At 68.3% G+C, this 53,849-nt stretch carries 61 protein-coding genes (2 of these 61 only partly in view); 30 read left to right on the forward strand and 31 right to left on the reverse strand.

Annotation, left to right across the window (positions count from 1 at the left end; genetic code table 11):
- The 13 genes from LZ009_RS12090 to LZ009_RS12150 all read left to right on the forward strand — a co-directional run.
- On the forward strand, nt 1-929 hold the 3' portion of the coding sequence (locus LZ009_RS12090; RefSeq protein ID WP_275698179.1) for an extracellular solute-binding protein. It extends 904 nt beyond the left edge of the window; the window shows 929 of its 1,833 coding nt (coding positions 905-1,833); its start codon lies beyond the left edge, outside the window; it ends in the stop codon at nt 927-929.
- A 3-nt stretch (nt 930-932) separates the two neighbouring features.
- Nucleotides 933-1,952, forward strand: a complete 1,020-nt coding sequence (locus tag LZ009_RS12095; RefSeq protein WP_275698180.1) for a microcin C ABC transporter permease YejB — start codon at nt 933-935, stop codon at nt 1,950-1,952.
- Entirely contained in the window at nt 1,918-3,021 is a 1,104-nt protein-coding gene (locus LZ009_RS12100; RefSeq protein ID WP_275698181.1) for an ABC transporter permease, read from the forward strand. Before LZ009_RS12095 ends, LZ009_RS12100 begins: the two co-directional genes overlap by 35 nt.
- On the forward strand, nt 3,018-4,625 hold the full coding sequence (locus LZ009_RS12105) for an ABC transporter ATP-binding protein (protein ID WP_275698182.1): 1,608 nt from the start codon (nt 3,018-3,020) through the stop codon (nt 4,623-4,625). The genes LZ009_RS12100 and LZ009_RS12105 overlap by 4 nt, the downstream gene beginning before the upstream one ends.
- Before the next feature lie 5 nt (nt 4,626-4,630).
- A complete protein-coding gene (gene arfB / locus LZ009_RS12110) occupies nt 4,631-5,026 on the forward strand; it encodes an alternative ribosome rescue aminoacyl-tRNA hydrolase ArfB (RefSeq protein ID WP_275698183.1) in 396 nt (131 codons plus the stop codon).
- Nucleotides 5,027-5,154: 128 nt separating this feature from the next.
- Nucleotides 5,155-5,739: a ribosome maturation factor RimP gene (gene rimP, locus LZ009_RS12115; protein ID WP_275698184.1), complete on the forward strand. Its 585-nt coding sequence runs from the start codon at nt 5,155-5,157 to the stop codon at nt 5,737-5,739.
- On the forward strand, nt 5,736-7,238 hold the full coding sequence (gene nusA, locus LZ009_RS12120; protein WP_275698185.1) for a transcription termination factor NusA: 1,503 nt from the start codon (nt 5,736-5,738) through the stop codon (nt 7,236-7,238). Before rimP ends, nusA begins: the two co-directional genes overlap by 4 nt.
- Before the next feature lie 19 nt (nt 7,239-7,257).
- Complete coding sequence (gene infB, locus LZ009_RS12125) at nt 7,258-10,143, forward strand: translation initiation factor IF-2 (protein ID WP_275698186.1); 2,886 nt, start codon at nt 7,258-7,260, stop codon at nt 10,141-10,143.
- Between the two features lie 4 nt (nt 10,144-10,147).
- Nucleotides 10,148-10,516 carry a 30S ribosome-binding factor RbfA gene (rbfA, locus tag LZ009_RS12130; RefSeq protein ID WP_275698187.1) on the forward strand — a complete coding sequence of 123 codons (369 nt, stop codon included), beginning with the start codon at nt 10,148-10,150 and terminating at the stop codon, nt 10,514-10,516.
- 3 nt (nt 10,517-10,519) lie between these two features.
- Nucleotides 10,520-11,473, forward strand: a complete 954-nt coding sequence (gene truB / locus LZ009_RS12135) for a tRNA pseudouridine(55) synthase TruB (RefSeq protein ID WP_275698188.1) — start codon at nt 10,520-10,522, stop codon at nt 11,471-11,473.
- Complete coding sequence (typA, locus tag LZ009_RS12140; RefSeq protein WP_275698189.1) at nt 11,470-13,296, forward strand: translational GTPase TypA; 1,827 nt, start codon at nt 11,470-11,472, stop codon at nt 13,294-13,296. Before truB ends, typA begins: the two co-directional genes overlap by 4 nt.
- Before the next feature lie 47 nt (nt 13,297-13,343).
- A complete protein-coding gene (locus tag LZ009_RS12145) occupies nt 13,344-14,216 on the forward strand; it encodes a DMT family transporter (RefSeq protein ID WP_275698190.1) in 873 nt (290 codons plus the stop codon).
- A complete protein-coding gene (locus tag LZ009_RS12150; protein WP_275698191.1) occupies nt 14,213-15,301 on the forward strand; it encodes an enoyl-CoA hydratase/isomerase family protein in 1,089 nt (362 codons plus the stop codon). The genes LZ009_RS12145 and LZ009_RS12150 overlap by 4 nt, the downstream gene beginning before the upstream one ends.
- A gap of 3 nt (nt 15,302-15,304) precedes the next feature.
- Here the strand turns inward: LZ009_RS12150 and LZ009_RS12155 are convergent, their stop codons facing one another.
- The 4 genes from LZ009_RS12155 to smpB form a co-directional block, all read right to left on the reverse strand.
- Nucleotides 15,305-16,114: an anti-sigma factor family protein gene (locus tag LZ009_RS12155; protein WP_275698192.1), complete on the reverse strand. Its 810-nt coding sequence runs from the start codon at nt 16,112-16,114 to the stop codon at nt 15,305-15,307.
- Between the two features lie 13 nt (nt 16,115-16,127).
- Nucleotides 16,128-16,652 (reverse strand): RNA polymerase sigma factor, encoded by a 525-nt coding sequence (locus tag LZ009_RS12160; RefSeq protein WP_275698193.1) that lies wholly within the window; start codon nt 16,650-16,652, stop codon nt 16,128-16,130.
- Between the two features lie 19 nt (nt 16,653-16,671).
- On the reverse strand, nt 16,672-17,052 hold the full coding sequence (locus LZ009_RS12165) for a COG4315 family predicted lipoprotein (RefSeq protein WP_275698194.1): 381 nt from the start codon (nt 17,050-17,052) through the stop codon (nt 16,672-16,674).
- 83 nt (nt 17,053-17,135) lie between these two features.
- On the reverse strand, nt 17,136-17,612 hold the full coding sequence (gene smpB / locus LZ009_RS12170) for an SsrA-binding protein SmpB (RefSeq protein WP_275698195.1): 477 nt from the start codon (nt 17,610-17,612) through the stop codon (nt 17,136-17,138).
- A 60-nt stretch (nt 17,613-17,672) separates the two neighbouring features.
- Between smpB and LZ009_RS12175 the strand changes: the two genes are divergently transcribed.
- Together LZ009_RS12175 and LZ009_RS12180 are read left to right on the forward strand one after the other, a co-directional pair.
- Nucleotides 17,673-18,116, forward strand: a complete 444-nt coding sequence (locus LZ009_RS12175) for a type II toxin-antitoxin system RatA family toxin (protein WP_275698196.1) — start codon at nt 17,673-17,675, stop codon at nt 18,114-18,116.
- A complete protein-coding gene (locus LZ009_RS12180; RefSeq protein WP_275698197.1) occupies nt 18,113-18,430 on the forward strand; it encodes an RnfH family protein in 318 nt (105 codons plus the stop codon). Before LZ009_RS12175 ends, LZ009_RS12180 begins: the two co-directional genes overlap by 4 nt.
- A 13-nt stretch (nt 18,431-18,443) precedes the next feature.
- Here LZ009_RS12180 and LZ009_RS12185 read toward each other — a convergent pair whose 3' ends face one another.
- A complete protein-coding gene (locus tag LZ009_RS12185; protein WP_275698198.1) occupies nt 18,444-18,953 on the reverse strand; it encodes a DUF4124 domain-containing protein in 510 nt (169 codons plus the stop codon).
- A 122-nt stretch (nt 18,954-19,075) separates the two neighbouring features.
- On the opposite strand from LZ009_RS12185, the gene guaB reads away from it, so the two are divergent.
- The 11 genes from guaB to LZ009_RS12240 all read left to right on the forward strand — a co-directional run bounded on the left by guaB (nt 19,076) and on the right by LZ009_RS12240 (nt 29,105).
- Nucleotides 19,076-20,545, forward strand: coding sequence for an IMP dehydrogenase (gene guaB / locus LZ009_RS12190; protein ID WP_275698199.1), 1,470 nt, complete (start codon nt 19,076-19,078; stop codon nt 20,543-20,545).
- 96 nt (nt 20,546-20,641) lie between these two features.
- On the forward strand, nt 20,642-20,953 hold the full coding sequence (locus LZ009_RS12195) for a type II toxin-antitoxin system Phd/YefM family antitoxin (RefSeq protein ID WP_275698200.1): 312 nt from the start codon (nt 20,642-20,644) through the stop codon (nt 20,951-20,953).
- Nucleotides 20,940-21,356: a type II toxin-antitoxin system VapC family toxin gene (locus tag LZ009_RS12200; protein ID WP_275698201.1), complete on the forward strand. Its 417-nt coding sequence runs from the start codon at nt 20,940-20,942 to the stop codon at nt 21,354-21,356. The genes LZ009_RS12195 and LZ009_RS12200 overlap by 14 nt, the downstream gene beginning before the upstream one ends.
- 5 nt (nt 21,357-21,361) lie before the next feature.
- The gene (guaA, locus tag LZ009_RS12205; RefSeq protein WP_275698202.1) at nt 21,362-22,975 is read left to right on the forward strand and encodes a glutamine-hydrolyzing GMP synthase; all 1,614 of its coding nucleotides are present in this window, start codon (nt 21,362-21,364) and stop codon (nt 22,973-22,975) included.
- Nucleotides 22,976-22,979: 4 nt separating this feature from the next.
- Nucleotides 22,980-23,675: a response regulator gene (locus LZ009_RS12210; protein WP_275698203.1), complete on the forward strand. Its 696-nt coding sequence runs from the start codon at nt 22,980-22,982 to the stop codon at nt 23,673-23,675.
- The gene (locus LZ009_RS24300; protein WP_275698204.1) at nt 23,672-25,549 is read left to right on the forward strand and encodes a sensor histidine kinase; all 1,878 of its coding nucleotides are present in this window, start codon (nt 23,672-23,674) and stop codon (nt 25,547-25,549) included. The genes LZ009_RS12210 and LZ009_RS24300 overlap by 4 nt, the downstream gene beginning before the upstream one ends.
- 118 nt (nt 25,550-25,667) lie before the next feature.
- Entirely contained in the window at nt 25,668-26,228 is a 561-nt protein-coding gene (locus LZ009_RS12220) for an RICIN domain-containing protein (protein ID WP_275698205.1), read from the forward strand.
- 21 nt (nt 26,229-26,249) lie between these two features.
- Entirely contained in the window at nt 26,250-26,873 is a 624-nt protein-coding gene (locus LZ009_RS12225; RefSeq protein ID WP_275698206.1) for an FMN-binding negative transcriptional regulator, read from the forward strand.
- The gene (locus tag LZ009_RS12230; RefSeq protein ID WP_275698207.1) at nt 26,870-27,088 is read left to right on the forward strand and encodes a hypothetical protein; all 219 of its coding nucleotides are present in this window, start codon (nt 26,870-26,872) and stop codon (nt 27,086-27,088) included. The genes LZ009_RS12225 and LZ009_RS12230 overlap by 4 nt, the downstream gene beginning before the upstream one ends.
- Before the next feature lie 26 nt (nt 27,089-27,114).
- On the forward strand, nt 27,115-28,194 hold the full coding sequence (tadA, locus tag LZ009_RS12235) for a tRNA adenosine(34) deaminase TadA (protein WP_275698473.1): 1,080 nt from the start codon (nt 27,115-27,117) through the stop codon (nt 28,192-28,194).
- Nucleotides 28,191-29,105 (forward strand): LD-carboxypeptidase, encoded by a 915-nt coding sequence (locus LZ009_RS12240; RefSeq protein WP_275698208.1) that lies wholly within the window; start codon nt 28,191-28,193, stop codon nt 29,103-29,105. The genes tadA and LZ009_RS12240 overlap by 4 nt, the downstream gene beginning before the upstream one ends.
- Nucleotides 29,106-29,116: 11 nt before the next feature.
- On the opposite strand, the gene LZ009_RS12245 is transcribed toward LZ009_RS12240, so the two are convergent.
- A complete protein-coding gene (locus LZ009_RS12245; protein WP_275698209.1) occupies nt 29,117-29,461 on the reverse strand; it encodes a hypothetical protein in 345 nt (114 codons plus the stop codon).
- Nucleotides 29,462-29,677: 216 nt separating this feature from the next.
- Between LZ009_RS12245 and LZ009_RS12250 the strand changes: the two genes are divergently transcribed.
- Complete coding sequence (locus LZ009_RS12250; RefSeq protein ID WP_275698210.1) at nt 29,678-29,908, forward strand: hypothetical protein; 231 nt, start codon at nt 29,678-29,680, stop codon at nt 29,906-29,908.
- Nucleotides 29,909-29,911: 3 nt separating this feature from the next.
- Here LZ009_RS12250 and soxB read toward each other — a convergent pair whose 3' ends face one another.
- From soxB to LZ009_RS12295, 9 genes are all read right to left on the reverse strand, one after another.
- Nucleotides 29,912-31,645, reverse strand: coding sequence for a thiosulfohydrolase SoxB (gene soxB / locus LZ009_RS12255; RefSeq protein ID WP_275698211.1), 1,734 nt, complete (start codon nt 31,643-31,645; stop codon nt 29,912-29,914).
- Nucleotides 31,642-32,295 carry a sulfur oxidation c-type cytochrome SoxX gene (gene soxX, locus LZ009_RS12260; protein WP_275698212.1) on the reverse strand — a complete coding sequence of 218 codons (654 nt, stop codon included), beginning with the start codon at nt 32,293-32,295 and terminating at the stop codon, nt 31,642-31,644. The genes soxB and soxX overlap by 4 nt, the downstream gene beginning before the upstream one ends.
- 16 nt (nt 32,296-32,311) lie before the next feature.
- Nucleotides 32,312-33,112, reverse strand: a complete 801-nt coding sequence (gene soxA, locus LZ009_RS12265; protein WP_275698213.1) for a sulfur oxidation c-type cytochrome SoxA — start codon at nt 33,110-33,112, stop codon at nt 32,312-32,314.
- Nucleotides 33,113-33,146: 34 nt separating this feature from the next.
- The gene (gene soxZ / locus LZ009_RS12270) at nt 33,147-33,458 is read right to left on the reverse strand and encodes a thiosulfate oxidation carrier complex protein SoxZ (protein WP_275698214.1); all 312 of its coding nucleotides are present in this window, start codon (nt 33,456-33,458) and stop codon (nt 33,147-33,149) included.
- Between the two features lie 20 nt (nt 33,459-33,478).
- Nucleotides 33,479-33,937 carry a thiosulfate oxidation carrier protein SoxY gene (gene soxY / locus LZ009_RS12275; protein ID WP_275698215.1) on the reverse strand — a complete coding sequence of 153 codons (459 nt, stop codon included), beginning with the start codon at nt 33,935-33,937 and terminating at the stop codon, nt 33,479-33,481.
- A 65-nt stretch (nt 33,938-34,002) separates the two neighbouring features.
- Nucleotides 34,003-35,046 (reverse strand): c-type cytochrome, encoded by a 1,044-nt coding sequence (locus tag LZ009_RS12280; RefSeq protein WP_275698216.1) that lies wholly within the window; start codon nt 35,044-35,046, stop codon nt 34,003-34,005.
- Entirely contained in the window at nt 35,030-36,373 is a 1,344-nt protein-coding gene (gene soxC, locus LZ009_RS12285; RefSeq protein ID WP_275698217.1) for a sulfite dehydrogenase, read from the reverse strand. The genes LZ009_RS12280 and soxC overlap by 17 nt, the downstream gene beginning before the upstream one ends.
- Before the next feature lie 100 nt (nt 36,374-36,473).
- A complete protein-coding gene (locus LZ009_RS12290) occupies nt 36,474-36,818 on the reverse strand; it encodes an ArsR/SmtB family transcription factor (protein WP_275698218.1) in 345 nt (114 codons plus the stop codon).
- 15 nt (nt 36,819-36,833) lie between these two features.
- Nucleotides 36,834-37,208 (reverse strand): TraR/DksA family transcriptional regulator, encoded by a 375-nt coding sequence (locus LZ009_RS12295; RefSeq protein ID WP_275698219.1) that lies wholly within the window; start codon nt 37,206-37,208, stop codon nt 36,834-36,836.
- Between the two features lie 183 nt (nt 37,209-37,391).
- Between LZ009_RS12295 and LZ009_RS12300 the strand changes: the two genes are divergently transcribed.
- Nucleotides 37,392-38,174, forward strand: coding sequence for a SapC family protein (locus LZ009_RS12300; protein WP_275698220.1), 783 nt, complete (start codon nt 37,392-37,394; stop codon nt 38,172-38,174).
- On the opposite strand, the gene LZ009_RS12305 is transcribed toward LZ009_RS12300, so the two are convergent.
- From LZ009_RS12305 to LZ009_RS12340, 8 genes are all read right to left on the reverse strand, one after another.
- Nucleotides 38,171-38,686, reverse strand: a complete 516-nt coding sequence (locus LZ009_RS12305; protein WP_275698221.1) for a DUF1269 domain-containing protein — start codon at nt 38,684-38,686, stop codon at nt 38,171-38,173. The two genes, LZ009_RS12300 and LZ009_RS12305, sit on opposite strands and share 4 nt — an antisense overlap.
- 21 nt (nt 38,687-38,707) lie before the next feature.
- On the reverse strand, nt 38,708-39,079 hold the full coding sequence (locus tag LZ009_RS12310; RefSeq protein ID WP_275698222.1) for a cytochrome C oxidase subunit IV family protein: 372 nt from the start codon (nt 39,077-39,079) through the stop codon (nt 38,708-38,710).
- A gap of 14 nt (nt 39,080-39,093) precedes the next feature.
- Nucleotides 39,094-39,789 carry a heme-copper oxidase subunit III family protein gene (locus LZ009_RS12315; protein ID WP_275698223.1) on the reverse strand — a complete coding sequence of 232 codons (696 nt, stop codon included), beginning with the start codon at nt 39,787-39,789 and terminating at the stop codon, nt 39,094-39,096.
- Nucleotides 39,786-40,460 (reverse strand): cytochrome c oxidase subunit 3, encoded by a 675-nt coding sequence (locus tag LZ009_RS12320; RefSeq protein ID WP_275698224.1) that lies wholly within the window; start codon nt 40,458-40,460, stop codon nt 39,786-39,788. Before LZ009_RS12320 ends, LZ009_RS12315 begins: the two co-directional genes overlap by 4 nt.
- Complete coding sequence (locus LZ009_RS12325; RefSeq protein WP_275698225.1) at nt 40,457-42,253, reverse strand: cytochrome c oxidase subunit I; 1,797 nt, start codon at nt 42,251-42,253, stop codon at nt 40,457-40,459. The genes LZ009_RS12320 and LZ009_RS12325 overlap by 4 nt, the downstream gene beginning before the upstream one ends.
- 17 nt (nt 42,254-42,270) lie before the next feature.
- Nucleotides 42,271-43,623: a c-type cytochrome gene (locus tag LZ009_RS12330; RefSeq protein WP_275698226.1), complete on the reverse strand. Its 1,353-nt coding sequence runs from the start codon at nt 43,621-43,623 to the stop codon at nt 42,271-42,273.
- A gap of 3 nt (nt 43,624-43,626) precedes the next feature.
- Entirely contained in the window at nt 43,627-44,133 is a 507-nt protein-coding gene (locus LZ009_RS12335; protein WP_275698227.1) for a hypothetical protein, read from the reverse strand.
- An 81-nt stretch (nt 44,134-44,214) separates the two neighbouring features.
- The gene (locus LZ009_RS12340; protein WP_275698228.1) at nt 44,215-45,246 is read right to left on the reverse strand and encodes an RNA methyltransferase; all 1,032 of its coding nucleotides are present in this window, start codon (nt 45,244-45,246) and stop codon (nt 44,215-44,217) included.
- 182 nt (nt 45,247-45,428) lie between these two features.
- Between LZ009_RS12340 and LZ009_RS12345 the strand changes: the two genes are divergently transcribed.
- The gene (locus LZ009_RS12345) at nt 45,429-45,782 is read left to right on the forward strand and encodes a hypothetical protein (protein ID WP_275698229.1); all 354 of its coding nucleotides are present in this window, start codon (nt 45,429-45,431) and stop codon (nt 45,780-45,782) included.
- Between the two features lie 31 nt (nt 45,783-45,813).
- Here the strand turns inward: LZ009_RS12345 and LZ009_RS12350 are convergent, their stop codons facing one another.
- The 6 genes from LZ009_RS12350 to mltG are packed head-to-tail and all read right to left on the reverse strand — an operon-like array spanning nt 45,814 to nt 50,320.
- Nucleotides 45,814-46,473, reverse strand: coding sequence for an ankyrin repeat domain-containing protein (locus LZ009_RS12350; RefSeq protein ID WP_275698230.1), 660 nt, complete (start codon nt 46,471-46,473; stop codon nt 45,814-45,816).
- Complete coding sequence (locus LZ009_RS12355; RefSeq protein ID WP_275698231.1) at nt 46,470-47,276, reverse strand: TatD family hydrolase; 807 nt, start codon at nt 47,274-47,276, stop codon at nt 46,470-46,472. Before LZ009_RS12355 ends, LZ009_RS12350 begins: the two co-directional genes overlap by 4 nt.
- Nucleotides 47,277-47,335: 59 nt before the next feature.
- On the reverse strand, nt 47,336-47,698 hold the full coding sequence (locus LZ009_RS12360; RefSeq protein ID WP_275698232.1) for a PilZ domain-containing protein: 363 nt from the start codon (nt 47,696-47,698) through the stop codon (nt 47,336-47,338).
- Nucleotides 47,695-48,693: a DNA polymerase III subunit delta' gene (locus LZ009_RS12365; RefSeq protein WP_275698233.1), complete on the reverse strand. Its 999-nt coding sequence runs from the start codon at nt 48,691-48,693 to the stop codon at nt 47,695-47,697. Before LZ009_RS12365 ends, LZ009_RS12360 begins: the two co-directional genes overlap by 4 nt.
- On the reverse strand, nt 48,690-49,331 hold the full coding sequence (gene tmk / locus LZ009_RS12370) for a dTMP kinase (protein WP_275698234.1): 642 nt from the start codon (nt 49,329-49,331) through the stop codon (nt 48,690-48,692). The genes LZ009_RS12365 and tmk overlap by 4 nt, the downstream gene beginning before the upstream one ends.
- Nucleotides 49,328-50,320, reverse strand: a complete 993-nt coding sequence (mltG, locus tag LZ009_RS12375; protein ID WP_275698235.1) for an endolytic transglycosylase MltG — start codon at nt 50,318-50,320, stop codon at nt 49,328-49,330. The genes tmk and mltG overlap by 4 nt, the downstream gene beginning before the upstream one ends.
- A gap of 28 nt (nt 50,321-50,348) precedes the next feature.
- Here mltG and ygfZ point away from each other — a divergent pair, with 28 nt between their 5' ends.
- Complete coding sequence (gene ygfZ / locus LZ009_RS12380) at nt 50,349-51,248, forward strand: CAF17-like 4Fe-4S cluster assembly/insertion protein YgfZ (protein WP_275698236.1); 900 nt, start codon at nt 50,349-50,351, stop codon at nt 51,246-51,248.
- Here ygfZ and LZ009_RS12385 read toward each other — a convergent pair.
- Both LZ009_RS12385 and LZ009_RS12390 read right to left on the reverse strand, forming a co-directional pair.
- Nucleotides 51,224-53,464, reverse strand: coding sequence for an O-antigen ligase family protein (locus LZ009_RS12385; protein WP_275698237.1), 2,241 nt, complete (start codon nt 53,462-53,464; stop codon nt 51,224-51,226). The two genes, ygfZ and LZ009_RS12385, sit on opposite strands and share 25 nt — an antisense overlap.
- Before the next feature lie 5 nt (nt 53,465-53,469).
- Nucleotides 53,470-53,849, reverse strand: the final stretch of a protein-coding gene (locus tag LZ009_RS12390; RefSeq protein WP_275698238.1) for a YbgC/FadM family acyl-CoA thioesterase. It continues 490 nt past the right edge of the window; the window shows 380 of its 870 coding nt (coding positions 491-870); the start codon falls outside the window, past its right edge — the gene reads right to left on this strand; it ends in the stop codon at nt 53,470-53,472.

The raw sequence follows: 53,849 nt of genomic DNA on the forward strand, positions 1-53,849 counted from the left end.
ACTTCCAGCACAAGCTGCCGGACGGCTTCTACAGCTACGTGCTGAACGTGCGGCTGCCGAAGTTCGCCGACCGCAGGGTGCGCATGGCGCTGGAGCTGGCGATGGATTACGAGTGGATGAACGTCCACCTGTTCCGCGGTGCCTACAAGCGCGTGAAAGGCGTGTTCGGCAACACCGAGTGCGAAGCCAACGGCATGCCGTCGCCCAAGGAACTCGCGCTGCTGGAGCCCTATCGCTCCAGCCTGCCGCCCGAGGCCTTCGGCACCATGGCGGTGCCTCCGCGCACCGATCCGCCCAATTCGCTGCGCGCCAACCTGCTGAAGGCGCGCGAGCTGCTGGCACAGGCCGGCTGGGTCTACAAGGACGGCGCCCTGCGCAACGCCCAGGGCGAAGCCTTCACCATCGAATTCCTGGACAGCACCGAGGCCCGTGGCGCCACCACCACCGCCGCCTGGCGGCGCGCCCTCGAACAACTGGGCATCGACTTCAAGCTGCGCGAGGTGGACTTCGCGCTCTGGCAGCAGCGCCTGGAGTCGAACAACTTCGAGATGCTCAGCATCTCCTTCCCGGGCACCCACTTTCCCGGCTCCGACTACGCCGACCTGTTCGGCAGCAAGGCCGCCGACGTGCCCGGCTCGGGCAACTACGGCGGCATCAAGAGTCCCGCGATCGACGGCCTGGTGGCGCGCCTGTCTCAGGTGGACAACCGGGAAGACTTCCAGGCCACCTGCCGCGCGCTGGACCGCGTGATCGCGCACGGCCACTACCTGCTGCCGGCCTGGACTTCCGCGAGCCGCCGCATCGCCTACAGCGACTGGAAGCTGCAACGCCCTGCCGTGGTGCCGGCCTATCCGCCGGAAGGCGTGCCCTACATGGACTGGTTCATGACGACCTGGTGGGCCCGCATGCCGCCGAAGACGAGCAAGTAAGACATGGCCGCCTACATCTTCAAGCGCATCCTCCTGATGCTTCCGACCCTGCTGGGCGTGCTGCTCATCACCTTCGTCGTCACGCAGTTCGTGCCGGGCGGGCCGGTGGAGCAGTACATGGCCGAAGCGCGCCGCGTGCAAGGCGGCGGCGACACCTCCGCCTACCGCGGCGGGCTGGGCGTGGACCCGAAACGCATCGAGCAGATCAAGGCGCTGTACGGCTTCGACAAGCCGCCCACCGAGCGCTTCTTCAAGATGCTGGGCCAGTACGCGCGCTTCGACCTGGGCAAGAGCTTCTTCCAGAACAAGCCGGTGGCGCAACTGATCCTGGAAAAGCTGCCGGTGTCGATCAGCCTGGGCCTGTGGACCTTCTTCATCAGCTACCTGATCGCCGTGCCCCTGGGGGTGGCGAAGGCGGTGCGGGCGGGTTCGCGCTTCGACTTCGTCACCACCGTCCTCGTGCTGATCGGCTACGCGATCCCGGGCTTCGTGCTCGGCGTCGTGCTGCTGGTGGTGTTCGGCGGCCAGCTGAACTGGTTCCCCCTGCGCGGCCTGACTTCCGTGAACTGGGACGAACTGAGCTGGGCCGGCAAGATCACCGACTACCTGTGGCACATCACCATGCCGGTCACGGCGATGGTGCTGGGCAGCTTTGCCGTCACCAGCATGCTGACCAAGAACTCCTTCCTCGAGGAGATCCGCAAGCAGTACGTGCTGACGGCCCGCGCCAAGGGACTGAGCGAGCGGCGCGTGCTGTGGAAGCACGTGTTCCGCAACGCCCTGATCCCCATCCTCACGGGCTTTCCCGCCGCCTTCATCGGCGCCTTCTTCACCGGCGCGCTGCTGATCGAGACGCTGTTCTCGCTCGACGGCCTGGGCCTCCTCAGCTACGAGAGCATCATCCGCCGCGACTATCCCGTCGTGCTCGGCTCGCTGTTCGTCTTCACGCTGATCGGCCTCGTCACCAAGCTGATTTCGGATCTGAGTTATGTCTGGGTCGACCCCCGTGTCAAGTTCGATTGAAGCCATCCCGGTCGGCCAGACCGAACCCCCCGTCGTCGTCAGCGTGTCGCAGAGCCCGGCGGCGCGCGCCTGGCGCCGCTTCCGCCGCAACCGCCTGGGCTTCACCAGCCTGGTGATCTTCTGCGTGCTGGTGGCCATGAGCCTGTTCGCGGAACTGCTCTCCAACGACAAGCCGATCGTGGTGCGCTACGACGGCCACTACTACTTCCCGATGGTGAAGGAGTATCCGGAGACCACTTTCGGCGGCGACTTCCCGTCGCCCGCCGACTACCTGAACCCGGACCTCAACCGGCGCATCACCTCGGGCGACAACTTCGCGCTCTACACGCTCAATCGCTACGGCTCCAGAACCATCTCGTACTACAACCCGGACCCGTTCCCGGCGCCGCCCTCGGCGATGAACTGGCTGGGCACCGACGAGCGCGGGCGCGACCTGCTCGCGCAGCTGCTTTACGGCTTCCGCCTCAACGTGCTGTTCGGGGTGTCGCTGATGGCCATCGGCGTCGTGCTGGGCGTGATCTCGGGCGCGATCCAGGGCTTCTTCGGCGGCCGCACCGACCTGGCCTTCCAGCGCTTCATCGAGATCTGGGAGTCGATGCCGGAGCTGTACCTGCTGATCATCTTCAGCGCCATCTTCACGCCCAGCGTGGGGCTGCTGCTGATCCTGCTGAGCCTGTTCGGCTGGACCGGCCTCTCGCAGTACGTGCGCGCCGAGTTCCTGCGCAACCGGCAGATGGAATACGTGAAGTCGGCCCGGGCGCTCGGCGTGGGCAACGGCCGCATCATGTGGCGCCACATCCTGCCGAACTCGATGACGCCGGTGGTGACCTTCCTGCCGTTCCGCATGAGCGCGGCCATCCTGGCGCTGACCTCGCTGGACTTCCTCGGCCTCGGCGTCCCGCCCGGAACGCCCTCGCTGGGCGAACTCCTGAGCCAGGGCAAGCAGAACCTGGACACCTGGTGGATCGCGATCTTCGCTTTCCTGGTGCTGGTGATGACGCTGCTGCTGCTGACCTTCATGGGCGACGCCTTGCGCGACGCCCTCGACCCGCGAAAGGCCGACCAGTGAGCAATCTCCTCGAGGTGAAGGACCTGCGGGTCGCCTTCGGCGGCAAGGAAGTCGTGCGCGGCATCGGCTTCCACCTGGCGCCCGGCGAGAAGCTGGCCCTGGTGGGCGAGTCGGGCTCGGGCAAGACCGTCAGCGCGCTCAGCCTGCTGGGCCTGGTGCAGAACGGCACGGTGACCGGTAGCGCGATGTTCGACGCCGGTGCCGAGCACGGCGGCCGGCGCGACCTGCTCAAGCTGCCCGAGCGCGAGCTGCGCGCGATCCGCGGGCGCGACATCGCGATGATCTTCCAGGAGCCGATGACGGCCTTGAACCCGCTGTACACGGTGGGCGACCAGATTGCCGAGGTGCTGCAGCTGAAGGACGGCCTGACCACGCGCGAAGCCTGGGATGGCGCCATCGCGGCCCTGCGCGACACCGGCATCCCCGAGCCGGAGCGGCGGGCGCAGGCCTTCCCGCACCAGCTCTCCGGCGGCCAGCGCCAGCGCGCCATGATCGCCATGGCGCTCGCCGCGCGGCCGCGCCTGCTGCTGGCCGACGAACCGACGACGGCGCTCGACGTGACGCTGCGCGGGCAGATCCTCGAGCTGCTGCACGACATCCAGCAGCGCAACGGCATGGCCATGCTGCTGATCACGCACGACCTGAACCTGGTGCGCAAGTTCGCCGACCGCGTGGCGGTGATGGAGAACGGCCACCTGGTGGAGCAGGGCGCGGTCGAAGAGATCTTCGCCAACCCGCAGCATCCGTACACCCGCAAGCTGATCCACAGCCGGCCCGAGCGCGACGTGGTCGAAGGCGCCGGCGCCGATGCAGCGCCCGTGATGCAGGCCAAGGACCTGCAGGTCGGCTACGCGACCAAGCTGCCGGGCTTCCGCGGCTGGTTCCGCAAGGGCGAGTTCCGCGCTGTCAAGGGCGCGGACTTCACGATGCGTCCCGGGCGCACCCTGGGAGTGGTCGGCGAGTCCGGCTCGGGCAAGTCCACCTTGGCCATGGCCGCCCTGGGCCTGATCCCGCACAAAGGCGACCTGGACGTCGTCGATCGCCGCTGGGGCCCGGACGCCGCCGGCAACAAGGCGATCCGCCGCCTGGTGCAGGTGGTGTTCCAGGACCCGTTCTCCTCGCTCTCGCCCCGCATGACGGTGGAGGAGATCGTGGGCGAGGGCCTGCTGGTGCACCACCCCGAGCTCAGCGTCGCCCAGCGGCGTGAGCGGGTCGTCCAGACCCTGCACGACGTCGGCCTGACCGAGCGGCAGTTCCCCGGCCTGCTGCAGCGCTATCCGCACGAGTTCTCCGGCGGCCAGCGGCAGCGCCTGGCGATCGCGCGCGCGCTGATCGTCGAGCCTTCGGTGCTGATCCTGGACGAACCGACCAGTGCGCTGGACGTCACCATCCAGCAGCAGGTGCTGAAGCTGCTGCAGAAGCTGCAGCGCGAAAAAGGGCTGAGCTACCTGCTGATCACCCACGACGTGGACGTGATCCGCGCCATGGCGCACGACGTGCTGGTGATGAAGGACGGCCAGGTGCTGGAATCCGGCTCCGTCGAGGAAGTGCTGGAACGCCCGCGCAACGCCTACACCCAGACCCTGGTGGCTGCTGCCGCCTGATCCGCATGGCGACCGTCATTCCCGAGCAGGAAGTGGAACTGACGGCCATGCGCGCCCAGGGCGCGGGCGGCCAGAACGTCAACAAGGTCTCCAGCGCCATCCACCTGCGCTTCGACATCCGGAAATCCTCCTTGCCCGAGGACCACAAGGAGCGCCTGCTGGCACTGGCCGACCAGCGCATCACGCGCGACGGCGTGCTGGTGATCAAGGCCCAGACGCACCGCAGCCAGGACATGAACCGGGCCGAGGCGCTGGGCCGGCTGCAGGAGCTGGTCGACAGCGTGGCTCAGCCGCCCAGGGTGCGGCGGCCGACAGGGCCGACCAAGGCTTCCCGGCAGCGGCGTCTTGAAAGCAAGAGCCTGCGCTCCCAAGTGAAGACGCTGCGTTCCAAGGTGCTGTGACCCTGCCGGCAATTGCCCCTGATCGCTTGCGAGTCAAGGCGTAAACCCTTACAATACTGTCTTCACGACCAAACGGGCGGGTAATCACCGCCCGTTTTTTTTGGCTTCCAGAAGCGAAACGCAACTAATTGGCACTGATCGACATCGTCACGACCACCGTGGCCGGCCTCGGCTACGAACTGGTGGAACTCGAACGTTCCGCCGGGGGCACTTTGCGCGTGACGATCGATTTCCCCTGGGAGCCCGCGAGCGAGGGCGGTGTGGAGCGCTTCGTGAACGTCGAGGATTGCGAGCGCGTCACCCGCCAGCTGCAGTACACGCTGGAAGTGGAAGAGGTCGAATACAAGCGCCTGGAAGTGTCATCGCCGGGCATCGACCGGCCGTTACGCAATGAGCGCGACTTCGAGCGCTACGTCGGCGAGGTGGTCGACCTCACGCTGAAGGCGCCGATGGGCGCGGCGGCGCAGGGCCAGGTGGCCGCCAACCGCCGCAAGTTCCGCGGCACGCTGGAACGCGCCGACACCGGCTGGCAGCTCACCTGGAGCGACGAGCCGGAACCCGCGCCCGGCGCGCGGGTCTCGAAAAAGAAGAAGGAGCCTGCCACGCTGCAGGTCCTGGGTTTCACGCTGGACGAGCTCAAGGAAGCACGGCTGGCACCGATTGTGGATTTCAAGGGGCGCAAGCGCGCCGGGGTTCAGGAGCAAGGGAAATGAATCGCGAACTGTTGATGCTGGTGGATGCCATCTCGCGCGAGAAGAACGTCGAGCGTGACGTGGTGTTCGGCGCCGTCGAGGCTGCCCTGGCCCAGGCCACCAAGAAGCTGTACCAGGGCGAGGTGGACATCCGCGTCGCGGTCGACCGCGACAGCGGCAACTACGAGACCTTCCGCCGCTGGCTGGTGGTGCCCGACACCGCGGGCCTGCAGAACCCCGACGCCGAAGAGCTGCTGATGGACGCCAAGGAACGCGTCGCCGACGTGGAAGAGGGCGAGTACATCGAGGAAGGCATCGAGTCGGTGCCGATCGGCCGCATCGGCGCCATGGCCGCCAAGCAGGTGATCCTGCAGAAGATCCGCGACGCCGAGCGCGAGATGCTGCTGAACGACTTCATGTCGCGCGGCGACAAGATCTTCGTGGGCACCGTCAAGCGCATGGACAAGGGCGACATCATCGTCGAGAGCGGCCGCGTCGAGGGGCGCCTGCGCCGCGGCGAGATGATCCCCAAGGAAAACCTGCGCAACGGCGACCGCGTCCGCGCCATGATCATGGAAGTGGACCTGACGCTGCGCGGCGCGCCCATCATCCTGTCGCGCGCGGCGCCCGAGTTCATGATCGAGCTGTTCCGCCAGGAAGTGCCCGAGATCGAGCAGGGCCTGCTGGAGATCAAGAGCTGCGCCCGCGACCCGGGTTCGCGCGCCAAGATCGCCGTGGTCTCGCACGACAAGCGCGTCGACCCGATCGGCACCTGCGTCGGCGTGCGCGGCTCGCGCGTCAACGCGGTCACCAACGAACTGGCCGGCGAGCGCGTCGACATCGTGCTGTGGTCGGAAGACCCGGCGCAGTTCGTGATCGGCGCGCTGGCCCCGGCCAACGTGTCCTCGATCGTGGTGGACGAAGAGAAGCACGCCATGGACGTGGTGGTCGACGAGGAAAACCTCGCCATCGCCATCGGCCGCGGCGGCCAGAACGTGCGCCTGGCGTCCGAGCTGACCGGCTGGAAGATCAACATCATGGATGCCAACGAGTCGGCGCAGAAGCAGGCCGAAGAGCAGTCCACGATCCGCTCGCTGTTCATGGAAAAGCTGGACGTCGACGAGGAAATCGCCGACATCCTGATCGTCGAGGGCTTCACCAGCCTGGAAGAAGTGGCTTACGTCCCCATCTCGGAGATGCTGGAGATCGAGTCCTTCGACGAGGACACGGTCAACGAGCTGCGCACGCGTGCCAAGGACGCCCTGCTGACGATGGAAATCGCCCGCGAGGAAAGCGTCGAGGAGGTCTCGCAGGACCTGCGCGACCTGGAAGGCCTGACGCCCCAGCTGATCGCCAAGCTGGCCGATGCCAACGTGCACACCCGCGACGAGCTGGCCGACCTGGCCGTCGACGAACTTACGGATATCACGGGCCAGTCCGCGGACGAGGCCAAGACCCTGATCATGAAGGCGCGCGAACATTGGTTCACCGGCGCCGCGGCAACGGCCGCGCATGAGTGATGGGAGGAACCGAGAACACATGTCCAGTACCACCGTCGCCGAGTTCGCAAGCGAACTCAAGAAATCCCCGGAGACGCTGCTCGAGCAGCTGAAGAGCGCCGGCGTGGCCAAGTCCGCCCCGACCGATGCCCTCTCCGACGCGGACAAGCAGAAGCTGCTGGGTTACCTCCAGGCCAGCCACGGCACCGCCACGCCCGAGCGCAAGAAGATCACCCTGGTGAAGAAGTCCACCAGCGAGATCAAGCAGGCCGATGCCACCGGCAAGGCCCGCACGATCCAGGTGGAAGTGCGCAAGAAGCGCACCTTCGTCAAGCGTGACGAAGGCTCGGACACGGCCGTCGTCGAGTCCGAAGGCCCCGCCGAGCCGCCGGCGCCGCCCGCCGCCGACCAGGCCGAACTGGCCAAGCGCGAGGAAGAAGCACGCCGCCAGGCCGAGCTGATCCGCCGCCAGGAAGAAGAGCTGGCCGCCAAGCGCAAGGAACGCGAAGAGCAGGAAGCACGCGAGCGCATCGCCGAGGCCGAGCGTGCCGCGGAAGAGCGCGCCCGTGCCTACGCCGAAGCCAAGGAAAACGCGCAGGCCGGTGCCAGCGCCGCCAAGGCCGCCGAAGCCGAAGCCGCCCAGGCCGTCGCCAAGGCGCAGGCCGAAGCACGCGACAAGGCCGCCACCGAGGCCCGCGAGAAGGCCGCCGCCGAATCGAAGGCCCGCGCCGACGAAGAGGCCGCCCGCGCCCGCGACCTGGGCGAGCGCCGCCGCAAGGCCGAGGCCGAAGCCGCCGCCATCCGTTCGATGATGAGCACCCCCAAGAAGGTGCTCGTCGCCAAGGCTCCCGAGAAGCCGGTCGCGAAGGCACCGGAACCCGGCAAGCCGGGCGTCAAGGGCACGCTGCACAAGCCGCCGGCGCAAGCGCCGCGCCCCGGTGCCGCGCCCGCCGCCGCTCCCGCCGGCCCCGGCGCCGGCAAGGAAGTGAAGTCGGCCAAGCTGTCCTCCAGCTGGGCCAACGATCCGGCGAAGAAGAAGGAAATCAAGACCCGCGGCGATGCGTCCGGCGGGGTCGGCCGCAACAACTGGCGCGGCGGCCCGCGTGGCGGCCGCAAGGACCACCGCGGCGACCGCGACGACCATTCGCAGGCCGCACCGGTCGAAGCGCGCGTGCTCGAAGTGCACGTGCCGGAAACCATCACGGTGGCCGAGCTCGCCCACAAGATGGCGATCAAGGCGTCCGAGGTCATCAAGTCGCTGATGAAGATGGGCCAGCTGGTCACCATCAACCAGTCGCTGGACCAGGACACGGCCATGATCGTGGTCGAGGAAATGGGCCACAAGGCCGTGACCGCGGCCCTGGACGATCCGGAAGCCTTCACCGAGGAAGATGTCGGCCAGCAGACGGCCGAATCGCTGCCGCGCGCGCCGGTCGTGACCGTCATGGGCCACGTCGACCACGGCAAGACCTCGCTGCTGGACTACATCCGCCGCGCCAAGGTGGCGGCGGGCGAAGCGGGCGGCATCACGCAGCACATCGGCGCCTACCACGTCGAAACGCCGCGCGGCATGATCTCCTTCCTGGACACCCCGGGCCACGAGGCGTTCACCGCCATGCGTGCGCGCGGCGCCCAGGCGACCGACATCGTCATCCTGGTGGTGGCGGCCGACGACGGCGTGATGCCGCAGACGAAGGAAGCCATCAAGCACGCGAAGGCGGCGGGCGTTCCCATCGTCGTGGCGATCAACAAGATCGACAAGCCCGATGCCAACACCGACCGCGTCAAGCAGGAACTGGTGGCCGAGGAAGTCGTGCCCGAAGAGTACGGCGGCGAGTCGCCGTTCGTGCCGGTGTCCGCCAAGACGGGCCAGGGCGTGGACGACCTGCTGGAGCAGGTGCTGCTGCAGGCCGAAGTGCTGGAACTGAAGGCGCCGGTCGAATCGATGGCCAAGGGCCTCGTGATCGAAGCGCAGCTGGACAAGGGCCGCGGCCCGGTCGCCACCGTGCTGGTGCAATCCGGCACGCTGAAGACCGGCGACGTGGTGCTGGCCGGCCAGACCTTCGGCCGCGTGCGCGCCATGCTGGACGAGAACGGCAAGACCATCAAGTCCGCGGGTCCCTCCATCCCGGTGGAGATCCAGGGCCTGACCGAAGTGCCGCAGGCGGGCGACGAGTTCATGGTGATGACCGACGAGCGCCGCGCGCGCGAAATCGCGACCTACCGCGCGGGCAAGTTCCGCAACACCAAGCTGGCCAAGCAGCAGGCCGCCAAGCTGGAGAACATGTTCTCCGACATGACGGCGGGCGCGGTCAAGACGGTGCCGATCATCATCAAGGCCGACGTGCAGGGTTCGCAGGAAGCGCTGGCGCAGTCGCTGCTGAAGCTCTCGACCGAAGAGGTCCGGGTGCAGATGGTCTATGCGGGCGTGGGCGGCATCAGCGAGTCCGACGTCAACCTGGCCATCGCCTCCAAGGCGCTGATCATCGGCTTCAACGTGCGGGCCGATTCGGGCGCGCGCAAGCTGGCCGAAGGCAACGGCATCGACATCCGCTACTACAACATCATCTACGACGCCGTGGATGAACTGAAGGCGGCGATGTCGGGCATGCTGGCCCCGGAAAAGCGCGAAGAGGTCATCGGCTCGGCCGAGATCCGCACCGTGTTCGTGGCGTCCAAGATCGGCACGGTCGCGGGTTGCATGGTCACCTCCGGCGTCGTCACCCGCAGCGCGCATTTCCGCCTGCTGCGCGACAACGTCGTGATCTACACCGGCGAGCTGGAGTCCCTGAAGCGCGTGAAGGACGACGTGCGCGAAGTCAAGGAAGGCTTCGAGTGCGGCATCAAGCTGAAGAACTACAACGACATCAAGGAAGGCGACCAGCTCGAATTCTTCGAAGTCAAGGAAATCGCCCGGACGCTGTAATCCCGTGAAACGCAAGGCAGCCACCCCCAACCGCGGCTTCAAGGTCGCCGACCAGATCCAGCGCGATCTGGCGGAGATCATCGCGCGCGAACTGAAGGACCCGCGGGTGGGGATGGTGACGATCAACGCCGTGGAAGTGACGCCGGATTACGCGCACGCCAAGGTGTTCTTCAGCCTGCTGGTGGGCGACCCGGAGGAAACGACGGCCGCCTTGAACCAGGCGGCCGGCTTCCTGCGCAACCACCTCTTCAAGCGCCTGCACATCCACACCGTGCCGACGCTCCATTTCCAGTTCGACCGCACCACCGAGCGTGCGGCCGACATGAACGCCCTGATCGCCAAGGCGGTCTCCTCCCGTTCCAAGGAGGAGTAGCCCGTGAACGCGCCACGCACCAGGGTGCAGCGGCGCCCTGTGCATGGGGTGTTGCTGCTCGACAAGCCGCTGGGTCTTTCCAGCAACGACGCACTGCAGAAGGCCAAGTGGCTGCTGCGGGCGGAAAAGGCCGGCCACACCGGCACCCTCGACCCGATGGCCACCGGCGTGCTGCCGCTGTGCTTCGGCGCGGCGACCAAGTTCAGCCAGCTGCACCTGGACGCCGACAAGACCTATGAAGCGGTGGCGCAACTCGGCGTGCGCACCGCGAGCGGGGATTCCGAAGGCGAAGTGATAGCGCGGCGCGACGTGCCCACGATCACGCCGGAGCGCCTGGCCGAAGTGCAGGCGCAATTCACCGGTCCGATCTCGCAAGTGCCCCCGATGACCAGCGCCCTGAAGAAGGACGGCAAGGCCTTGTACGAATACGCGCGGGCCGGCATCGAGGTGGAACGGGCCGCGCGCAACGTCACGATCTTCTCGCTGCAGCTGGCCCTGGTGGGCCCGGCGCTGCTGCGCATCGTCGCCAAGGTCAGCAAGGGGACCTACATCCGGACCCTGGGCGAAGACATCGGTGCGGCGCTCGGTTGCGGCGCGCACCTGGTTTCGCTGCGAAGAATTGCCACCGGGCCCTTCGGCGTGACGGAATGCGTCACGCTGGGGGAACTCGAGGCCCTGGCGGAGTCAGACCGTATGGCCCGGCTGTTGCCGGTGGAATCCCTGTTGCCCGGACACACCCGTGTCACGCTGGGCACGGAAGATGCAGGCCGCTTCCTGAGCGGGCTGCGCAGGCGCGGCGCCTGGGCGGATGCCGAACAAGCCGCAGTGTTCGGGGAGGCGCCGCCGGCGCTCCTGGGCACCGCCCACGTCAAGGCCGGGGAGCTCATCCCTTCCCGGCTCCTGAGCCCCCTAGAAATCCAGCAAATCCTCGGCGCGACCGAGCCAGAGAACGTATGACGCAAATCCGAAACATCGCCATCATCGCCCACGTCGACCACGGCAAGACCACCATGGTGGACCAGCTGCTGCGCCAGTCCGGCACCTTCGCCGACCACGAGAAGGTGGTCGACACGGTGATGGACAACAACGCCATCGAGCGCGAGCGCGGCATCACCATCCTGGCCAAGAACTGCGCCGTGTCCTGGAAGGGCACGCACATCAACATCGTCGACACCCCCGGCCACGCGGACTTCGGCGGCGAAGTCGAGCGCGCGCTGTCGATGGTCGACGGCGTGGTGCTGCTGATCGACGCCCAGGAAGGCCCGATGCCGCAGACGCGCTTCGTCACCAAGAAGGCGCTGGCCCTCGGCCTGCGTCCGATCCTGGTGGTGAACAAGGTCGACAAGCCGGGCGCCAACCCCGACAAGGTGATCAACGCCGCCTTCGACCTGTTCGACAAGCTCGGCGCCACCGACGAACAGCTGGACTTCCCGGTGGTCTACGCCTCGGGCATCAACGGCTGGTCCTCGATGACCGAAGGCGCGCCCGGCGAGCAGTGGGGCCCGGACATGTCGGCCCTGTTCGACACCATCCTGGCGCACGTGCCCCAGCACGAAGGCGACCCGGCCGCCCCGCTGCAGCTGCAGATTTCCGCGCTGGACTACTCCAGCTTCGTCGGCCGCATCGGCGTGGGCCGCGTCAACCAGGGCACGATCCGCCCGATGATGGACGTGCTGGTCATGGAAGGCCCGGACGGCAAGACGGTCAAGGGCAAGGTCAACCAGGTGCTGACCTTCGAAGGCCTGACCCGCGTGCAGGTCAAGGAAGCCGGCCCCGGCGACATCGTGCTGATCAACGGCATCGAGGAAATCGGCATCGGCGTGACCGTGACCGACCCGGCCAACCCGGCGCCGTTGCCGATGCTGAAGGTCGACGAGCCCACGCTGACCATGAACTTCTGCGTCAACACCAGCCCGCTGGCCGGCCGCGAAGGCAAGTTCGTCACCAGCCGCCAGATCTGGGACCGCCTGCAGAAGGAACTGCAGTCGAACGTCGCCCTGCGCGTCGCCGAGACCGACGAAGAAGGCGTGTTCGAGGTGATGGGCCGCGGCGAACTGCACCTGACCATCCTGGTGGAGAACATGCGCCGCGAAGGCTACGAACTCGCGGTGTCGAAGCCGCGCGTCGTCTTCAAGACCGTCAATGGCGAGCGCCACGAGCCGATCGAGCTGGTGACGGCCGACATCGAGGACCAGCACCAGGGCGGCGTGATGCAGGCGCTGGGCGAGCGCAAGGGCGAGCTGGTGAACATGGAGCCGGACGGCCGCGGCCGCGTGCGCCTCGAGTACCGCATCCCGGCCCGCGGCCTGATCGGTTTCACCAACGAGTTCCTGAACCTCACGCGCGGTTCCGGCCTGATCTCCAACATCTTCGACGGCTACGAGCCGTACAAGGGCGAGATCGCCAGCCGCAAGAACGGCGTGCTGATCTCGATGGACGACGGCGAGATCTTCACCTACGCGCTGGGCAAGCTGGACGACCGCGGCCGCATGTTCGTGAAGGCGAACGACCCGGTGTACGAAGGCATGATCGTCGGCGTGCACAACCGCGACAACGACCTGGTCGTCAACGCGACGCGCACCAAGCAGCTGACCAACTTCCGCGTCTCCGGCAAGGAAGACGCGATCAAGGTCACGCCCCCGATCGACCTCACGCTGGAATACGGCGTGGAGTTCATCGAGGACGACGAGCTGGTCGAGATCACGCCCAAGTCGATCCGGCTGCGCAAGCGTTACCTGAAGGAACACGAGCGCAAGCGGGCGCTGCGCGAAGCAGCTTAAACTGCGAGGCGGGCCTGGTGCCCGCCTTTTTTTTGCCCAGAACAAGAATGAAGCTGACCCACACCAAGGCGGTGTTCCTGATGATCGCGGTGACCCTCATGTGGTCCATCGCGGGCGTCATCACGCGCCACCTCGAACACGCGCGCAGCTTCGAGGTCACGTTCTGGCGCAGCTTCTTCACCGTGCTCTCGCTGCTGGTCATCCTGCCGTTCTTCCAGGGCAGGGCGGTGTTCGGCAAGATCCGCCACGGCGGCGCCGCGCTGTGGCTCTCGGGACTGTGCTGGAGCGTCATGTTCACCGCCTTCATGGTGGCGCTCACGATGACGAGCGTGGCCAACGTGCTGGTGACGATGGCGCTCGGCCCCTTCCTCACCGCGCTGATCGCGCGCTTGTTCATCGGCCACCGCATTCCGCTGCGCACCTGGGTCGCCATCGCGCTGGCCGGCGCCGGCATCGCCTGGATGTACGGCGAGCAGATCGAGGGCGGCAGCTTCGCCGGCACGCTGGTGGCGCTGTGCGTGCCGCTGGCCGGCGCGATCAATTGGACCGTCACCCAGCGCGCCCATGCGCAGGGCCAGGACGTCGACCTCGTGCCGGCGGTGCTGGTCGGCGCGGTGATCTCCTCGCTGCTGACGCTGCCGCTGGCCATGCCCTTGCGCGCGTCCGCGCACGACATCGGGCTGCTGGCCTTGCTGGGCCTGGTGCAGCTGGCGATTCCTTGCGCGCTGGCCGTGGTCTGCGCGCGCGTGCTGAAGGCGCCGGAGATCGCGCTGCTGGCCTTGCTGGAGATCATCTTCGGCATCGTCCTGGCCTGGCTGGGCGCCGACGAAATTCCGAGCCAGACCGTGCTGGCGGGCGGCGCGCTCGTCATCGGCGCGCTGGTGATCAACGAACTGGTGGGATGGAAGCAGCGGACATGAGTGAAGTCGTCTGTGAGGTGCGCGGCAGCGCGGGGCTGGTCACGCTGAACCGGCCGAAGGCGCTGAACGCGCTGTCGCTGGACATGATCCGCGCGCTCACGGCGGCGCTGCTGCAGTGGCGCGACGACCCGCGCGTCGAGCGCGTCGCGGTGCGGGGCACGGGCCGAGAAGGCCCGTTCGGCGCCTTCTGCGCAGGCGGCGACATCCGCTTCTTCCACCAGGCCGTGCTGGCCGGCGATCCGCGGCTGGAAGACTTCTTCACCGAGGAATACACGCTCAACCACCTGATCCACGCCTATCCCAAGCCCTACGTGGTCTTCCTCGACGGCATCGTGATGGGGGGCGGCATGGGCATCTCGGCCCACGGCGGCGACCGCAGCCTGCGGCTGGTAACCGAGCGCACGAAGATGGCGATGCCGGAGACGAACATCGGCCTGTTCCCGGATGTGGGGGGCGGCTGGTTCCTGGCCCGCTGCCCGGGCCGCATCGGCGAGTACCTTGCGCTCACGGGCAACCTGATCAACGGCGCCGACGCGTTGTCCGCGGGCCTGGCCGACGCGATGGTGACCGCGAGCGAGCTGCCCGCCCTGTGGGACAGCCTGACGGACGGGGAGACCTTCGACCGCATGCGCGAGCGGCTGCACGCGGCAGCGGCATCGCCTGCCGTCAGCGAACTGGCGGCGCGGCGTCCCGACATCGACCGCCTGTTCGGCGCGCCCACGGTCGCCGCGATCGTGGCCGGCCTCGAAGCCGATGGCACGCCGTGGGCGACGCAGACGGCGGAGCTGCTGCGCAAGCGTTCGCCGCTGATGCTGCACGTGACGCTGGAGCATGTCCGCCGCGCGCGCCACATGACGCTGGCCAACGACCTGCGCATGGAGCGCGACATGGTGCGGCATTGCTTCCACCTGCGGCCCGGCGCCGCCGGCGAGACTTTCGAAGGCATCCGCGCGCTGGCCGTCGACAAGGACCACGCGCCGATGTGGAATCCGGCGCGCATCGAGGAGGTCACGCCGGAGCTGGTGCAGGCCTTCTTCGCCAGTCCGTGGCCGGCGCATGCGCACCCCTTGCGCGGCCTGCAATGAGCCTCAGAGCTGCTTGAACACCGCCTCGGCCAGCACCAGCAACCGGGCCCGCTGCGACTTGCCGGTCAGCGCGTAGCCGAAGCCCTGGTCGACCCAGTAGAAGCTCGCCACGTTGCCTTCGTTGGTGTAGCGGAACGCGGTCTCCGAGGCCTGCGCTTTCGCATCGACCGCGCCGACGTAGAGCGTGATCCGCTCGCCGGCGCCGCTCTGGAACATGAACTGCGCGCGCGGCCCGTCGCCGCCGGGCAGCAGGCGGCCGCCGACCAGTTCGTAGCCTTGCTCGGTGAGGTTGGGCACCTTCAGCGGCCGGTTCAGGCGCTTGGACAGCCACTGCACCAGGTGCTGCTGCTGCGCCGCCTCCACTTCGACCGGATGCCGCACTTCGGGACTGAACACCGTGTACGCCACCTGGGCCTGGCGCGCGAAGTCCAGGACGCCGCGCGAGCGCGCGACGCCGAAGCCGCTTTCCTCCCAGGCACGCCATTGCAGGCTGCCGCCCCAGCCGAGGCCGAAGGCCAGCAGCAGCGCAGCGGCCATGCCGCCCCAGCGTTGCCACTGGCCGAAGCGGTTGCTGCGATGGTGCAGCCGTTGCGCGGCCTGCAGCAGCGACGGCGGCACCGGCTCGTCCAGCAGCTCGCGGTGCAGCGCCTTCATGCCGGCGATCTGCTCCTGCCAGGCCCGCACCGTGCGCGCGGCTTCCGGATCGGAATCCAGCCGCGACTGCAGCACCGCGCGCGCGGCCGGGGCGAGGCGCCCGTCGACGTACGCGTGCAGCGTGGCTTCGTCCTGCAGCGGATCCGCGTCTTCTCTCATGGCCCTTCCCGTGTCATTTCAATCGGCGCAGCGGCACGGCGCCCGGCGTGGCGCCGCGCGGTCCTTCCATCAGCTCGCGCAGGCGGCTGCGCGCGCGCGACAGGCGCGACATGACGGTGCCCACCGGCACGCCGGTGATGCGCGCCACGTCCTCGTAGCCCAGGTCCTGCAGGCTCACCAGCAGCAGCACCTCGCGCTGGTCGTCCGGCAAGCGCAGCAGGCAGCGTTGCAGGTCCAGGGCGTTCTCGATGCCGCTGGCCGGCGCCACGAGTTCGCCGGCCGCCTCCTCGACGTCCACCCGCTGGCCCGCCTGCCGTCCCGCGCGGCGCGCGCCGTCGACGAACAGGTTGTGCATCAGCGTGAACAGCCAGGCCCGCAGGTCGCTTCCCGCGGCCCAGAGCTGCCAGCGCGCGCAAGCGCGCTCCAGCGTGTCCTGCACCAGGTCGTCGGCCGCCCAGGCGTCGCCGGTCAATGCACGCGCATAGCGCCGCAGGTCGGGGATGTGCCCGACCAGGTGGCTGGAGGCGTGCTTGGCCATCCGCGCAGGCTAGCCGATCTCAGGGACGCGCGAGGCGCCAGGCGTTGTTGAAGCCGTCGCCGGTGCGGTCGCCCGCCTTGGCGTCCTTGGACCAGTAGTACACCGGCTTGCCCCGGAAGGCCCACTGGCGGGTGCCGTCGTCGCGCGTGACGATGGTCCATTCGCCCGAGGCGGCGTCGCTCGCGCTCGCCATGAGCGGCGGCCAGTTGGTGGCGCAAGGACCGTTGCAGACCGACTTGCCCGAGCCCATGGCGTCGCGGTCGAAGGTGTAGAGCGTCATCCCGTTCGGGCCGACGTACACGCCGTCGGCGACGGTGGCCGGCGCTTTCTGCATCATCATGTGGCCGCAGGCGCTCAGCAGCAGGGCCAGGGCGAGGGCGAGGGGAGCCAGTTTCTTCATCGCGTTCTCCAGGTGGTGCGGCAAAAGCGTCCGCTACCTGCATGAACGCCGGCGGGGGACGGTTTATTCCCCCGCTCGCGGATTTATTTGTGCCGCTCCTTCATGGCACGTTCCACCTCGCGCTTGCCTTCGCGGTCCTTGATGGTGGAACGCTTGTCGTGCTCGGCCTTGCCCTTGGCCAGCGCGATCTCCGCCTTCACGCGGCCGCCCTTCCAATAGAGCTGGATGGCGACCAGGGTGTAGCCCTTCTGCTCCACCTTGCCGACGAGACGCTTGATCTCGTCCTTCTTCATCAGCAGCTTCTTGGTGCGGATGGAGTCGGGCCGCACGTGGGTGGACGCCGTCTTCAGGGCGTCGATGCGGCAGCCGATCAGGAACAGTTCGCCGTCGCGGATGACGACGTAGCCGTCGGTGAGCTGGACCTTCCCCTCGCGCAGGGCCTTGACCTCCCAGCCTTCCAGCACCAGGCCGGCCTCGTACCGCTCCTCGAAGAAGTAGTTGTAGGCGGCCTTCTTGTTGTCGGCGATCCGGCTCGGGGTTTCTTTGTTCTTTTGCGACATGGGCTGACAGGTGGGGCCGGGCCGCTCTCTCTACAATGCCGCCGGGTCTCGCATTCTCCTATGAAAAACGTCCACAAGTCCGTCCTCATCTGGTACAGCCCGGAGGAGATGTTCGCGCTGGTGACGGACGTGGCGAAGTATCCCGAGTTCCTGCCCTGGTGCGACCACGCCTCGGTGCTGGCCCTGGAGCCGGACGGCATGAAGGCGGAAGTCGGCATCGCGTTCGCGGGCATCCACCAGACCTTCACCACGCGCAACACGCACGTGGCCGGGCGCGAGGTGCGCATGAAGCTGGTCGACGGGCCGTTCTCCAACCTCGATGGCGTCTGGAAGTTCCTGCCGATCGGGCAGGGCGGCCAGCGCGCCTGCAAGGTCACGCTGGAGCTGCACTACGCCTTCAAGAGCACGGCGCTGGCCACCGTGGTGGGCCCGGTGTTCGACAAGATCGCCGGCAACCTGGTGGACGCCTTCGTCAAGCGCGCCGAGCAGGTGTACGGCGGATGATCGCCGTCACGGTGGCGTGGTCGCCGGGACCGCGCGAAGTGCGGGAGCGCGCCTTGCAGCTGCCCGAGGGTGCAACCGTCCGCGATGCCCTGCGGGCCGCCTGTCCCGACCTGGACCTGGAGCACTGCGAACTGGGGGTGTGGGGCCGGCGCTGCGAGGCGCAGCAGCCCTTGCGCGAGAACGACCGGGTGGAGGTGTACCGGCCGCTGCGCGTCGACCCGAAGGTCGCGCGGCGGGAGCGCTTTCGCAAGCAGGGTGCGCGGGCGACGGGCCTGTTCGCGGGGAAACGGCCCGGCAAGAAGGCCGGGTACTAGGAGCGCAGGGGCTTTATCGCGGTCCGCAATCGCGGGCGATCAATGCTTCCAGGCGGCGGGTTTCGGCTTCGCGCTGCTTGTCGTCCAGCACTTCCTGCTCGCCCTTCTCGTTGGTGCGCACCACGCGCACGCCGGAGTCGAAGGCCGCCTTGGAGTTGCGCGCACGGGTGCAGTTCTCGGTGCGGGCCTGCGCGAACTTCTCGTCCTGTTCCTTCTTCTTGGCGGCTTCCGCCGCTTCGGCCTGCTTCTTCTTCGCTTCGAGGGCCTTGTCGGTGCCCGCACCCTTGGCGGCGGAGCCGGCCGCGACCGGGGCGGCGGCGGCCTGGGCTTCGGCCGGGGCCGCGGGAGCAGCGGCGGGCCTCATCCCCGGCTGGCGCAGGATGCGGTCCGGCGTGACATCCGGCGGCGGCACCTGGTCGCTGAACACCTTGCGGCCGGACTTGTCGAGATAGATCCACTGGGCCGAGGCAAGCAGGGGCACGGTGCAGGCGAGGGCCAGGACGGCAAGGCGTAGCGCTTTCATGCGCGAAGTTTAGCGCCCTGTCCAGCAGGCGCATGCAGCCATTTCCCGCCCGTGGCGCGATAGCCCCAGCTGGAGCGTGCGAAATTGCACGCGGGTACAATCCCTCTTTTGGAGCCCTGACAATGCGCTTGCTTGGAAATGCGCTCACCTTCGACGATGTGTTGCTGGTGCCGGCGTTCTCCCAGGTCCTTCCCAAGGACACTTCCCTCGCCACCCGTTTCTCCCGCAACATCACCCTGAACCTGCCGCTCGTTTCGGCGGCCATGGACACGGTGACCGAAGCGCGCCTGGCCATCGCCATCGCGCAGGAGGGCGGCATCGGCATCGTCCACAAGAACCTCACCGCGCAGCAGCAGGCCGCCGAAGTGGCGCGCGTCAAGCGCTACGAGTCCGGCGTGCTGCGCGACCCCGTGGTCATCACGCCGCAGCACACCGTGCGCCAGGTGCTGGCGATGCAGGAGCAGCTGGGGATCTCCGGCTTCCCGGTGCTCGATGGCGGCAAGGTGGTCGGCATCGTCACCGGCCGCGACCTGCGCTTCGAGACGCGCTACGACGTGCCGGTGAGCCAGATCATGACGCCGCGCGACAAGCTGGTCACGGTCAAGGAAGGCACCACCACCGCCGAGGCGCGCGCGCTGCTGAACAAGTACAAGCTCGAACGCCTGCTGGTGCTGAACGACGCTTCCGAGCTCAAGGGCCTGATCACCGTCAAGGACATCACCAAGCAGACCAACTTCCCCAACGCCGCGCGCGACGCATCCGGCCGCCTGCGCGTGGGCGCCGCGGTCGGCGTGGGCGAGGGCACCGAGGAACGGGTCGAAGCGCTGGTGAAGGCCGGCGTCGATGCCATCGTGGTCGACACCGCGCACGGCCACAGCAAAGGCGTGATCGAGCGCGTGCGCTGGGTCAAGCAGAACTATCCGCAGGTGGAAGTGATCGGCGGCAACATCGCCACCGGCGCCGCCGCCAAGGCGCTGGTCGAAGCCGGCGCGGACGGTGTGAAGGTCGGCATCGGCCCCGGCTCCATCTGCACCACGCGCATCGTCGCCGGCGTCGGCGTGCCGCAGATCACCGCCATCGACAACGTCGCCACCGCGCTCGCGGGCAGCGGCGTCCCGCTGATCGGAGACGGCGGCATCCGCTATTCGGGCGACATCGCCAAGGCCATCGCCGCCGGCGCCAGCACCGTGATGATGGGCGGCATGTTCGCCGGCACCGAGGAAGCGCCGGGCGAGATCGTGCTGTACCAGGGCCGCAGCTACAAGAGCTACCGCGGCATGGGCTCCATCGGCGCCATGCAGCAAGGCAGCGCCGACCGCTACTTCCAGGAGTCGAGCACCGGCAACCCGAACGCGGACAAGCTGGTGCCGGAAGGCATCGAAGGCCGCGTTCCGTACAAGGGCTCGATGGTCTCGATCATCTTCCAGATGGCAGGCGGCGTCCGCGCGGCCATGGGCTACTGCGGCTGCGCCACCATCGAGGAAATGCGCTCCAAGGCGGAATTCGTGCAGATCACGTCGGCCGGCATGCGCGAAAGCCACGTGCACGACGTGCAGATCACCAAGGAAGCGCCCAACTACCGCGCCGACTGAAAGAAGCCGACTCAACCGAAAAGGGCCAGAATTTTCTGGCCCTTTTTCTTTTTCGCGCTAAAATATGGCCAGTTCATCCTCCGGTCGGACCATAAATTGCAGACTGTCCCCATCCACCAGGCCAAGAGCCAGCTCTCGGAACTCATTCGCGCCGTGGAGCAGGGCGAGGAGGTCGTGCTCACGCGCCATGGCAAGCGGGTCATCCGCCTGATCAAGGAGCCGGAGACCGAGCAGCCCAGCCTCGAAGGCCGGCGCCAGGCGATCCTGGCGGAGCTCGAAGCCCTGCGCGGCAAGGTCGGACGCGGCGAGCCGGCCTTCCAGGAACTCTGGGAAGAGCACAAGCGCGAGCGCGACGCCCGCGGCGATGCCTGGACCGACGAACCCAAGGTGCCGCGTGCTGGTCGTTGATGCCTCCGCCTTCGCCAGCTGGGCTTTTCCCGACGAGGCCGGCGACAAGGTGTCGCAGGCGCTGATCCGCGTGATGACCGAAGAAGAGAGCGCCACCAGCGCCGCCATCTTCCCGCTGGAGGCGCTCCATGCCGCCGGCCGCGCGCTGGCCCGCGGGCGCTTCACGCCGAGCGCGCACCAGCACGTGCTGCGCCTCCTCAGCCGCCTGCCGGTGGCGCTGGCGCCGCTGCGCGTGTCGCCGCTGGAATTCTGGAACTGGTCGCAATCGCTGGAGCTCACGCCCTACGACGCGGCCTACCTCAAGGTGGCGGTGGACCTGAAGGCGCCGCTGGTCACCATGGACCGCGCCTTGCAGCGCGCCTGCCTCAAGCTCGAACATCCCCTGATCACCGACCTGGCCTGACCCTCATGCAACACGACAAGATCCTCATCCTCGACTTCGGCTCCCAGGTCACGCAGCTGATCGCCCGCCGCGTGCGCGAAGCCCATGTCTATTCCGAAGTGCATCCCTGCGACGTCAGCGACGAGTGGGTGCGCGAGTACGCGGCGGACGGCAAGCTCAAGGGCGTGATCCTTTCGGGCAGCCACGCCAGCGTGTACGAGGAGACCACGGACAAGGCGCCGCAAGCCGTGTTCGAGCTGGGCGTCCCGGTGCTGGGCATCTGCTACGGCATGCAGACCATGGCCCACCAGCTCGGGGGCAAGGTGGAGGGCGGCCACAAGCGCGAGTTCGGCTTCGCCTCCGTCCGCGCGCGCGGCCACACCGAGCTGCTGCGCGACATCGCCGACTACACCACGCCCGCGGGCCACGGCATGCTGAACGTGTGGATGTCGCACGGCGACAAGGTCACCGAGCTGCCGCCCGGCTTCAAGCTGATGGCCTCCACCGAAAGCTGCCCCATCGCCGGCATGGCCGACGAAGCGCGAAAGTTCTACGCGGTGCAGTTCCACCCCGAGGTCACGCACACCGTGCAGGGCCGCGCGATCCTCGAGCGCTTCGTGCTGGGCATCTGCCAGGCCAGCCCCGACTGGGTGATGCGCGACCACATCGCCGAAGCGGTGGAGGCGATCCGCAAGCAGGTGGGCGACGAGGAGGTGATCCTCGGCCTGTCCGGCGGCGTCGATTCTTCGGTGGCCGCGGCGCTGATCCATCGCGCCATCGGCAACCAGCTGACCTGCGTGTTCGTCGACCACGGCCTGCTGCGCCTGCACGAAGGCGACATGGTGATGGACATGTTCGCGGGCCGGCTGCACGCCAAGGTGGTGCGCGTCGATGCCGCCGACCTGTTCCTCGGCAAGCTGGCCGGGGTCAGCGATCCGGAGCAGAAGCGCAAGATCATCGGCGGCCTGTTCGTCGACGTGTTCAAGGCCGAAGCCGCGAAGATCAAGCAGACGCATGCGCGCACGGTGGCCTGGCTGGCCCAGGGCACGATCTACCCGGACGTCATCGAGTCGGGCGGGGCCAAGAGCAAGAAAGCCGTCACCATCAAGAGCCACCACAACGTGGGCGGCCTGCCGGAGCAGCTGGGCCTGAAGCTGCTGGAGCCGCTGCGCGACCTGTTCAAGGACGAAGTGCGCGAGCTGGGCGTGGCGCTGGGCCTGCCGCCGGAGATGGTCTACCGGCACCCGTTCCCCGGCCCCGGCCTGGGCGTGCGCATCCTCGGCGAGGTCAAGAAGGAATACGCGGAGCTGCTGCGCCGCGCGGACGACGTCTTCATCCAGGAACTGCGCAACTTCCGCGACGAGGCCACGGGCAAGACCTGGTACGACCTCACGTCGCAGGCGTTCACGGTTTTCCTGCCGGTCAAGAGCGTGGGCGTGATGGGCGACGGCCGCACCTACGACTACGTGGTGGCGCTGCGGGCGGTGCAGACCAGCGACTTCATGACCGCAGACTGGGCCGAGCTGCCCTATGCGCTGCTGAAGAAGGTGTCGAGCCGTATCATCAACGAAGTCCGCGGCATCAACCGCGTCACCTACGACGTGAGCAGCAAGCCGCCGGCGACGATCGAATGGGAGTGAGGCCGTGAGCGCTGTGCGCGTCTCCGTCGTCATGGTCGACGACAACCCGCTGCACCTGCAGCGTTACCGCGAAAACCTCGCGCGCGACACCAGCCTGGTGCTGCGCGGGGAGTTCGCCACGGCGCGCGACATCATGGCCGCGATCGGCGCGCTCAAGCCCGACGTCGCGCTGGTCGACCTGGGCCTGCCCGATGGCAGCGGCTTCGACGTGATCCGGCACATCCGCCAGGTGTCGCCCCAGACCGCCGTGATGGTGGTGTCGGTGTTCGGCGGCGAGCGCAACCTGCTGGAAGCGATCGAAGCCGGCGCCACCGGCTACCTGCTGAAGGACAGCCTGCCCGACGACTTCAACGCCAGCATCCATGCGCTGAGCGCGGGCGAGTCGCCGATCAGTCCTTCCCTGGCGCGCCTGCTGCTGGAACGCATGCGCCCGGGCATGGCGCCGGTGGTGCGGGTGCCGACCGCCGCTCCGGTCGCGCCCGCGGCCGCCCCCGACACGGCGTCGCCGCTCTCGGCGCGCGAGACCTCCATCCTGGAGGCGATCGCCCGCGGCCGCAGCCTGGCCGAGATCGGCGCCGCGCTGAACATCTCGCCGCTCACGGTGAAGACGCATGTGCAGAACATCTACCGCAAGCTGGAAGCCACCTCGCGCCAGCACGCGGTGTTCCTCGCGCAGCAGCGCGGCCTGCTGAAGCTGTGAAGCGGCTCGCGCTGCGGCTGGCGCTGGCGCTGGTGCTGGGCTTCGCGCTCAACGCCGTGCTTTACCACTTCATGCGCGATGCGGCCGAAGGGCCGGTGATCGAGCTGACGCAGCTGCGCTTCATCAAGTCCGACGATCCGGCGCCGCCGGGGGAGGGCGCGCCCTGGGTGCTAAGGGCGCTGCCGGACAACTGGCACAAGACCAATCCCGGCCAGTCCGGCTACGGCTGGTACCGCGGCAGCTTCACGCTGGAAGAAGCGCCGGTCGAAACCTGGGCAGCCTACCTGCCGACGGTTGCCACCATGCACCACGTTTTCCTGAACGGCGTGGACATCGGCGGGGCCGACATGAGCGGGCCCATGCGGCGCACGCTCGGCCGGCCGATCCTGGAACCCATTGCGCCGCAGCTGCTGCTGAAGGGCCGCAACGAACTGCTGGTGCGCCTGCGCGTGGCGCCGAACCTGCGTGGCGGCCTCGGCCCGGTGACGCTGGGACCCCTCACGACGCTGCAGCCGCGCTACGAGCAGGCGCAATTCATGCGCGTGGCCTTGCCGCGGGCGCTGAACCTGGCGCTGTTCTTCGTCGGCCTGCTCGTGCTGCTGCTGTGGCTGCGGCGGCGCGAGGAACGCATCTATGGCGTGTTCGCCGCGCTCGCCCTGGTCTGGTCGCTGCGCAACTTCCACTACTTCGTCTCGCTGGCCTGGATGCCATCCGCGCTGTGGGAAGCATTCGTGCTGGGGAGCCTGGGGCTGGTGGTGGTGCTGAACTGGATCTTCATGCGCAGCTACACCGGCCTCGCGCCGCGGCGCCGCGAGCGGCTGCTGCTGCTTGCCGCGGTGCTCGCCTTCCCGCTGTTCGCTCTGACGCCGCCTGCGCTGGCCGCCGCTGTGCGCCTGCCCTGGTACGTCGCCTGTGCCGGGCTGGGGATCTGGACGATCGCGCTGTTCCTCAAATCGCTGCGCGGAGCGGCGGCGCAGGGGGCCGGGTCGTGGGTCGTGCTGGGCGCCTTGTTTGCGACCTTGCTCCTGGGGCTGACGGACCTGGCGGTTTCCGCGCAGCTGCTTCCCTTCGGGCCGGCCGCGCGCATGGCCTACGGCGCTCCCTTGCTGCTGTGCGCGCTGGTCTTCGCGCTGGCCGAAAACTACTTCCGCACCTACGACCAGGCGCGCCAGCACACCGCCGACCTGGAACGGCGCGTGCACGAACGCACGCGCGAGCTGGAACGCACGCACGAGCGCCTCCGCGCACTGGAACGCGTTGCCACCCTGGCCGCCGAACGCGAGCGCCTGATGGGCGACATGCATGACGGCATGGGTTCGCAGCTGATCACGACGCTGGAGGCGGTGGAGCGCGGCGAGCCCCGCGACATTCCCGGGCTGCTGCGCGGCTGCCTCGACGACTTGCGCCTGCTGATCGACTCGCTCGATCCGTCCGAGCATTCCTTGCAGCTCGCGCTGGGCAACCTGCGCTATCGCCTGGAGCCGCGGCTGCGCGCCGCCGGCATAGCCCTGGACTGGGAAGTGCAGGACGACCTGAGCCTGCCCGCGGCAGGCGCGGGCCTGCAGGTGCTGCGCATCGTGCAGGAAGCGGTGGGCAACGCGGTCAAGCATGCCGCGGCCACGCGACTGCGCGTGAGCCTGCTCGCCGAAGGCAACTCGCTGCTGCTGCAGGTGGCCGACAACGGTCGCGGAATCGCGCCGCCTGCGGGCCAGGCGGTACCGCCCAGTGCGCAGCGCGGCATCGCCGGCATGCACACCCGCGCTCGCCAGCTCGGGGGAACGCTCGACGTGGCCAGCGATGCGTACGGCACCACGGTCACGCTGCGGCTGCCGCTGCCCGCAACGCCTGCCCTGGATACTCCGAGCCGAGTATAGGAACGCGCCACCCCGCCTCCTACAGTGCGGCTGCGGCCCGCATCGGGCCCTCCTGACCAGCGCCTTGCCTCCTCCTTCCACTCTTTCCTGGCCGCGGCTTGCGTGCCTGGCCGCCCTGGTGGCCGCCGGCAACGCGCTCGCCGCGGTGGGCTACATCGCCGCGCCCGGCGGCCTGCTGCTGCAGGCGAGCGGCGACGACGCGGTGCTGGCCGCGTGGAACCGGCAGTCGCCGATCCAGGGTTTCTCGGGCTACGGCCGCATCCACCTCGAAGGCCGTTGCCTGACCGCCCGCGCCGAGGGCGCGCCGCTGCGCTGGGAAGGCTGCCGCCTGGGCGACAAGGCGCAGGTGTGGAAGCTGATCGGCGATCGCCTGAGCAACGAGCTGGAACATTGCGCCGAAGTGCTGGCCTCGGGCCGCGTGCAGGCGCAGGCGTGCAACGGCGAGACGGGGCAGCGCTGGAAGGGTTTGCAGACCGAAGGCGCCGAGGACGTGGCGCGCGGCATCGCCGATCCGCTGGTGCGGCGCATGTTCCTGCGCACCGTCGCCGCCGCGCCGGCCGGCGGATTGGTCAGCCTGACCACCGGCCTGCCCGTGCAGTTCGTGGTTGCCGGCGCCCTGGATGGCGTAGTGGTCCATCTGGGCGGCGGAACGGTCGTGCGGCTGGCCGCCAGGGGCTGACGCGCGCGGCACAATGGGGCCATGTACGAGCCGCCCCAATTCAAGTCCGCCGATCCTGCGATCGCCGCGGAGCTGATGCGCGCCCACCCGTTCGCCAGCCTGATCTCGAACGACGACGACGGCTTTCCCTTCGCCACGCACCTGCCGCTGCACCTGGAGGAGCGCGAAGGCCGCTTCGTGCTGCTCGGGCACTGCGCCAAACCCAATCCACACTGGCGCTACCTGCAGGCGCGTCCGCGCGCGCTGGTCACCTTCCACGGGCCGCATGCCTACCAGTCGCCGAAGATCTATCCGGACCTGGCCCGCGTGCCCAGCTGGGTCTACCTGGCGGTGCACTGCGAGGTGCGGGCCACGCTGGTCGAGGATCCCGCTGGCAAGGACGCCTTGCTGAAGAAACTCATCGGCGACCACGAGCCGCCGTACGCGCAGCAGTGGCGTGACCTGGGCACGGAGTTCCAGCACAAGATGCTGGCGGGCATCGTGGCCTTCGAGCTCGCGGTGGAGCGCTGGTCCTGCAAGCTGAAGTTGAACCAGCACCGGCCCGAGTCCCACGCCAGGATGAAGGCGATCTACGCGGCGGGCAACGACGACGAACGCGAATTGGCGGGCTGGATGGACCGGCTCGGTTTGGGAGGGGAACGATGAAAGCGATATTCAGCGTGGTGGGCCTGTTGGTCGTGGTGGCCATCATCGGCGTGCTGGCGAAGAAGCAGTTGAGCGCCGGCGTCGCGCCGCCCGTCACCACGCAGGGCGTGACCGTGCCCGCGGGCACGCCGCAGCAGCAGGTCAAGCAGTTCGAACAGGCCGTGCAGGGCGCCATGCAGCAGGCGCCGCGCACCACGCCCGACGACACCAAGTGAGCACGGCCGCCGGCGACGCGGGCTTCATGCGCGAGGCGCTCGACCTCGCGCGCGAGGCGGCGGCGGCCGGCGAGGTGCCCGTGGGCGCCGTCGTGGTGCGCGACGGCGTGGTCATCGCGCGCGGCCACAACCGGCCGGTGGCGGGGCACGACCCGACCGCGCACGCGGAAATCCAGGCCCTGCGCGGCGCGGCGGATGCGCTGGGCAACTACCGCCTCGACGGCTGCGAACTCTTCGTCACGCTGGAGCCTTGCGCGATGTGCAGCGGGGCGATGCTGCATGCGCGGCTGGCCCGCGTGGTCTACGGCGCCGCGGATCCCAAGACCGGTGCCGCCGGTTCGGTGGTGGACCTGTTTGCCGAACCGCGCCTGAACCACCAGACCGCGGTGCAAGGCGGCGTGCTCGCCGAGGACTGCGGTGCGCTGCTCTCGGACTTCTTCCGCCGGCGGCGCCAGGAAACGCGCAGCACGGCGCAGCCGCTGCGCGAGGATGCGCTGCGCACGCCGGAGCAGCGCTTTGCCGGGATCACCGGCTATCCGTGGGCGCCGAACTACGTCGACGACCTGCCGGCGCTGGCCGGGCTGCGCCTGCACTACCTGGACGAAGGCCCGGGCGAAGCGCCGCTCACGTGGCTGTGCCTGCACGGCTCGCCCGGATGGAGCCATGCCTTCCGCGACATGATCCCCGAATTACTGGCCGCCGGCGGGCGCGTGGTGGCGCCCGACCTCGTCGGCTTCGGCAAGAGCGACAAGCCCAAGCGCGAAAGCGCACACGGCCTCGCCTGGCATGTCCAGGTGTTGCGCGAACTGGTGGAGCGCCTGGACCTGCGCGGCGTCGTGCTGGTCGCGCAGCAGGCCGCCGAGCCGCTCGCGCGCGCGCTGGCCGCGGTGCAGCCGCAGCTGTATCGCGGCTTGTTTGTCGTGCAGCCCGGGCACGATGAAGGCGATGCGCCTTTCCCCGATGCCGGGCACCGCGCCGGCGTGCGCGCCTTCGCGGCGATGACGCCGCAGGCCGATGACCACGCGCCGACGCTGCCGCTGCTGCGCGCGAACGGGCCGGCCAGCGCGCAAGCCGCACGGGAAGCAGTGGGATACTTCCGCCCGTGAAGCAACGCATCTACATCTATTCCCCCTCCAGCGCGGTTCGCAACAAGGCGGCCGTGCGGCGGGGCATCGCGCGCCTGAAGGCGATGGGGCACGAGGTCGAACTCGATCCGGCCATCTTCGCCACGCACATGCGCTTTGCCGGCGACGACGAGATCCGCCTGGCCGCCATCGAACGCGCGGCGCGCAGCGGCGCGGACGTGGCCATCATCACGCGCGGCGGCTACGGGCTCACGCGCCTGTTGCCCCGCATTCCCTACAAGCTGGTGGCCAAGGCCATCGACAAGGGCACGAAGTTCGTCGGCTTGAGCGACTTCACCGCTTTCCAGAGCGCCGTCCTGGCCGAGACCGGCCGCATCACCTGGGCGGGGCCCGCGGTAGGTGAGGACTTCGGCGTGGAGCCCGAGCCCGACGACATCATGCAGGCCTGCTTCGAGGACCTCGTCGAAGGGCAGGGCGAAGGCAGCGGCTGGCAGTTGCCGAAGTCCGAAGCGCTGGCCAAGCCGCTGCAGGTGAAAGGCACGCTCTGGGGCAGTAACCTGGCCATGCTCGCCGCGCTGGCGGGCACGCCGTGGATGCCCAAGGTGAAGGGCGGGATCCTGTTCCTGGAGGACGTGAGCGAGCATCCCTACCGCGTCGAGCGCATGCTCACGCAGCTGCTTTATGCGGGCGTGCTGCAGCAGCAGAAGGCGATCGTGTTCGGCCAGTTCACCAACTGGCTGCCGGTGCCGCACGACAAGGGCTTCAAGATGAAGACGGTGGTGGACTGGCTGCGCACGCAGGTCAAGGCGCCGGTGCTGACCGGGCTGCCGTTCGGCCACGTCGCGACGAAGGTTTGCCTGCCCGTGGGGGCGGAAGTGACGCTGGCGGCGGAGGAGCGGGATGCGTTCCTGCTCTGGGGCCACATGCACTGACGCCGGCGGCGTCAGCCCATGAGCGGGCTGGGGCGCGAGTTCAGGCTGCCAGGCAGCAGCCCATGGAACATCTCGGTGATGTGCGCCACTTTCTCGCGGGCGGCCGCTTCGCCTTGCGTGGCCGCCAGCGCGGCCATCAGGTCACCGCGGAGATACCAGAGCGCCTGCACGTCGTTGGCGTAGCGGATGCGGCGCGTGACGTTGGGGAACTGCTTGATGCCGGTGTCGCCCAGCAGGGTGAGCATGGCCTCGCGGATGTCTTCCGTCCCCGTGTCCAGCGTCGAATCGGTCGGCCCGGACGGATTGCCGAGGAGACCGTAAATGCTGCTGCGGATGCTGCCTTTGAACCAACGCATATCTGTGGATTGTCGGCAACGACAAAAGGGATGGGACGGGGAGTCAAATTATCCCCAAGCGGCCGCCAAGGCAACGTCGGCGGCGTGCACTAGTTGACGGGGCAAAGGATATTTGAATCAAGGGCTTGGCAAAACAACGTCAGGTGTTTTCTCGCTTGACGTGCAACTGAATACATTTTAGTTACAACTAGCCCGGCAGCGGCGTAAGCTCGCGGGATGGACACGAAAGCACTCGACATGCAGGCGGTGGCCACGCGGGAGGACGTCGCGCGGCAGCTGGGCGGCCTGACGCAGGACGAGATCGCGGACCTGCTGCTGCGCCACCTGCAGCGCATCGCGCAGCTCGAACACCAGCTGCGCGTGCTGCAGGCCTCGCAGGCCCAGTACATCCATTCGGTGCACCTGGAGCGGGACGGACCCGCCCCCTGGCACGAGCCTCATGCCTGAGGCTCAGCCGGCGTAGCCGGGGTTGGGCAGGGCGCCCACCAGCGTCGGCAGGCTGGCCTGCCGCGCGGCCACGCGCCCGCCCTTGGCCTGGAGCCACTGTTCCACCAGGTCCCAGACCGGCGGCGTGTTGGCCGTCCTGGCTTCCTCGCTGACCGGCGCCCAGCCCGCCACCTTGTACTTGCGGTCGGCGGCGATGGGCTGGCCGCCCAGGCGCATGTCGGTGATGCGACTGCCCATGGCGGCGGAAGGATCGATCGCGTACTGCAGCCCGCCCACGCGCACCATGTCGCCGCCTTGCTGGTAGTACGGGTCGGGGTTGAAGAGGTTGTCGGCCACGTCTTCCAGCACCGTCTTGAGCATCTCCCCGCTCATCTCGCTGACGGTGCTGTACGAATAGGTGGTGGCGGTCATGTCCATCAGCCACTCGCGAGTGATGGCCTGGCCGGCGAGCAGGGACGTGCCCCAGCGGAAGCCGGGCGAGAAGGCGATCTGCGCGCCTTGCACGTCCAGCAGCGCATCCAGCAGCAGCTGGTCGCCGGTGCCGTTGAAGTTGCCGCGGCGGTACAGCGTGCCTTCGGTCACGGCCAGCACCTCGCCGAGCTTCGCCTCGTAGGGCGCGCGCACCTTGGTGATCAGCGCCTGCATCGCCGGATCGGCCGGCAGCAGGTTGGCGAACACGGGCAGCAGCGTGTAGCGGAAGTCCGCCAGCTTGCCGCCCTTCACGTCCAGGTCCAGCACCGCCAGGAACTTGCCGTTGCTGCCGGCGTTGGTGACGATGGTCTTGCCGGACTTGTTGCCGACGATGCTCGCCACGGGCATGCCGTCGTGCGTGTGGCCGCCGAGGATGGCGTCGATGCCGGTCACGCGCGATGCCAGCTTCAGGTCGACGTCCATGCCGTTGTGGCTCAGGAGCACGACGACCTGCGCACCCTTGCCGCGCACCTCGTCCACCACCTTCTGCATCGCCTCGTCCTGGATGCCGAAGGTCCAGTCGGCGACGAAGTAGCGCGGGTTGGCGATCGGCGTGTACGGGAAAGCCTGGCCGATGATGGCCACCCGGGTCCCGTTGATCTCGCGCAGCGTGTAGGGCTCGAACACCGGGTCGCCGAAGTCGGCGGTCTTGACGTTCTGCGCCAGGAACTGGATCCTGCCGGCCAGTTCCCTGTCGACGATCTCCTTCACGCGGTCCATGCCCAGCGTGAATTCCCAGTGGCCGGTCATGATGTCCACGCCCAGCAGCTTCGCGGCCTCCACCATGTCCTGGCCGCGCGTCCACAGCGCCGTGGCCGACCCTTGCCAGGTGTCGCCCCCATCGAGCAGCAGCGCGCCCGGCCGGCTCGCCTTCAGGCGCTTCACCAGCGTGGCCAGGTGCGCGAAGCCGCCGACCTTGCCGTAGCGGCGCGCCGCGGCATCGAAGTCGAGATAGGTGAGGGCGTGCGCTGCCGGCGTGCCGGCCGGCACCTTGGCCACGCGCAACAGGTGCTCGCCCACCAGGTGCGGCAGCTGCCCCTTCATGGGGCCGATGCCGAGGTTCACGCTCGGCTCGCGGAAGTGCACCGGCAGCAGCTGCGCGTGGCAGTCCGTCATGTGCAGCAGCGACACGTTGCCGAAGCGCGGCAGCTCGTACATCGCTTCGCCGGCCGTCGCGGCATTCGCGTCGGCCCAGCGGCCCAGGCCCATGCCGGCGACCGCGCCCGCCCCCAGCACCTGGAGGAAGTCCCGCTTCGACAGGTTCACTTGTTGACCGGCGAGGCAGGGTCCAGCAGCAGGGCCATCACGTGCTGGATCTGGGCTTCGGTGAGGTTGCCCATGTGGCCGGCGCGCGGCATGTTGGAACAGGCGTTGTAGGCCTTGGCGTTCCAGATCTTGCCCCAGGTGTATTCCACGATCGGCTTGGAGGCGGCGCTGCTGGGGTCGCTCACGCCGCGGATCTTGCCGTAGTTGTAGAGGCTGGGCCCGATGGTGCCGAAGGAGATTTCCTCCTTCGTGATCTGGTGGCAGTTGTAGCAGTTGCCGCCGTTGGCGCCACCGGCGGTGTCGGTCCAGGTGAGGCCGCGGCCGCTTTGCGCGATCGCTTCGCCCTGCTTCCAGTCGCCCAGGAACTTGCCGCCCGCGGGCCACTTGACCGTCTTCAGGTTGGCTTCCTCGATGCGCTTGGCCGTGGCGGTATCGAGCGGCTTGCCGCTGACGTCGGCCTCGTTGCAAAGCTTCAGCGTCTCGTCGATCGCGGTGACGCGCTCGATGTTGGCGATGCCCTTGGTGTGGAAACCGCTCTTCACCATGTCCTGCGCCATCTTGTCGAGATCGGCGCCGGACGGCGTGGAGGCGCAGCCGACCACCGCGGCGGCAACGGCCAGCGCGGTCCAGGCGATGTGGATCTTTTTCATGAGTGCAGCTCCCGCGTCAGCGCTTGAGGGACGGCGCGATCGACTTGGCGCCCGTGGCGTTGACGCCGAGATAGGTGGACAGCGCGGTCAGCGCCTCGGCGCCGAACTCGGGCTCGGGGAAGCGCTGCTGGCGGTAGCAGTCGTTCAGCCGCAGCTGCATGCTCCACATCTGGCCGTTGGACACGCGGTAGGCGGGCCAGGCGGCGAAGCCGACGCCGTCGCCGGGGTTCTTGGTCAGGTTCGGCAGGTCCTGCAGGCGGATGCGCTTGCCGTCCTCGCCATGGCAGGACGCGCAGGCGAAGTCGTGCGTGCCGCCGCGCATGAAGAACAGGCGCTTGCCGACCTGGTAGTACTCGCGCTCCATCGGGTGGCTTTGCGGCAACTTGAAGGCCAGGCCGCGCGATTCGGAAGCGACCCAGGTCGCGAGCGCGGTCACGTTGGCCATCTCGCCGCTGCCGAAAGGCGTCTTCGCGATGTCGGCGGCGTTGAATCCCTGCAGCTTCTCCATGCAGGTCACGAGGCGCGTCTCCAGGTCCTGCACCTTGGCGGTATCGGCAAAGTAGCGAGGCAGTTCGACGAAGGCGCCTTTCACCACGCCCGGGCCCTTGCCCAGGTCGCAGGCTTCCAGCGAGGCGTTCTTCGGGCCGCGCTTCTGCTTCCAGAGCGCTTCGCCCTTGGCCTCGAACAGCTCCGCCGGATTGCCGTCGGCCAGCATGGCGCGGTATTCATCGATCGCCTGCGAGGCGCTTTTCTGCGCCGCCGCGCCGAACGACAGGCTGGACAGCGCAAGCGCCGCCAGCAGGAAGGGAATGCGCATCGTCTCGTCTCCTCTTTGTACTTCCCGGCCGCCTTCAGGCGACGGTGGCTTCGTCGGTGCGGGTCTCGCCCCGGTTGTCCTTCCAGCTGATGCCAACCTTGTCGCCGGCCTTGGCGCCCTTGATCGTGAACTGCAGGAAGGGGTTCTTGGCCACGGCCGGGCCCCATTCCGCGGTCAGCACCGGCTTGCCGTTCAGCGTCGCGGTGACGTCGGTGATGTGCCAGGCCGGGATGGTCTTGCCGGCCGCGTCCTTGCGCTGCCCGGTTTCCATCTCGTGGCTCATGAGGACGCGGACGACCGCGCCGTTGCCCTGCACCTGCGCGCGGATGCGCATCGGATCTGCCATGTTCTGCTCCTTGTTCCGGTTCAGCCGCCGCAGCCGCCGAGGGTGACCTTGATTTCCTTCTTCGCGTAGTACGCCTTGCCGTCGTTGGCGATGGCGACCGCGTAGACGTCGGACGACTGGCCCATCTTGGCGCGCGTCAGGAAATTGGGTTCGATGTTCTCGTTGACGTTGAAGACCGCCACCAGCGTGTTCGGGTTCTTCTCCACCATCAGGGCCAGCATCTTGATGCCGGGGAGGGTGGTGCCGGCGCCGATCGGCACCACGGCGCCGTTCTCGGCGATGTCCGGGCCGGTGATCGTCACGTCCTTGCTCTCGCCCAGGGCGCCGTTGCCGCCCAGGGCCTTGAGCGCCTCCTGGACCGACTTGGCCTCGAAGGCGTTCTTGTTGAACGCATGGGCCGGCGTGGTGAACGCGGCGCCCGCGCCCAGGACCCCGGCCGCGGCCAGGCCCTGCTTCAGCGCATCACGGCGTGTCTGCATGGAATCTCTCCTTTGGAAAACAAATGCTAGGGACCGCGCGGCGTGCGCCGTCCCGGGGAAACCCTTCACCGTGGCGCGCCCGCTGCCAACCAGTTGGCAATGGCGCGCGCTTCGGGCTCGGCGATCTGCTGCGGCGGCATGGGAATCTGGCCCCAGGTGCCGCTGCCGCCTGACTGGATCTTACCGGCGAGGTAATCCGCCTTGCCGGCATGGCGTTTCGCGATGTCCTGCCAGCTCGGGCCGACCAGCTTGGCATCGGGCGCGTGGCAGGCAAAGCAGTTGTTCTTCTGCACGAGCGTGGTCGCGCCGGCGGGCGCCGCAGCCACCGCCGGCGCCGGCGGGGCTCCCGCGGCCAGCGTGGCCGGCCGCGTGGCCACGCCGCGCTGGGCGCCGACGAGGCGGTTCTGGTCCGCAAGGTTGCCGTGCGCGTCGCGGGCGTAGTCCGGCAGCTGCGAGGTGACCTGGACCTGCGCCACGCAGTCCTTCATGCACAGCGGCGCCTTCACGTCGGGCGCGCGTGCCGCCAACTCCGCTCCCGGCCACAGCGCGTGCGCCGTTGTCATGCCCTTGCGGTTCGGCAGCCGGTCCTGCACCTGCTGCATGTTGGCGTTGGACAGCACGAACTTGTCGTCGACCACTTCCGCCAGGTTCAGCATGTAGGCGGTGACGGCGTAGACCTCGTCGGCCGAGAGGGACTTGGGCGAGTTCCAAGGCATCGCGCGGTTGATGTAGTCCCACAGCGTGGAGAGCTGCGAGAGCTTCATCATCGTCGTGCGGCCCGGGTAGGCGCGGTCGTTCAGGCGCGCGACGCGGCCGGTGGCGACGTCGTCGCGGGTCGTGCCGCCCACCAGCGGGTTGAACACCGAGTTCGATTCGCCGAACACGCCGTGGCAGGACGCGCACTTGGCGTCCCACACTTCCTGGCCACGCGCGACGCTGCCGGATCCCGCGGGCAAGCCCTGGAAATCGGGCCGCACGTCGATGTCCCAGGCAGCCACTTCCTTGGGCGTTGCGGCTCGGCCAATGCCGGGGAAGCGCGCTTCCTGCGCCTGAGCCGTCGCGCCGGCCAGCAGCAAGACGGCCAGCGCGAGTTCACGACACCTGGACATTGCGCACCTCGCCGTTGGCCTCCACCTTCCAGGTCTGGATGGCGTTGTTGTGATAGATCGAGCGCGTGCCGCGCACTTCGCGCAGCTGCCGGTAGTTGGGCTGCACGTAGCCGGTGCTGTCGACCGCGCGGCTTTGCAGCAGCGCGGGCCGGCCGTCCCACACCCAGTCGAGGCTGAAGCGGGTGAGGCACTTGTCCATCACCGGGCCCTGCAGCAAGGCCCGGCGCCAGTTGCGGCCGCCGTCGACGGAAACGTCCACCTGTTTCACCGTGCCGCGGCCCGACCACGCGAGGCCGCTGATGCTGTAGAAGCCGCGATCCAGCAGCTGCTGGCCGCCCGAAGGCGTGGTGATCACGCTCTTGCATTCCTGGATGCTGGTGTACTGGCGATGCGTGCCGTCCGGCATCAGGTCGACGTAGTGCACCGTTTCGTCCTTGGTCGCCCAGGGCTGGTCGCCGACTTCCAGCCGCCGCAGGTACTTGACCCAGCTCACGCCTTGCACGCCGGGGACGACCAGTCGTAGCGGGTAGCCGTTTTCAGGTCGCAGCATCTCGCCGTTCTGGCCGTAGGCCACCAGCACCTGGCCGGAGGTGATCAGCTCCATGGGGATGGTGCGGGTCATCGAGGAGCCGTCGGCGCCTTCGGCCAGCAGGAAGCGGCCCTTTTTCAGGTCCGCGCCGGCCATCTCCAGCAGCGTGACGAGCGGCACGCCGGTGAATTCGCTGCACGAGAGCATGCCGTGCGTGTACTGCACGCTGGGCACCGCGACGTTGCCCCATTCCATGCCGGTGTTCGCGCCGCACTCGATGAAGTGGAAGCGCGACACCGAGGGCAGCCGCATGATCTCGTCGAGGGTGAACACCTTCGGCGTCTTCACCAGGCCGTTGACCATCAGCCGGTGCCTGGTGGGATCGATGTCCCACCAGCCCTGGTGGTGCCGCTCGAAGTGCAGGCCGCTGGGCGTGACGATGCCGAACAGCGACTGCAAGGGCGCGAAGGAAACGGAGGCCTGGCGGGTCTGCGTGAGTCCCGGGCTGGGCCGGCGCTGCACGTTGGCCTCGTATTTCGAAGGCTTGCCGTAGCCGTCGGTGGCGACGCCCTGGCCGAGGCCGCGCGAGTGCTCGGGGAGCTGCAGGATGTTGGGATCGCCGTCCCCCTGCGCCCGCGCCGCACCGGCGGCGGTGACTGCCGCGGCTGCAGCGAAGGCGCCGCGCAGGAAATCGCGCCGGCCGCCGCGTGCCTCCTCCTGCACCCGCGCGATGCCGGCGGCGTCCAGGAAATGTTCCGGCGCCTTGCGCAGCCGGCCCTGCCGCGTCGCTTCCCCCATGGGTCTCCTCGTTCGTTGAGGCTTATAAATATAAGCCACAGGCGATATAAAGGACGGAATTTCTACCTATGGATTACCCTATCCATAAGCGGTCACTGAATCAAGGCAGGTCGGACTCGATCGCGATCTGGGTGCAGACGGCGCGGCACAGGGTCACCACGCGATCGTTGACGAGGCGGTAGTAGACCTGCACGCCTTCGCGCCGGCGGCCGATGACGCCGGCCTTGTGCAGCGTGTTCAGGTGCTGCGACATGTTGGGCTGCGTGGTCGGGATGCGCTCCAGCAGTTCGCTGACGTTGCGCTCGCCGTCGCACAGGGCGCTGATGATCTTCAGCCGCATGGGCGCCGACATGACGCGGAAGACTTCCGCGGCGAGCTCGAACACCTCATCCGATTCGGTGACGCTGGCGGCGGGTACGGCGGGAGTGCGCTGGGCGGTGGGCATGGCGGATGGGACAAATCATAACCGCCGCCCCCGTCCCGGCCGTTCGTGGTCGGCCTGGCAGGCCGTGCAGAAAGGCGTCGCCGGCAAGGCGAGCAGGCGGCGCTCGTCGATCTGCTCTCCGCATTCCTGGCACGCCCCGTAGCTGCCTTCGTCCATGCGCCGCAGCGCCGCGCTCACCTGGGCCAGTTCGGTGGTCGCATGGGACAGGGCGACGTCGTCGATGGCCGCCCGGCTTTCCTCGGCGGCCACGTCCTTGAAGTCCTGCACTTCGGTGCCATGGTCGCTCGCCCTGGCTTCCGCGGCATCCTGGAGCAGGGCGCGCAACTCCTGCTGGCGCAGGGCCAGCAGGCCGCGCAGGCGGGCCAGGAGGTCCGGTTCGGGAGGGCTCATGGAAGTGGCTGGAAGGCGGAGAAGCGGGCGCCGGTTCACTATGTTCCCGCGACTGGCGCCCGCACGCAAGCGCCGCGCATCGCCTCGTTGCGAGAGTAGTTACCCTCGATCGTCCCATCGGGCCTTGTGCGCCGGCCGCGGGCCGATGTAGTCTGCACCCAGAAACAACGGAGGGCTCAGTCCATGTTCCAGAAAGTCGTTCCCGTCAACAAGGGGCGCCATGCCGGCAAGAAGGTCAAGGAGGTCAAGGGCTTCGACTTCGCCGCCGGATTCCACCTGGCCTACGTCACGATGCACGAATTCGCGCGGGCCGCATCGATCTTCCCGATCGTCTTCCTGGAAGACAAGGAGAAGGACGAATTCCGGCCGGTCGCCCTGCTGGGCCTCAGCGCCGGCGAGAACCTCTTCGTGGGCAAGGACGGCAAGTGGCAGGCCTCGTACGTGCCGGCCATCATCCGCCGCTATCCCTTCGCCCTGGCCCCGAGCGGCACCGACGGCCAGTACGCGGTGTGCATCGACGAGGCATCCAGCCTGGTGTCCGACACCGAAGGCGCGGCGCTGTTCGACGAGAAGGGCGAACCCACGAAGGTGATCGAGAACGTCAAGCGCTACCTGGGCGAGCTGCAGCAGATGGAGGGGCTGACGCGCGAGTTCTGCAAGTACCTGCAGGCCAGCAACATGTTCACCCCGCTGAACATGCGGGTGCGCGAAGCCAACCGCGTGAAGAACATCTCCGGCTGCTACGTCGTCAACGAGGAACGGCTGAACAACCTCTCCGACGAGAAGTTCCTGGAGTTCCGCGCCAAGCGCTACCTGCCGGCCGTGTACGCGCACCTGATGTCGCTGGCCCAGACCGAGCGCCTGGTCAAGCTGCACGACGAGTCCCATCCGGCGCCCGCCGCCGCGGAACCGGCCACGAAGCCGGCGGCCAAGGCGGCGAAGAAGGCCGCCGCCAGCCAGGCCTAGGGAAACGCCGGAATATCGGGCTCGACGCCTTCGAGGTGCGCTTCGGGATGGAGCGCCTCGAGCCGGGCCTCGATTTCCTCCACGCGCCACATCAGCACGTCCACCATCAGCAGGATGCGGCCCTGCTCGATCTGTTCGGCGAAGCGGCGCAGCCGCTTGCTCGGGGTGGACACGCCGATCATGGTGGAGGTCCAGACGCCGAACAGTGCGCCGGCCAGGGCCAGTGCCGCGATCCAGCCCCATTCGGGCTTGTCACCGAAGACGGGATAGCCGACCGCGATGATCGCGCCGAGGATCGCGCCCAGCGACGCGCCCAGGATCAGGCCGATCTCCGCCGAGCGGATCACGTCGGAGGTCTGCCAGACGTTGGCCGCGTGCAGGCCGCGCATGTCGGCATCCTCCCGCCCCACGAAGAACATGTGGCCCTCGTCGATGCGGGCCAGGAGCAGGTCGTCCATCGTGGCCCGCGCGCTCTCGACGTCGGGCAACATCCAGTAGATTCGTCTGCGCATGGGGTACCTCCCGTTGAAAAACTACTTGTGCGGCGCCGGCTGCGCCGGTGCCGTGCCTGGCGCGAAATACGTGCCGCGGGTGTCGAAGGTGTGCTCCGCTTCCAGCGCGCCTATGCCCAGCAGGACCATCAGCAGCAGCGGCGGGACGACGATCGCGTAGACCAGCGCCAGGCGCTCCCACACCATGTGCATGAAGACGGCGACGATCAGGCCTGCCTTCAGCAGCATGAAGACGATGATCAGCGACCAGCGCAGCAGGCCGTGGAAGTGGAAGTAGTCGACCAGGTAGGAGGCCGCGCTGAGCACGAACAGCAGGCCCCAGATCTTGAAGTAGATCCCCAGGGGATGCTGCTGGCCGTGGCCGGCGTCCGCTTCGGGTTGCGCATGTTCCATGGAACGCTCCCTCGCTACCAGAGGTAGAAGAACGCGAAGATGAAGACCCACACGAGGTCGACGAAGTGCCAGTACAGGCCCATGATCTCGACGATCTCGTAGTTGCCGCGGCGTCCGGTCAGGAAACCGGGCCGCGCGTTTTCCAGGTCGCCGCGCCTGACCTTCGTCGCCACGATGACCAGGAAGATCACGCCGATGGTGACGTGCGTGCCGTGGAAGCCGGTGATCATGAAGAAGGCCGATCCGAACTGCGCCGCGCCCCAGGGGTTGCCCCAGGGCCGCACGCCTTCGCCGATCAGCTTGCTCCATTCGAAGGCCTGCATGCCGACGAAGGTGGCGCCGAGCGCCGCGGTGGCCAGCAGCAGCTTGAAGGTCATCGCACGGTCGCGGCGGTAGCCGTAGTTCACCGCCAGCGCCATCGTCCCGCTGCTGGAGATCAGCACGAAGGTCATGATCGCGATCAGCAGCAGCGGCACGCTCACCCCGAAAAGCGTCAGCGAGAACACCTCGCTCGGGTTCGGCCACGGCACCGTGGTGGAGGCGCGCACCGTCATGTACGAGATCAGGAAGCTGCCGAAGATGAAGGTGTCGGACAGCAGGAAGATCCACATCATCGGCTTGCCCCAGGGCACGTCCTTGAAGGCGCGCTGGTCCGAGGAGACGTCGGCGACGATGCTGTCCCAGCCCTTGGATTCGATGTGCGTGTTCATGGCGTGGTGCAGATCGCCAGCCCGAAGTCGTTGGAGGCAATCAGCAGGTAGAGGACGATCCAGATGACGAACAGGAAGTGCCAGTAGGTGGCGCACAGCTCGATGGCGAGGGTGCTGCGCGGCACGCGCAGGGCGGCCCGCGCCCAGGCCACCAGGCCGCCGAGCACGTGGGCGCCATGGACGGCCGTCAGCAGGTAGAAGAAGCCGGTGGCGGCGCTGGAGGCGACGACATAGCCGGCGCCGTGCAGTTGCCGCCACACCACCAGCTGGCCGGCGAGGAAGGCCAGGGTGAGCGCGCCGCTCGCCAGCAGGCCCTGCAGCACGCGGCGCTGGTTGCCGCGCCGCGCGGCCAGCACGGTCCATTGCATCGCCACGCTGGCGGCGGCCAGCACCACGGTATTGACCATCAGCAGCGGCGGCCGCGGCAGCGGTGCCCAGTCGCCGAAGCTCAGGCGCATCGCATACGCGCTGACGAACAGGGCGAACAACGACGTGGCGACCGCGAGGAAGACCCACAGCGCGGTCTTGGTCGCGGGCCGGGCCGCGATGGGCTCGGCCGCTACCGGCAATGCGGCTTGCGCCTGCCAGGGCTGGACGTTCAAGGTCTGGCGCATCAGCCAGCCGACGATCACGGCCATCAGCAGCGAGAGGACGACCAGGCCGATGGTCATGGCGTCGCGCCTTCCTTGCCGACCCAGGCTTCGGCTGCCACTTGCGAGGGCGGCACGTTCTGCGGGATGTAGTCGGTCTTGAGCCCCGGCACGCCGTAGTCGTAGGGCCAGCGGTAGACCGCCGGCAGCTCCTTGCCGAAGTTGCCGTGCTTCGGCGGCGTGTCAGGCGTCTGCCACTCCAGCGTGGTCGCATGCCACGGGTTGCCGCCCGAGGGCTTGCCGCGGAACCAGCTGACGGCCAGGTTGTAGAGGAACAGCAGCTGCGCCGCGCCGACGACGAAGGCCGCGATCGACATCGCGGCACTCAGGGTCTGCGCCGAATCGGGGATGAAGTTGGTGCCGCCGAAAGCGTAGTAGCGGCGCGGAATCCCCATGAAGCCCAGGTAGTGCATGGGGTAGAAGATCGCGTAGGTGCCGACGAAGGTCACCCAGAAATGGATCTTGCCCAGAGTTTCGTCGAGTATGCGGCCGGTGATCTTGGGATACCAGTGGTAGATGGCGCCGAAGACCACCAGCACCGGCGCGATGCCCATCACCATGTGGAAATGCGCCACCACGAACATCGTGTCGGACAGCGGCAGGTCCACCACCACGTTGCCGAGGAACAGGCCGGTGAGGCCGCCGTTGACGAAGGTGAAGATGAAGGCGATGGCGAACAGCATCGGCAGGGTCATGTGGATGTTGCCGCGCCAGAGCGTCAGCACCCAGTTGTAGACCTTGATGGCGGTCGGGATCGCGATGATCAGCGTCGTGGTGGCGAAGAAGAAGCCGAAGTACGGGTTCATTCCGCTCACGTACATGTGGTGGGCCCAGACGACGAAGCTGAGACCGCCGATGATCAGGATCGCCCAGACCATCATGCGGTAGCCGAAGATGTTCTTGCGCGCGTGGGTGGAGATCAGGTCCGAGACGATGCCGAAGGCGGGCAGCGCCACGATGTAGACCTCCGGGTGGCCGAAGAACCAGAACAGGTGCTGGAACAGCAGCGGGTTGCCGCCCGAGTATTCGAGCTGCTTGCCCTTGGAGATGAGGGCCGGCATGAAGAAGCTGGTGCCCAGCGTCAGGTCCAGCAGCATCATGATGGCGCTGACGAACAGGGCAGGGAAGGCGAGCAGCGCCAGGATGGTGGCCATGAAGATGCCCCACACCGTGAGCGGCAGCCGCATCATGGTCATGCCGCGGGCCCGCGCCTGCAGCACCGTCACCACGTAGTTGAGGCCGCCCATGGTGAAGCCGACGATGAACACGGCCAGCGACAGCAGCATCAGGATGATGCCCCAGTGCGCGCCCGGCGTGCCCTCGAGGATCGCCTGCGGCGGATACAGCGTCCATCCCGCGCCCGTGGGTCCGCCGGGTACGAAGAAGCTCGCCACCAGCAACAGCACTGCGGCCAGGTAGACCCAGTAACTGAGCATGTTGACGTAGGGGAACACCATGTCGCGCGCGCCGACCATGAGCGGGATCAGGTAGTTGCCGAAGCCGCCGAGGAAGAGGGCGGTCAGCAGGTAGATCACCATGATCATCCCGTGCATGCTGACGAACTGCAGGTAGCTGGCCGGGTCGATGAAGTGGAAGCGGTTGGGGAAACCGAGCTGCAGGCGCATCAGCCACGACAGCACGAGAGCGACGAGGCCGATCGCCATCGCGGTGGCCGCGTACTGGATCGCGATCACCTTCGCGTCCTGGCTCCAGACGTACTTGCCGATGAAGGTCTTCGGGTGGTAGAGCTCCGCCTCGCCCGTTTCCGCGGGGGGCGCGAATTCCGACTCGTCGTGCGCAACAAAGGCGGCCATGGGGTTTCCTCGGCGAGTCAGCGGGTGTTGATGTAGGCGAGGATGTCGCCGATGGCGCCGTCGTCCGACAGCATCTTCGCCATCAGCGCCATCTGCGCGCCGTGCATGTCCTGGGCATGCGCGCCGCGCACGCCGTCGCGGAAGTTCTGCAGCTGCGTGCCCAGGTACCAGTCGCTCATGCCCTGCAGCCGCGGCGCGTTGGTGGACGCGAGCCCGCGGCCGTCGGCGCCGTGGCAGGCGGCGCAGGTCGCATAGCGCGCGCGGCCGCGGTCGACGTCGCCGCGGATCGTCGGCGCCACCGGCGTGTCGGGCAGCGTGGCGATGTAGGCCGCGACGTTGGCGATGGCCGCGTCGTCGGGCAGCGTGGCCGCCATGGGCGCCATCTGCCGGCCGGCGGCATCGCGCTCGTCGGCACCGCGCGTGCCCTGCTTGAACTGGTGCAGCTGGCGTTCGAGGTACCAGGCGCCCTGGCCGGCCAGGCGCGGCGCGCGCAAGGCGAAGTTGCCCTCGCCCTGCATGCCATGGCAGCCGGCGCAGACGGCGAAGCTGGCCTTGCCGGCGACCGCATCACCCTTCGCGCGGGCGCTCACCTGGGCGAACGTGGGCTGGTGATCCAGCCAGGCCTGGAACGGCGCGGGGTCCTCGACGACGATGCGCCCGCGCATGGCGAAGTGGCCGACGCCGCACAGCTCCTCGCACAGCAGGTCGAAGTTCCCGGCGCGCGTCGGCGTGAACCACACGTAGGTCACCAGGCCGGGCACCAGGTCCATCTTCACGCGGATCTGGGCCACCGAGAAGTTGTGCAGCACGTCCTTGGACCGCAGCAGCAGCTTGACCGGCGCGTTCATCGGCAGGTGGAGCTCGGGGCTGGTCACCAGCACGTCGTCGCGGCCGTTCGGATCGTCCGGGCTCATGCCGAAGGGGTTCTCCGGCGTGACGAAGCGCGCGTCCACGCGCCCGAGGCGGCCGTCCTTGCCGGGCATGCGGTACATCCAGTTCCATTGCTGCGCGACCACTTCCACCACCGCGGCGTCGGCCGGCACGTCGACGAACTTGGCCCACACGAACAGGCCCGGCGCGAGCATGGCGGCGACGCCGAGCGTGGTGACGATCAGCAGGCGCCATTCGAGCTTCTTGTTTTCCGGCTCGTAGGCCGCGCGCGACTCGGGATTGTGGCGATAGCGCCAGATCGCCAGCGCGACGAAGCCCGACACCGCGACGAACACCGTTCCCGTCACCCAGAAGGTGATGCTGATCGTCTGGTCGATGGTCCCCCAGTTGGACGCCAGCGGCGTGAAGTACCAGGGACTCAGGAAATGGAACAGCACCGACCCGAGGGCCAGGACGATGAGGACGATGGCGAGCGCCATGGCTCAGGGTTCCGTCGGGACTCTCTTCAGCCTCCAGTACAGCAGGGCCGTGACGCCGCCGAAGACGACGTGCGCCGCCAGCGTGTCCAGCCCCCGCAGGTCGCCCAGCCAGGGGAAGAAGGCGACCAGCACGTTGAAGTTGACCAGGTAGAGGAGGGTGCCGAGCACCGCTCCGGTGACGAGGGCGCGCGCCGGCGTTTCCAGGTGCAGCTGCGCCATGATGGCCGCCATCACCAGGCCGAAGGCGATGCCCAGGAGGTAGTGCGCGACGAGGGCGATCGCGACCACGCCGAGGCTGAAGCGGTAGCCGGAAGTCACCAGGCTGTCGGCGCCCAGGAAGATGGGCGCGATCATGTGCGATGTTCGCCAGGGACCGTGCGCATTGAACAGCGCCGACCAGACGAGGTCGAGCACCATCAGCACCGCGCCGGCCGCGAACCCGGAGACCGCCGCAGCGGTCCAGTCGGTCGCACGCCAGTGCCAGCCACGCGATTCGAGGAGAGTGTCCATGGTGACCTCCCTGTGCGCGATTTCGCGGCACGCACTCCGCACTTTTTGTTGTACACCCGAAGATGTACAAGTGCAAGTGGCTTATCGGAACGCGATGGGCTGTTCGATGGAAGGCGCGCGCGCAGCGCGTGCGCGCAGCTGGCCGCAGCCGCCTTCGACGTCCTGGCCGGCGGACTGCCGCAGCTTGGTCAGCACGCCGCGTCTATGCAGGGTCCGCGCGATCTCCGCGGCACGCTCCCACGTCGGCCGGCGGAAATCCAGGCCATCGACGGCGTTGTACGGAATCATGTTCAGCACGCCGTACTTGCCCGCCAGCAGCCGGGCGATGCCTTCGAGTTCGTCGTCGCCGTCGTTGATGCCTTCGAGCAAGGTCCACTGGTACTGGATCGGGTAGCCGGTGGCCCGCGCATAGCGTTCGCCGGCCGCCACGATTTCTTCCGGCGTCATGCGCGGCGCGCGCGGCAAGAGCTGCTGGCGCAGGTCCGGCTTGGTCGTGTGCAGCGACAGGGCCAGCGCCGGCTTGACCGCGCCTTGCGGCAGGCGCTCGAAGACGCGCGGATCGCCGACCGTCGAAAACACCAGGTTCTTGTGGCCGATGTTGCCGGCGGTGCCGAGCAGCTCGATCGCTTCCAGCACGTTGTCCAGGTTGTGGGCCGGCTCGCCCATGCCCATGAAGACGACCTTCTTGACCGGCCGGCGCGTGCGTGCGAGGGCGACCTGGGCCACGATCTCGGCGCTTCCGACTTGCCGGATCAGGCCGTCGCGGCCCGTCATGCAGAACTGGCAGCCGACCGCGCAGCCGACCTGGCTCGAAACGCACAAGCCATCGCGCGGCAGCAGCACGCTTTCGACGGTCTGGCCGTCGGCCAGTGCGACCAGCAGGCGCTCGGAACCGTCGGCGCCGGGATGTGCCGATTGCAACCGGACGAGGCCCTGGAGTTCGGATTCGATCTGCGGCAAGGCAGCCAGCAAGGATGCCGGCAGGAAATCGGCCGGCCGCCGCTTGCCGCTGTCCTGCGGCAAGGCCTGCGTCCAAAGCCGCAGCACCCGCCGCTCGTGGGCAGGGCCGGCGCCGGCGGCGCGGAGGCGCTGCCTCAAGTCTTCGATCCGCATGGCCTCGATCTTAACGGCTCCATGATTTTACATAATACACATCGTATCAAGTTGACTATGCAGTCCAGCCAAGTCCTGCTTTCAGTTACGCCGAGCCCCCAAGCACTGCAAACACCTGTAAAAAGCTGAGCGTGCCGCCAGCCGAGGCGGCGTCTGATTGGGAGACTTCCACGATGTTCACGATGACAAGATTGTTCCTTCTGGCGGCCACCGCCGCCGTCCTGGCCGGCTGCGCCTCCAGCCCGCCGGCCGGCCCGCCGGGCAAGCACCTGGTGTACCGGGATTCTTCCGGCAACGCGATCCGCCAGTTCGATTATCCGGACGACGCCTTCTGCCGCCGCGTGGAATCCGCCGCCGGCCGCGGCGCGCGCTGCCAGGCCGAACCGGCCGCGGGCCTCGGCGCCCAGGCCACGCTGCGCTACAACCCGCCGGGCGTCATCGTCCACGGCCACTACGCCGACATGGCCCGCTGCCGTGCCGACACCGGCACGATGTCCGCCGGCGTGGAGCTGGTGCAGGCCTGCGTGGCCAAGTAAATCTACTTGAAGTAGCCGCGGCAAGTGGTTGTCACCACTTGCCTTTCGTGTTCGAGCGGCGGATGGCTCCGGCGATCAGTTCGGCCGCGTCCTTGCGGTTGGACCGCAGCGCGAAATCCGTCGCCGACAGCTTGAGCTCGTTGCGCAAGGTCGGATCCGCGCCGGACTCCAGCAGCAATTTCACCGCCGCCGTCGACCCGTACTGCGCCGCCATCATGAGCGGCGTCGTCTTGTTCGGCGACTCGGCGTCGATGTACGCGCTTTCGTCCAGCAGCAGCTGGATCATCTCCAGGTGCCCGCCCGTCGCGGCGTAGTGCAAGGGCGTCCAGCCGGTCTTGTTGACGTCCGCATCGCGCGCGATCAGCTTTTTCGCCAGCTCCAGGTGACCGCGCAGCGCCGCGATCATCAGCGGGCTTTCGTCCTTGGCGCTGCGCCATTCGACCCTGGTCTTGGGCGACGCCACCAGCGCGTCGGCGGCCTTGAGCGCACCGTCACTCAGCGCGATGAACAGGCCCACGTTGCCGGCCGCATCGACGGTGTTCGGGTCGAACCCGCGCTTCAGCAAGGTGTCGATGGTGCGGGCATCGTCCTGCTTGATGGCGGTGAAGAAGTCTTCGTAGGAACCGGCCTGGGCCAAGGAAAACCAAGCTGCCAGAACGAGATACGCCAGGAACTTCAGGTAATTTCTCATGCCAGGACCCCGGGAAACAGGCGCTCGAAATTGGCGCTGGTGAGGGCGGCGACCTGCTCCACCGGCGTCTGGCGCAGTTCGGCCAGCTGCGCCGCCACGTAAGGCACGTACGAAGGGTTGTTGGTCTTGCCGCGATACGGCACGGGCGCCAGGTAAGGGCTGTCGGTTTCGATCAGCAGCCGGTCGTCCGGCACGAACTTCGCCACCTCGCGCAGGTCGGCCGCGCTCTTGAAGGTGAGGATGCCCGAGAACGAGATCATGAACCCGAGGTCGAGGGCCGCGCGGGCGACTTCGGCGGTTTCCGTGAAGCAGTGGAAGACGCCGCCGGCGCTGCCCGCGGAGCCGTCTTCGCCCTCTTCCTTCAGGATGGCCACGGTGTCATCGGACGCGGACCGCGTGTGGATGATCAGCGGCTTGCCGCACTGGCGGGCGGCGCGGATGTGCGTGCGGAAGCGATCGCGCTGCCACTCGAGGTCGGCCACGCTGCGCCCGCCCTTGCGTTCTTCCATCTGGTAGTAGTCCAGGCCGGTCTCGCCGATGGCGACCACCTTCGGCCGCGCGGCCAGTTCCAGCAGCTTGGCCACGCTCGGCTCGGTGATGCCTTCGTTGTCGGGATGCACACCCGCCGAGGCCCAGAAGTTGTCGTAACGCAGGGCGAGCGCGTGCACGTCCTCGAATTCCTCCAGCGTCGTGCAGATGCAGAGCGCCCGGTCGACCTTGGCTTGCGCCATGGCCTCGCGGATCTGGGGCAGTTGGGCGGCAAGCTCGGGGAAGCTGAGGTGGCAGTGGGAATCGACGAACATTGGGAAGGCTGAAAGCAGAACAGCCGCCCGGGAGGCGGCTGTCGGTGATTCTAGGCGGCTCAGATCGTCTGCGTCGGCCGCTCGGAAGCGAGGTGACCGCCGAGGAGTTCCTCGATCTTCACCTTGAGCAGCTTGGACTTGTCGTCCGCGGGGAAACGCACGCCGACGCCCTGGGTGCGATTGGCCGCAGCCCGCGCCGGGGTGACCCAGGCGACCTTGCCAGCCACCGGATAGCGCTGCGGATCGTCCGGCAGCGACAGCAGCACGTAGACGTCGTCGCCCAGCTTGTAGTCCCGCGTCGTGGGAATGAACACGCCGCCGTCGGAGAACAGCGGAATGTAGGCGGCATACAGCGCGGCCTTCTCCTTGATGGCGAGCTGGATGACGCTGGGACGGGGGGCGTTGGAGGCGGGTGTGCTCATCGGGTCTGGAGTCTTGAGTTTAGGGCCGTCCGGGCCCGCGTCACAAGGTCCTCCAGCAACAGTCCGGCGTTAAATGGGTGTTCGACCGTGCGGGATGTCGCACCCAGGTCACGCCACCAGGCGCCGAGCGCCGCGGGGTCGGCCACCGGTGGCAGGTCGGCCGCGGCGAAAAAGCGCGGTTCCGCACCAGCTTGCACCGCTTGCAGGTCGTGACACAGTTTCTGCAGCGATTCGACGATGCGCGCCGGACTCCAGTCGGCCAGGGCCGAGCCGTCGCCACGCGCGAGGGCCTTGGGCCAGCGTGCCCAGGCCTGCGCGTCGAGGCCGGCCTGGTGCAGCCGCAAGGCATCCTCCGGCCGGCCGCCGGCGGCGCGCAGCAGGCCTTCGGCTGCCGGGGCGGGAACGCCCTGCTCCTGCAGCCAGGCCTGCGCTTCGGCCGCGGTGGGCCAGGTGAGCGTGTGCCCCTGGCAGCGGCTGCGGATCGTGGGCAGCAGCTGGTGCGCCGCCTCGGTGGCCAGCACGAAACGCATGTCGCCCGGCGGCTCCTCCAGCGTCTTCAGCAGCGCGTTGGCCGTCACCTGGTTCATGCGCTCGGCGGGATACACCAGCATCACCTTGCCGCGGCCGCGGCCGCTGGTGCGCTGCGCGAATTCGAGGGCGTCGCGCATCGCATCGACGCGGATTTCCTTGCTGGGCTTGCGCTTCTTGTCGTCGATGTCGGCCTGCGCCTTCTCGGACAAGGGCCAGCCCAGTTCCAGCATCACCGTCTCCGGCATCAGCACCGCGAGATCGGTATGGGCGCGCACCTCCACCTGGTGGCAGCTTTCGCAGCGGCCGCAGGCGCCGTCGGCGGTGGGCTGGTCGCACAGCCAGGCCTGCGCGAGGCCGAGGCCCAGCGCGTACTGGCCCAGGCCCGACGGCCCGTGCAGCAGCCAGGCGTGGCCGCGCTGGGACAGCAACTGCCGCAGCTGCGCGCCTATCCAGGGCGCGGTCACGGCAGCAGGCCCCGGGCCCGCACGCCGGCCTGCACGTCGTGCCAGACCTGCTGGCGGGACTGTTCGGCGTCCACGCGCAGGAAGCGCTTCGGGTCTGCCTGCATGCGGGCCGCATAGCCGCCCGACACGCGCGCGAAGAACTCCTGCGGTTGCGACTCGAACTTGTCCGGAACACGCGCGCCGGCCAGGCGCTGCGCCGCCACCGAGGGATCGAGGTCGAACCACACGGTCAAGTCCGGCTGGCGCAGGCCCGGGGCGGGCAAGGCCGGTACGGATTGCACCCAGCGTTCCAGCTGCGAGAGCACCGCGAGGTCGAAACCGCGCCCGCCGCCCTGGTAGGCGAAGGTGGCGTCGGTGAAGCGGTCGCACAGCACGGCGTCACCGCGCGCCAGGGCCGGCTCGATCACCTGCAGCAGGTGGTCGCGCCGCGCCGCGAACATCACGAGCGCCTCGGTCAAGGCGTCCATGGGATCGTTCAGGGCCAGCGTGCGCAGCTTTTCCGCCAGCGGCGTGCCGCCCGGCTCGCGCGTGAGCGTGACGGTGCGGCCGGCGGCGCGGAAAGCCGCGGCCAGCGCCTCGATGTGGGTCGACTTGCCGGCGCCGTCGATGCCCTCGAAGGTCAGGAACAGTCCGCTCATTGGCCGCGCTGGTACTTGTTGACGGCCTTGTTGTGGTCGCCCAGGTTCTCGCTGAACTGGCTGGTGCCGTCGCCCTTGGCCACGAAGTACAGGAACTTGCCCGGCGCCGGCTGCACCGCCGCCAGCAGCGAAGCCTTGCCCGGCATGGCGATGGGCGTCGGCGGCAGGCCCGGGCGCGTATAGGTGTTCCAGGGCGTGTCGGCCAGCAGGTCCACCTTGCGCAGGTTGCCGTTGAAGGCTTCGCCCATGCCGTAGATGACGGTCGGATCGGTCTGCAGCGGCATGCCCACGCGCAGGCGGTTCTGGAATACCGCGGAAATCAAGGTGCGGTCCGCGGCCCGGCCGGTTTCCTTTTCCACGATGCTGGCCAGGATCAGCGCCTCGTCCGGCGTCTTCACCACCACCTGCGGCGAGCGCTGCGTCCAGGCCTGCGCGAGATGCTTGTCCATCGCCCGCATGGCGCGCTTGAGGACCCGCACGTCGCTGGAGCCCTTGGAATAGGTGTAGGTGTCGGGAAAGAAGCGCCCTTCGGGATGCACGCCGGGCCGTCCCAGCAGCTTCATCAGGTCTTCTTCGGAGAGGGCCTGCGTATCGCCCTTCAGCTGGTCGGCCTTGGCCAGCGCGGCGCGCACCTGGCGGATGTTCCAGCCTTCCACCAGCGTCACCGCGCGCAGCGATTCCTCGCCGCGGGCAAGCTTGTCCAGCAGGCGCAGCGGCGTGATGCCTTTTTCCAGTTCGTAGCTGCCCGCCTTGATCTGCCGGCCCTGCCCCGAGAGCCGGAACCAGGCGTAGAGCAGGTCGGGATTGACGTCGACGCCGGCGTCGCGCACCACGACCGCCACCGAGCGCGGCAAGGTGCCCGGCTCGATGCTCAGGTCCAGCGGGCTCTGCGCCAGGCGCATGGGCTGGTGCAGCCACCACCAGCCGGCCCCGGCGCCGATGAGCGCCAGGACGACGCCCAGCAAAAACAAATTTCTTAGAAACCGCATGGTTTGTGCGGCCCATGATAATTCAGCGATGACTGAGTTCCTGAACGGCGTTGCCCCCCTGTCACACCTGGGCGTGATCCGCGCCCTGGGCCCGGAGGCCACCAGCTTCCTGCAAGGCCAGCTGACCAACGATTTCGCGCTGCTGGGCGCCAACGAGGCGCGCCTGGCCGCGTTCTGCACGGCCAAGGGCCGGATGCAGGCAAGCTTCATCGGCTTCAAGCGCGGTCCGGAGGAAATCCTCCTGGTCTGCAGCCGCGACCTGCTGCCGGCCACCTTGAAGCGCCTGAGCATGTTCGTGCTGCGGTCCAAGGTGAAGCTGAGCGACGCGACGGCCGATTTCGCGCTCTATGGCATCGCGGGCGGCAGCCTGCAGAAGCAGCCGCCCTGGACGCTATCGACGGCGGGCGAAGCGCAACTGGTGCAGCTCTATCCGGCCGACGGCCAGCCGCGCGCGCTCTGGATAGCCCCCGTCGGCCAGAAGCCGGAGGGCCCGGCACTGGACCCGTCCGTGTGGCAATGGGGCGAAGTCCGCAGCGGCATCGCCACCATCACCACGCCCATCGTCGAGGCCTTCGTGCCGCAGATGCTCAATTACGAATCGGTGGGCGGCGTCAACTTCAAGAAGGGCTGCTATCCGGGCCAGGAGGTCGTGGCGCGAAGCCAGTTCCGCGGCACCTTGAAGCGCCGCGCCTTCATCGCCCATGCCGATGCCGAACTGCGCGCCGGCCAGGAAGTGTTCCAGGCCGCCGACCCCGAGCAGCCCGCAGGCATCGTGGCCGAGTCGGCACCCTCGCCCACCGGCGGCTGGGACGCGATCGTCTCGCTGCAACTGGCGGCGGCCGAGGCCGGTGACCTGCACGCGGGCAGCGCCGATGGCGTGCCGCTGCAGCTGCTGCCCCTGCCCTACTTGCTCCTGGCCGACGTCTGAGGCGCGGCGGGCGCGCTGCCCGCCACCTGCGCCCGGATCTCCGGCGGCATCTGCGCCAGCATCTCGGCGCGCTCGGCTTCGTTGGCCAGCGCCACGGCCTGGCGCAGCGTCTCCACCGCCTCGGCCGGCTTCTTCATGTCGACGGCATAAAGCATGCCCAGCTGGAACAGGCCGCGCGCCTTGTTTTCCGGCCAGTCGTTCATCCGCAGCTTCAGCGCCTTTTCCGCCACCGGGAATTCCTTGGCGCGCATCGCCAGCACGAACAGCGCGTTGACCAGGTCGTAGTCGTAGAGGCCGGCCGCCAGCGCCTCCTTGGCCAGCGCATAGGCCTTGGCCTCCTGGCCGGAGCGCGCCAGCATGATCACTTCCAGCGAGCGCACGGCCGGCGCGCGCGGCTGGATCTTCTTGGCGCGTTCCAGTTCGGCCAGCGCCTTGTCCATCTCGCCCAGGCTCGCATGGCCGCGGGCAGCGTTGGCGATGATGGCCACCACGTAGGGACGCGAGCCAAGCACGCTTTCCCAGATCCAGGTGGCGTCGCGCCAGTCGCCCCAGCGCGCCAGTTCGTCGGCCACCATCGGCGTGATCTTGCGGTAGTGCGGATTGATGGCGATGCCTTCGCGCACCAGCTTCAGGATCTCGCGCCGGGTCCCCTCCATCTCCGGCGCATTGCCGCGGCCGGAAGCGGTCAGCGTCAGGGCCAGCTTGGCGGCCTGCACCAGCTTGCGCTCGGCTTCGGCGGCCTGCTGCGAAATATAGAGCGCCAGCGCGAGGCAGGCCAAGGTCGCGGCGACGCAGGCATTGGCAATGCGCGGACTCCAGCGCAGCGGCCGGACGCCCAGCGCCACGCGCCACCCCAGCCGCGCGTCCGATGCCGCGAGGCCGCCCAGGCACAACGCGAACAGCGCCCCGGTCGCCGCCATGCGCCAGGGGAATCCGATGTTGCTGACCACCAGCAAGGCCAGCAGGCTGGTGAGCAGCACCGCGCGCCAGGGCTGATCTTCGCGCGCCTCGCGGCTGTCCTGCCGCCAGCTGCGCCAGGCCGCGTGCGCCAGGTAGGCGAGCAGCGACAGCAGGAAGGCCCAGCCCACCAGGCCGTACTCCGCCACCATCTGCAGGAATTCGTTGTGGACGTAGTAATCGGTCTCGAGCTGCGAGCCCTCGGCCTGGTACAGCGGGATCTCGCTTTCCCAGGCGCCGGCGCCGAGGCCGTTGATCGGCCTCGCCTTGATGGCATTCAGGGTCGCGCGCCACATCACCATGCGCACGCCCAGCGAATAATCCTTGGGGCCGATCGACTGCGTGCGGCTTGCCCCCCGCTGCAGCGCGTTGACCCCGCGCTCTTCTTCCAGGATCTTGGGATTGCTGCTCGGGAGCATGCCCAGCAGCACCACCGTGCCGAGCATGACGGTGACGGCGCTCATGCGCAGCAGGCGGCTCCACTGCGGCCAGGCCAGCTGGCCACGGCAGCGCCAGGCGACCAGCGGCCACACCAGCAGCAACTGCAGCCACAGCGCCATCAGCGCGGCGCGGGTGCCGGTCATGAGGATCGTCGTGACGATGAAGCCATTGCTCGCGGCCAGCAGCAGCACCTGCGAGCTCACGCGGGCACGGGCCAGCAGCAACATGCCGAACGGCAGGGTGCAGACGACGAACTCGGCGAAGAAGTTGCGGTTGATGAAGGTCGAGCCGGGGTTCGGCCCTTGCGGGAACAGGCTGAAGCCGCCCCAGAACTGCGCCGCCGCCCAGATCGCGGCGACCAGCGCGCCCCCGTGCACCCCCCAAGCCAGCCAGGACAGGCGCGGCCGGGTGAGCGTGTTCAGCCCCAGCCAGACGATCACCGCAAACACGAACCAGCGCACCGCCTCGACGCCGCCCAGGTAGCGGTGCGACCAAACCATGCTGCCCAGCGCATAGGCGCACAGCATTAGCGGCAGCCACAGCACTGCGTGCCAGCGCAGCGGCTCGCTGCGTCCGCGCAGTTGCAGGAACAGCAGCAGCGCCGCGACCAGCGTCATGGTGGACACCACGATCGACTTCAGCGTGTCCTGCAGCATCAGCTCGGTGGGCGAGCCGATGGCCGGCGCCACGAACATCATCAGCGCGAGCAGGAAGGCGGTCCAGCCGCCGTGGGCCGCTTCGGGCGGCAGGGCGGCGGCGGCCGGCGGCGCGACGGGCGCGCGCGGAATGTCCTGCGCAGGACGGCGTTTGCGGGCCATGGCGTTCAGTGCGCGAGCGGGAGCGCGCGGGTCATCGTGAGGTGCGGGATGCCGGCCTCCTCGAAGGGCTCGCCCTCGGGCGTGAAGCCGAGGCGGGCATAGAAGTCCTTGGCGCTGCGCTGCGCGTGCAGCTTGAGCACGCGGTCGCCGCGACTGGCGGCCGCATCGGCGAGCGTCCGCAGCACCTGTTCGCCGACCCGGCAGCCGCGCAGCACCTGGTGCACGGCCATGCGCCCGACCTTGGCTTCGCCCGCGTGGGCCGGCAGCAGGCGGCCAGTCGCCACGGCCTGGCCCAGGCGGTTGTAGGCCACTGCATGCAGCGACGTCGCATCGGCTTCGTCCCATTCCAGGTCGGCCGGGATGCGCTGCTCCTGCACGAACACCT

It is taken from the genome of Ramlibacter paludis, assembly GCF_022012305.1.
In the GTDB taxonomy this organism is placed as follows: Bacteria; Pseudomonadota; Gammaproteobacteria; order Burkholderiales; family Burkholderiaceae_C; genus Ramlibacter; species Ramlibacter paludis.

Excerpts from the sequence above, each read along its gene's own strand:
- LZ009_RS12145 (WP_275698190.1), top strand. The coding sequence starts at position 13,344 with ATGAAGCTGACCCACACCAAGGCGGTGTTCCTGATGATCGCGGTGACC.
- LZ009_RS12295 (WP_275698219.1), bottom strand. The coding sequence starts at position 37,208 with ATGAGCCCTCCCGAACCGGACCTCCTGGCCCGCCTGCGCGGCCTGCTG.
- smpB (WP_275698195.1), bottom strand. The coding sequence starts at position 17,612 with ATGTCGCAAAAGAACAAAGAAACCCCGAGCCGGATCGCCGACAACAAG.
- LZ009_RS12175 (WP_275698196.1), top strand. The coding sequence starts at position 17,673 with ATGAAAAACGTCCACAAGTCCGTCCTCATCTGGTACAGCCCGGAGGAG.
- LZ009_RS12330 (WP_275698226.1), bottom strand. The coding sequence starts at position 43,623 with ATGGCGCTCGCCATCGTCCTCATCGTCCTGGCCCTCGGGTCGGTGCTG.
- LZ009_RS12310 (WP_275698222.1), bottom strand. The coding sequence starts at position 39,079 with ATGGAACATGCGCAACCCGAAGCGGACGCCGGCCACGGCCAGCAGCAT.
- LZ009_RS12100 (WP_275698181.1), top strand. The coding sequence starts at position 1,918 with ATGTCTGGGTCGACCCCCGTGTCAAGTTCGATTGAAGCCATCCCGGTC.
- LZ009_RS12160 (WP_275698193.1), bottom strand. The coding sequence starts at position 16,652 with ATGGCCAAGCACGCCTCCAGCCACCTGGTCGGGCACATCCCCGACCTG.
- LZ009_RS12345 (WP_275698229.1), top strand. The coding sequence starts at position 45,429 with ATGACAAGATTGTTCCTTCTGGCGGCCACCGCCGCCGTCCTGGCCGGC.
- mltG (WP_275698235.1), bottom strand. The coding sequence starts at position 50,320 with ATGCGGTTTCTAAGAAATTTGTTTTTGCTGGGCGTCGTCCTGGCGCTC.
- LZ009_RS12225 (WP_275698206.1), top strand. The coding sequence starts at position 26,250 with ATGTACGAGCCGCCCCAATTCAAGTCCGCCGATCCTGCGATCGCCGCG.
- LZ009_RS12320 (WP_275698224.1), bottom strand. The coding sequence starts at position 40,460 with ATGACCATCGGCCTGGTCGTCCTCTCGCTGCTGATGGCCGTGATCGTC.
- LZ009_RS12385 (WP_275698237.1), bottom strand. The coding sequence starts at position 53,464 with ATGGCCCGCAAACGCCGTCCTGCGCAGGACATTCCGCGCGCGCCCGTC.
- LZ009_RS12300 (WP_275698220.1), top strand. The coding sequence starts at position 37,392 with ATGTTCCAGAAAGTCGTTCCCGTCAACAAGGGGCGCCATGCCGGCAAG.
- LZ009_RS12340 (WP_275698228.1), bottom strand. The coding sequence starts at position 45,246 with ATGCGGATCGAAGACTTGAGGCAGCGCCTCCGCGCCGCCGGCGCCGGC.
- LZ009_RS12315 (WP_275698223.1), bottom strand. The coding sequence starts at position 39,789 with ATGAACACGCACATCGAATCCAAGGGCTGGGACAGCATCGTCGCCGAC.
- soxZ (WP_275698214.1), bottom strand. The coding sequence starts at position 33,458 with ATGGCAGATCCGATGCGCATCCGCGCGCAGGTGCAGGGCAACGGCGCG.
- tmk (WP_275698234.1), bottom strand. The coding sequence starts at position 49,331 with ATGAGCGGACTGTTCCTGACCTTCGAGGGCATCGACGGCGCCGGCAAG.
- LZ009_RS12245 (WP_275698209.1), bottom strand. The coding sequence starts at position 29,461 with ATGCGTTGGTTCAAAGGCAGCATCCGCAGCAGCATTTACGGTCTCCTC.
- LZ009_RS12335 (WP_275698227.1), bottom strand. The coding sequence starts at position 44,133 with ATGGACACTCTCCTCGAATCGCGTGGCTGGCACTGGCGTGCGACCGAC.
- tadA (WP_275698473.1), top strand. The coding sequence starts at position 27,115 with ATGCGCGAGGCGCTCGACCTCGCGCGCGAGGCGGCGGCGGCCGGCGAG.
- LZ009_RS12180 (WP_275698197.1), top strand. The coding sequence starts at position 18,113 with ATGATCGCCGTCACGGTGGCGTGGTCGCCGGGACCGCGCGAAGTGCGG.
- LZ009_RS12350 (WP_275698230.1), bottom strand. The coding sequence starts at position 46,473 with ATGAGAAATTACCTGAAGTTCCTGGCGTATCTCGTTCTGGCAGCTTGG.
- LZ009_RS12095 (WP_275698180.1), top strand. The coding sequence starts at position 933 with ATGGCCGCCTACATCTTCAAGCGCATCCTCCTGATGCTTCCGACCCTG.
- infB (WP_275698186.1), top strand. The coding sequence starts at position 7,258 with ATGTCCAGTACCACCGTCGCCGAGTTCGCAAGCGAACTCAAGAAATCC.
- LZ009_RS12280 (WP_275698216.1), bottom strand. The coding sequence starts at position 35,046 with ATGTCCAGGTGTCGTGAACTCGCGCTGGCCGTCTTGCTGCTGGCCGGC.
- soxA (WP_275698213.1), bottom strand. The coding sequence starts at position 33,112 with ATGCGCATTCCCTTCCTGCTGGCGGCGCTTGCGCTGTCCAGCCTGTCG.
- LZ009_RS12185 (WP_275698198.1), bottom strand. The coding sequence starts at position 18,953 with ATGAAAGCGCTACGCCTTGCCGTCCTGGCCCTCGCCTGCACCGTGCCC.
- nusA (WP_275698185.1), top strand. The coding sequence starts at position 5,736 with ATGAATCGCGAACTGTTGATGCTGGTGGATGCCATCTCGCGCGAGAAG.
- guaA (WP_275698202.1), top strand. The coding sequence starts at position 21,362 with ATGCAACACGACAAGATCCTCATCCTCGACTTCGGCTCCCAGGTCACG.
- soxY (WP_275698215.1), bottom strand. The coding sequence starts at position 33,937 with ATGCAGACACGCCGTGATGCGCTGAAGCAGGGCCTGGCCGCGGCCGGG.
- LZ009_RS12150 (WP_275698191.1), top strand. The coding sequence starts at position 14,213 with ATGAGTGAAGTCGTCTGTGAGGTGCGCGGCAGCGCGGGGCTGGTCACG.
- LZ009_RS12165 (WP_275698194.1), bottom strand. The coding sequence starts at position 17,052 with ATGAAGAAACTGGCTCCCCTCGCCCTCGCCCTGGCCCTGCTGCTGAGC.
- LZ009_RS12360 (WP_275698232.1), bottom strand. The coding sequence starts at position 47,698 with ATGAGCACACCCGCCTCCAACGCCCCCCGTCCCAGCGTCATCCAGCTC.
- LZ009_RS12325 (WP_275698225.1), bottom strand. The coding sequence starts at position 42,253 with ATGGCCGCCTTTGTTGCGCACGACGAGTCGGAATTCGCGCCCCCCGCG.
- typA (WP_275698189.1), top strand. The coding sequence starts at position 11,470 with ATGACGCAAATCCGAAACATCGCCATCATCGCCCACGTCGACCACGGC.
- LZ009_RS12305 (WP_275698221.1), bottom strand. The coding sequence starts at position 38,686 with ATGCGCAGACGAATCTACTGGATGTTGCCCGACGTCGAGAGCGCGCGG.
- LZ009_RS12250 (WP_275698210.1), top strand. The coding sequence starts at position 29,678 with ATGGACACGAAAGCACTCGACATGCAGGCGGTGGCCACGCGGGAGGAC.
- LZ009_RS12290 (WP_275698218.1), bottom strand. The coding sequence starts at position 36,818 with ATGCCCACCGCCCAGCGCACTCCCGCCGTACCCGCCGCCAGCGTCACC.
- soxC (WP_275698217.1), bottom strand. The coding sequence starts at position 36,373 with ATGGGGGAAGCGACGCGGCAGGGCCGGCTGCGCAAGGCGCCGGAACAT.
- guaB (WP_275698199.1), top strand. The coding sequence starts at position 19,076 with ATGCGCTTGCTTGGAAATGCGCTCACCTTCGACGATGTGTTGCTGGTG.
- soxX (WP_275698212.1), bottom strand. The coding sequence starts at position 32,295 with ATGAAAAAGATCCACATCGCCTGGACCGCGCTGGCCGTTGCCGCCGCG.
- LZ009_RS12355 (WP_275698231.1), bottom strand. The coding sequence starts at position 47,276 with ATGTTCGTCGATTCCCACTGCCACCTCAGCTTCCCCGAGCTTGCCGCC.
- LZ009_RS12230 (WP_275698207.1), top strand. The coding sequence starts at position 26,870 with ATGAAAGCGATATTCAGCGTGGTGGGCCTGTTGGTCGTGGTGGCCATC.
- arfB (WP_275698183.1), top strand. The coding sequence starts at position 4,631 with ATGGCGACCGTCATTCCCGAGCAGGAAGTGGAACTGACGGCCATGCGC.
- ygfZ (WP_275698236.1), top strand. The coding sequence starts at position 50,349 with ATGACTGAGTTCCTGAACGGCGTTGCCCCCCTGTCACACCTGGGCGTG.
- LZ009_RS12155 (WP_275698192.1), bottom strand. The coding sequence starts at position 16,114 with ATGAGAGAAGACGCGGATCCGCTGCAGGACGAAGCCACGCTGCACGCG.